The organism is Cohnella phaseoli, from assembly GCF_003386235.1.
Taxonomy (GTDB): Bacteria; Bacillota; Bacilli; order Paenibacillales; family Paenibacillaceae; genus Cohnella; species Cohnella phaseoli.
On record NZ_QRDZ01000005.1, the window covers coordinates 230,687 to 288,357 of the forward strand.

The window sequence follows — 57,671 nt, forward strand, 5'->3', positions numbered from 1 at the left end:
TCTCTCCAAGATACTTTGGACAAAGGTTTATAGGCCACGAAGGCGCGAAATCGATCGATTGCTCGCAAGTAATTGCGGACGGTATTCGTCGATAGGTTGCATGAAGACAGAAACATGCGAATGATCCGGCTGTCGTTATCCTTCATGTCCTGGGCCTCGTGATGATATACTAGGCTGTTTTCTTTTAAGTATGGAACCGTTGACATGTTCTCTGTGCCCCCTGCCTGATGTCGTATAACTATTATTGTACGATATGTATCTCATGATAATCGAGATTATCGTTTGAGAGGAGGCCGCAAGTACGAGAAGCTGTTAACCCTGTTGTGTTTATCCGGGAATCGACGCGGAAGAGGTGGGGCATGGAATACATAAGCGCGGGCCTCAATTGGCAAGTGCGGAATTCGGCCATGCCGGGAATTCCGACTGCCAAATGGATGAAAGACTTACGGTCAAAAAGCCCGGAGACCTACGACCACTGCGTTCGTGTCGCGCTTTTGTCCGAACGGGTGGCGGTACGATTGAGCTTGAGCTCCGAAATGAGCATGAATTTGATGCGCGGATGTTTCCTCCATGACATCGGAAAACTGTTTCTCCCAGTCAACGTGCTGAATCATTCGGGGCCGTTAACGGAATCGAAATGGCGCATCATGAAGCTGCACCCCGTTCTAGGGGCTCATATTCTGGAGGCGGACAAGGGCATCTGCGAGAAAACGCAGGAGATCGTAAAATACCATCACGAACGCTGGGACGGCCAAGGTTATCCTTTCGGTCTTGCGGAAGACGATATCCCGTTTCTAGCGCGCATTTGCTCGATCATCGACGCGTTTGATTGCATGATTGCAGGAAGGCCCTATCAGAGCAGTAAAGGAATTCAGGAAGCCAAAGAGGAGTTGCTTCGGCATGCAGGCACCCAATTCGACGGAAATCTGGTGAACGTATTCGTGAATTTAATTAATGAAGGGGAAGGTCTATTCTGGCGAGGGTGAGAAAGAAGAAGCCGGCAACAAGGTCATGCGAGGGGGAAAAGAAGGAATGAATTCGGCTTCTACGGAGCAGCACATCGAATTTGGAATCGGCGATGAAAGTTACGCGATCCGAATATCGGACATCCACGAAATTATCAAAATGCAGGAGATCACGGATATTCCGAATTGCCGAAGCTATGTGCAGGGGGTCATTAATTTGAGAGGGAGGATTATACCCGTACTCAGCCTGCGCAGTTTATTCGGTCTGAACCCCGACACTGCAACCAAATCGACTCGCATCATCGTCGTTACGCATCTTGAGGAATCGGTTGGCATTATTGTCGACAAGGTGAGCAAAGTCACGACGTTCGCCGACATCCAGGTTCCGCCGGACAGGGTCGGAGGGCTGAACGGAAATTATTTTACGGGAATCGGTCTGACCGCCTCCGGGCTTGTCGGTATCCTGAAACTGGATGAAGTGCTCCTATATGAGTAAAGGTGATCCTACATGTCGGAGTCGTTAGAACCGAAAGCCAAAGGACAGAGCGTCAGAGTCGACGTAAGCAAGCTGGAACAAATGATGAATATGGTCGGCGAGCTGATCATCGATCAGACCCGTCTCCGACTGCTGGAAAAGCAAATCCGCCGGGAGGATGAAACAACTCAGGGAGCCGAAGAGCTTCGACATGTTGTCGATCGCTTGTCGATCGGAATTGGCGATCTTCAGCAGTCAGTCATGAAGATTCGGATGCTTCCGGTCGACCAATTGTTCAATCGGATTCCCCGGATGGTTCGCGATTTGTCCAAAAGCAGAGGCAAAGAGGTCGAACTGATTATGGAAGGCAGCGAGACGGAACTGGATCGCACTCTCATCGAGGGACTTCTTGATCCGCTCGTTCTATTGGTCCGCCATGCTCTCGACCACGGGATCGAGTCGCCGGAAGAACGGATGGCGGCCGGAAAACCGGTTAAGGGTACGCTTCGACTTAGCGCCAGACGCGAGAACAATCAGGCGTTGGTCATAGTCGAAGACGACGGGGCCGGCATAGATACGGACATGCTGAAGCGCCGTATTGCGCATGATGGAAAGCCAGGTTCGGAAATGGTCACAACGTTCAACGATCAGGAAATCGCTGAGCTGATTTTTCACCCGGTATTGTCCGCATCATTAGCTAACGAGTTTGGACTGAGTGCCGTAAAAGCCGAGATCGAGAAGATTCGCGGACGCATTCACATCGAGACGAGAAAAGGCAGCGGAACCCGGATCGAAGTGCGTCTGCCGCTTACCCTCTCCATCATCCAGGGTCTTCAGGTCGCTATTGCGGACCGCTCGTATATTGTTCCGATGAACGGGGTTGTCGAGATTGTTCGGACGACCGCGGATCAGATAAAAAACGTACAGGGACGTCCCGTCATGGTGTTGCGCGACCGTATTCTTCCGATCTTGTGGCTGCGCGATTATTTTCGCTTGCCTCGCGGCAACGATTTCGGAAGTTTTGTGTCGCTGCTGGTCGTCGGTCATCAAGAAGAACGCGTAGCGATTGCGGTAGATAAGTTGATCGGCGTTCAGGATGTTGTCGTCAAATCTCTGGGGGCGCTGCTCGGTCAAGTCGAAGGCGTCTCCGGCGCAACCACGCTAGGCAGCGGTAAAGTGGCGCCTATACTGGACATGGAAGCCATAAGCGTCAAGCTTCGACCCCAAATTCCAAGAGGACCGATTAAGGGCGATCGGTTATCGGCTTCTCAAGAGTCTTGCCAAGAAACCTACAACTACGAGGTGAACGGTCATGAAATGGTTTTATAACTTGAAAACAAGCGTTAAGCTGGTGTCCGCTTTTCTGTTGATTGCGGCGATAATGGCTTTCGTCGGACTCTTCGGGCTGAGCAATATGAGCAAACTGAACGAAAATCTGAATGACATGTACAACAATCAACTATTGTCCGTCAAAAATTTGATGGAAGCGCAAACCAATTTTAATGAGATGAGAAACAGCTTGCGAAAGCTCTACATGGTGGAGGACAAGAACTCTATTCAACAAACGAAGGAAGCTGCAAACCGCGCAATGACTTCCGTCAGCGACAGCATTGCCGCGTTTAGGCAAACTCAGTTGTCCGCCGAATCGGAAGAATTGGAGAGGTCGATCGACGCAGCTTTCGATACCTATGTCAAAGTGTTCAACGACGCGGTGGCGCTGAGAGACGCCGGGAACCTGAAGGATATGGCAACGCTTATCGACGGTGACTACCAGACGGAAACGAATAAACTCAAGGCCATTATTGACAAGCTGATCGAAATTAATGTTGAGGAGGCGGACCAGGCGCAGAAGGATGGAGAAGCGACCTATTCCTCCGCAAGTACCATTACGATCGTAATCGTGGTGATTGCGGTATTGCTCAGCGTTCTGTTCGGTTATCTCATCTCTCAAGTGATTGCGAAGCCGCTTCGCAAAGTCGTGCAATTGGTAGCCAAGGTAGCAGAAGGCGATCTGCGCCAGACGGTCAACCACGGAACCAAGGACGAAATCGGCATATTGAGCGAATCGATCGACCAAATGGTATTGAATCTAAGACAGTTGGCCTCCTCGATTATCGGCCACTCCCATAATCTGTCGGCTGCCGCAGAGCAGATTTCTTCCAGCACTGAGGAAATCGCCAGCGGCAATACGACGCAGGCCAGCTCGGCGCAGACGATCAGCGAGCTGTTCAAGGAGCTGTCCGCAGCGATCCATTCCGTCGCCCACAATACGGAACAAGCTTCCTCTCTCTCGGAGGCGACGATGAAAATCGCCGGCGAAGGCAACGAGATCATTCGCTCCTCTATGGAAAGCATGAACGAGGTCAGCGGCAAAATGTCGCGATTGGAGAACGATTCGCAGCGAATCGGAGAAATCATCGAGGTGATCGAAGACATTGCCGACCAGACGAATCTCCTCGCTTTGAACGCCGCGATCGAAGCGGCTCGCGCCGGAGAACAAGGAAGGGGCTTCGCGGTCGTGGCCGACGAAGTACGCAAGCTCGCCGAAAGAAGCGGAGAAGCGACGAAACAGATTACCGGAATCATTCGCGGCATGCAGGATAATACAAGGTTAAGCGTCAAAGCTGTGGAAGAAAGCGTCGATCTCTCCAAGAAGACGGGAGAGTCGTTCAGACAAATCGCGAACATGGTCAACGAAGCGGGCCAGAAGGTCACCGAAATCGCTGCGGCCAGCGAAGAACAGGCTGCGCAGGCTTCCACCGTTCTGGATTCCGTAGAGAATATCTCAGCGGCGACGGAAGAAGGGGCGGCCGCCAGCCAGGAGACGGCGGCGACGGCGCAATCGATGGCCCACTTGGCGGAACAATTACAGACGTCGGTAGGAATATTCAAGCTGTAGCTGTAGCCGTGGCCGTGGCCGTGGCCGTGCGCAACTGATCGCAACCATGCCGGACTAATGTTTCAGATGCTCTCGGGAATATCTTAGTCGCCGTGAATAGGACGGTGTTTATCGGAGTCCCCCGCTAAAGTTAGGGTAGCGCGCATCCTTCGCGATCCGCATCGTGGATAAGCTTGCCTAACCGGGCGCAGAACGACATAATAAAAGGATACATACAGGTTGCGGGGGGCGCGAATCGATGAGCGTAGGAAACGAGAGTGCGGTAATGGACGCACAGGAAAGAATGATTAAACAGATTGCGGGCGAGCTGGGACTGGGCCTGGGACAAGTCAGGACGGTCGCCGGGCTGCTGGACGACGGGAATACGATTCCTTTTATCGCCCGATATCGTAAGGAAATGACCGGAGAGCTCGATGAGGTGCAGCTTCGCGCGATCGACGACCGCCGGACCTACTTGAAAGGGCTGGAGGACCGCAAAGGCGAAGTGATTCGTCTGATCGATGAGCAGGGCAAGCTGACGCCGGAGCTGCAAGCGGCAATCGAGAAAGCGATCAAGCTGCAAGAGGTCGAGGATCTGTACCGGCCGTACCGGCAAAAGCGTAAGACGAGGGCGAGCGTCGCCAAGGAGCGGGGCTTGGAGCCGCTTGCGCTATGGCTGCTGTCGCAGCCGAGACAGGGCGACCTGCGTGCGGAGGCGGCGAAATATATCAACTCGGAGAAAGGCGTTGAAACGGCCGAGGATGCGATCCAAGGCGCCTCGGACATCGTAGCGGAAGGATTGGCCGACGATGCCGCTATTCGCCGCTGGGTACGCAAGTTCACCTGGGATCAGGGTGTGCTGATCAGCAAAGCCAAGAACGCCGAGGCGGAATCCGTCTACGAGATGTACTATCAATACTCGGAGCCGGTGCGGCGCTTGCCTCCGCATCGGGTCCTGGCGATCAATCGGGGGGAACGCGAGGAGTTTCTGTCGGTGTCGATCGACGTGCCGACCGACCGGATCGTGGACGAAATCAATCGCAGGACGATCAAGGGGGGCGGCCCGGCTCGCGATACGCTGGCGGCTGCCGCGGAGGACGCCTATAAACGGTTGATCTCCCCGTCGATTGAACGGGAGCTTCGCGGTGAGCTGACGGAGAAGGCGGAGGAGCATGCCATCGGCATTTTCTCGGAAAATTTGCGCAATCTGCTGCTTCAGCCGCCGGTGAAGGGCCGCGTTGTGCTTGGCGTCGATCCGGCATATCGAACGGGATGCAAGCTGGCGGTCGTTGACGATACGGGCAAGCTGCTGGAAGTGGCGGTCACGTATCCGACTCCGCCGCATAACAGGAAAGCCGAGGCAGAGGTTGTGTTCCGGCGGATGATCGACCAGTACGGCGTAGGGCTGATCGTTATCGGTAACGGAACGGGCTCGCGCGAGACCGAGCAGTTCGTGGTGGGAATCATCAAGGCTTTGCCCGAACGGGACCTACAGTATTTGATCGTGAACGAAGCCGGAGCAAGCGTCTATTCGGCGTCCAAGCTGGCTGCGGAGGAGTTTCCGGATTTGGACGTGTCGGAGCGCAGCGCGGTCTCCATCGCACGTCGTCTCCAGGACCCGCTTGCCGAGTTGGTTAAAATCGAGCCGAAGGCCATCGGAGTCGGCCAGTATCAGCACGACGTGACGCAGAAGCGGCTGGACGAGAGCTTGACCGGAGTTGTCGAGTCGGCGGTTAACCATGTCGGAGTAGACGTCAACACCGCCTCTCCGTCGCTGCTGTCCTATGTGTCGGGCATCAATGCGACGATGGCTCGCAATATCGTTAAGCTGCGCGAGGAGAAGGGCAAGTTTACGGATCGTGCGCAAATTCAGAAGGTGCCGCGGCTTGGCGCCAAAACGTTCGAGCAATGCGCAGGCTTCCTGCGCATCTCGGACGGAGGGAATCCGCTTGATCGGACGCCGATCCACCCGGAGTCTTACGACGTGGTCGGCAAGCTGTTCAAGGAGCTGGGGCTGAAGCTGGCGGACATCGGTACGGAGCCGCTCAAAGCCAAGCTTGGCGAGGTGCGTCTGGAGGACGTTGCCGAGCGGCTTGGCGTCGGCCTTCCGACGCTGCGCGATATCGTGGACAGTCTGCAGCGTCCGGGACGCGATCCGCGCGACGAGCTGCCGCCGCCGATTTTCCACACCGACGTGCTCGACATCGAGGATTTGAAGCCGGGCATGGAGCTGCAGGGAACGGTGCGCAATGTCGTCGATTTTGGCGCTTTTGTCGATATTGGCATCAAGAACGACGGTCTTGTTCACATTTCTCAAATTAGCAACAAATTCGTCAAGCATCCGACCGAGGTGGTCGCCGTCGGCGATACGGTCACTGTCTGGGTGCTCGGCGTCGATCTGAAAAAAGGACGCGTCAGCTTAACGATGCGTCAGCCGTAAGCAGCGAACAGACGACGATCTTGCGGATCGATCCGAATGTGGCTTTGGGAGCTGGGCATGAATTTGCCTCTTGCCCCAAGGCCGGCATTCCGGTACAATTCAAGCCATTGGAGGCGATTGTATGAATCCGGAGAAGTGCGTCGGTTCCTACCATCCCAAGTGGTTCGGACTAGCTTTGCAAGCGCTCGTAGTCCTGTCGAAGGATTGCGTTCGCACCTGTCCTAGCGCAGAGCTCGCCAAAATGCTGCAGTCGGAAGCGACTTTGCTCAGACGCATTCTGTCCCTTCTTGCGAAGGGCGGCATTCTGGAAACCCGCGAAGGTCGGGACGGCGGATACCGATTAAGAAGAGAGCCGAATTCGATTACTCTAGCCGAGGTGTTCTCGGTTCTTCAAGTTGCCGATCCTCTCTGTTCTGGCATACGGGAGACGGCGGGCGATCATGCTTTCGGCCAAGAGATGAACGCGATTTTCGCCGAGGTGACGGACGAGATGGATCGCGCCATTCTGGATGTGCTGGAACGCTATACGATCGGACAGATCGCCGAGCGCGCCGGCAGCTGCGCGAGCTTAAACGACGAATAAGGTAAATTGCGCACAGGAGCCGGACAGCCATCCGACTCCTTGTCTAACATTTTTGGGTGGGAAACCTCCAAAAGAATCAACAAAAATAACCCGTTTCCTTGGCGGTCAGCCTGGGGGCGGGTTATTTTTTGTGTGTATGTATGTGTGTTTGCGCTACCCCGGCCCGAGCGAATAAGTGCGCGAGGCGGCCTTATCATCGCTGAATCGCTCCTGTTCGGGCGAATAAGTGCGCGAGGCGGCCTTATCATCGCTGAATCGCCCCGGCCCGAGCGAATAAGTGCGCGAGGCGGCCTTATCATCGCTGAATCGCTCCTGTTCGGGCGAATAAGTGTGCGAGGCGGCCTTATTACCGCTGAATCGCTTCTGTTCGGGCGAATAAGTGCGCGAGGCGGCCTTATCACTGCTGAATCGCCCCGGCCCGGGCGAATAAGTGTGCGAGACGGCCTTATCATCGCTGAATCGCCCCGGCCGGAGCGAATAAGTGTGCGAGGCGGCCTTATCACTGCTGAATCGCCCCGACCCGAGCGAATAAGTGCGCGAGACGGCCTTATCACTGCTGAATCGCCCCGGCCAGAGCGAATAAGTGCGCGAGGAGGCCTTATCATCGCTGAATCGCCTCGGCCCGAGCGAATAAGTGTGCGAGGCGGTCTTATCATCGCTGAATCGCCCCGGCCGGAGCGAATAAGTGCGCGAGGCGGCCTTATCATCGCTGAATCGCTCCTGTTCGGGCGAATAAGTGTGCGAGGCGGTCTTATCACCGCTGAATCGCCTCGGCCCGTGCGAATAAGTGTGCGAGGCGGCCTTATCATCGCTGAATCGCTCCGGCCCCGTTGGGCGGTCTTCTAGCTGCAGAACCCGCTTTACCAGTTGTCCACATTTAAGGTGGATTCTCCGCTCTAGCATATGCTTGCCCAACTAACTATTCTCGGCGAAAAACCGTTGATCGCGCCCCCTCATACTTTTAGCACAGGAGGGGCGTTTTTTGCTGCCATTCCTTCTTCGGGGCTTGGGGTAAAGTAATTTGTTCTTCAACGGCATAATTGGTCTTTATATGAATCTGAACCAGCTTATAGCCATGCCATCGCCGATCGAAAGCGTTACATCGTATCTTCCAGGCGGAACGGCGACGGAGCACGATACGGTGCGCCAGATTTGCACGTTTGTCGTATTGGCTGAAGCTTCAATAGTCTGTATTATCGCTGCCTCGTATGATCCGTCGGACAAGTTTTCGAAGGTCTCGAACCCGGCGGCTTCATGTGGACTATCGGACGAGTTTTCGAAGGGTCCCAACTCGGCTATTCCGCTCGGCCCTTCGAACAAGCTGTCTACGGCCGCAAACTCAACGATCCCGTCTGCTCCCGAGAGCCGGATTTCGATACGGCCTTCTACGTTCCCAGCGATCCGCGCCTCAAAACGAGTCGCACCAACCGGAAAATCCGCATCCGCAAACATCAGCCAAGCGCCGCCGTCTTTGGCGGACACAGCAGTTCCACCTTCTGTACATTCGTCCAAGTAAGCCGAGGAATAGTCGTCGTAATTCATTGCGAGCGTTCGCTCGGTCAACTTTCGCGGCGGAATCGTTTCCCCGACGACGGCAAGCGTCGCTTCCAGCCTTCGGTCGGCGGAGGAAGGGCCGACCGCCAACGTCCAGTCCGCAGTTTCGACGCACCAGCGTTCCCGCGTTACATCCCAGAACGCCAGATCCTCCGCCGCAATGCGCAGCGGCACAGCAATCGCGTTTCCTGCCGGAACGGACACGCGCTTAAATGCGAGCAACTGACGCAGCGGCCGCTTAACGCGCGACGAACGAGCCGTACCGTACAACTGAACAACCTCGTCGCTGTCGATCTCGCTTTCGTTGCGCAGAATTACTTCGACGCTTACCGAGCTAGCCAAGCCTATCGAACCTGCCAATCCTACCGAACCTATCTCTCCGGATTCAAGCCGAAGCTCCTCATAGCGGATGTTCGCATACGTCAATCCGTAGCCGAAGGGAAATTCGGGTTCTCCCTCAAAGTAACGGTAGGTGCGGCATCCCCGGATCAAGTCGTATTCCATAATGTCGGGAAGCTGCTCGACCGAACGATGCCACGTCATGTTTAACCGCCCGGCAGGGGAGACGGTTCCTAGCAAAACATCGGCGATGGCGTTGCCTAGCTCCGGACCCGCATGGGAGGTATAGAGGACGGCTTTCGCCAGTTCCCGCTCTTCTCCTAGTGAGAACGGGTAGCTTCCGACAATAACGACAATTATGTTAGGATTGGCCGCAGCCGTCTCGCGAATGAGTCTGCGCTGCGCTTCCGGCAGCTCCAGCCCAGGCCGATCGATTGTCTCCTTGCCGTTCACAAGCGGATGGTTGCCTACGAATACGACGGCTGCCGCTGCGCCTTGCGCGGCCTCGCAAGCCTCCTTCAGGCCGTCGATTGCAATGTCGACGTCGAACGAAACCGTCCTAAGTCCGGAAGCATGAACGCTCGTCGATTTCTCCGGAACGTCGTGCTCCTCCGGTGAACCGAGCGTCGATTGCAGCACGGACCCGGTTCCATCGACGGTCAGCAGGCCATCGGCAGTCACTCCCACGCAAGCATCGTTCCACGTCCGGAGCCGCCAGCGGCGGACGTCCTCCTCCCGGTCGACGAGAAAAGCCTCTTTCGTAAACCAGCCGAAAATTTCCCGTGAATCGGTCGTCAGATGAACATCGTCCGTCGTCGCATACAGTCCTGTACTCCGGGCGACGAACGTATGGGCGCGCCAGCCCCAGTCCGTAACGGCGAATACTTCTGCCTCTGCAGCGTTGCCGTCTGCGGTAAGCCAGCCCCCCTCGCCAATGCGAACATAGCTTCCGCCCACGGACAATCGAACGCAGTCGATTCCTTCGGCGTAAGGGACGCTGCCCCCGAAAGCTTCCAGCCGCGATCGGATCGCTGCGAGCGGAGTAACCGCATAGGGGAGAGTGCCGCTGTACCAGTCGCGATAGACGACATCGGCCAGCGGTCCGATGATAGCCACATGAAAACCCGACTTGTTCGACCCGCATGAAGCCAATGATCCGCATAAATCCATTGACCCGCACGAAGCCAATGACTCGCACGAAGCCCTTAACTCGCTCAAAGTTTCAGAACCGCTCATCTCGGCTTCTGCTCCGTTCATAGCCTCCGCGCCGTCCACAGCCCCCGAGCCCCTTAAGCCATCCGACCCCCATGAGCCATCCGAGTCCCTTAAGCCATCCGAGCCCGAGCCCCTTGTGCCCTCCGAGCCCCTTGTGCCCTCCGAGCCCCATAAGCCCTCCGACACCCATGAGCCATCCGAGCCCCTTAAGCCCTCCGACCCCACCGCCAGCGGAAGAGCCCCATCGTTTTTCAAAAGAACGATGTTTTTGCGAGCCGCCTCCAGCGATACGGCCCGATGCTGCGGGGCGAGAATGGCCTCCTCGCCAATGGAGGCGTAGGGGCTATGCCCCGGCGGATCGAATTCGCCAAGCCGCATACGAACGCGGAACGTGTTGCGAAGCGCGACATCGAGATCGCCTTCCTCCAGCAGCCCCTCCGCAAGCCCGTCGCGAATCGCCTGCTTCACGATGCCATGGTCGTCGGTAATGCTGTCGATGCCCGCGCGGATCGAGGCTGCGACCGCCTGCTTGTACTCCCCCATGTACCGATGATCGTTCACTGTACCTAGCACGTCCCCCGCGTCGCTGACAACGAAGCCGTCCATGCCCCATTCCCGCTTAACGACAGCGTTAATATCCGGATTCAGATTGGCCGGCACGCCGTTGACGGAATTGTAGGACGTCATCATCGACTGGGCTCCGCCTTCGCGAAACGTAAGCTCGAACGCCTTCAAGTAAGACTCCCGCATATTGCGCGGATCGAGGCTGACGGAGCGTTCGCCGCGGCCGACCTCGTTGTTGTTGCCGATAAAATGTTTAGGAGACGCGACCGCACGCAGATAAAAAGGGTGATCCCCCTGGATGCCGCGCACGAGCGCCGCTGCCATTTTCCCCGCGTGAATCGGATCTTCTCCGTAGCCCTCGTCGGTTCGCCCCCAACGCGGATCGCGCAGCAAATCCACCGTCGGCGCCCACAGCGTCAATCCGTGCGATGCCGGGTCGCGAGCGAAAAAACCTCTCGCCTCGGTGCCGATCACCTGGCCGACCTCTCGAAGCAGCTCCTCGTCCCACGTACAAGCAAGTCCGAACGGTTGCGGGAATACGGTTGCCTCCCCAAGCCACGCGATGCCGTGCGCAGCCTCCGTACCGTGCTTATATTTCGCAATGCCCAGCCGGGGAACGGCCTCCTGGTACTGGCACATCAGATCAATTTTCTCGTCTAGCGTCAGACGGCTGACCAAATCCGCGACCCGCAGCTCCAAGGGGAGTTCGGGATTGCGGAACGGGAAGTCGGTTATGGACACGGGAAGCTCCTCCATTTTTGCGGGCGCAAGAAACCCTCTATTTTCCACCCATTCTATCATTCGCGCGAGGCTCGAAATACCTGCAACATCCGGCATAAATTCATATGAACATCTGGAAAACGCTTGCATTGTTTCAATCGCTCCCCTATAACTAGTAGTGAAAGGGGGGGGCCGGGTGAAGGGGTACGCCAGAAAATTCAACGACATGAAGCTGCGCAACAAAATGGTATGGTCGTATATGCTTTTTTTCATTCTTCCCTTCATCATCGTCGGTCTCTTCGTCGTTCAGGAATTCCGCCAGACGGCGCTAACGCGAGCGACCGAGCAGGCGGAAAGCACGGTGCAGCGGGTCAAAAGCCGCGTTCAGGAAATGCTCGGCGTGCCGGTGCTGCTAGCCAACCAGCTTTCGCTGGACACGGACTTGGAGGACGTGGCGACGACGCGTTATCAGGATGTTTTTCAGGTTGTGGACGCCTATTGGAGCTATACGAAATTCAAGGTGTTCCTCGATTTCAATTCCGAGATTACGAGAGTTAAAGTGTATGCGGACAATCCGACCTTAATCGATAACTGGGAGTTTACGCCGCTGGACGCTAAAACGGAGCAATCGTTCTGGTATCAATCGGCAATCGGACAGACCGGGCGGCTGGGGTGGTACTATTTTCCGAGCGATTCGCGTTCTTCCTCCAGTATGCTTAGTCTCGTTCGCAGCGTTTATTTTCAGAAAACCCGAGCGGTTGGTCTGCTTCAGGTCGACGTCAACACGAACGAGTTAAACGCCATTCTGGCGCAGGAGGAGCCCGACATCGTCCTGACCGACGAGCGCGGCGTCGTTGTCGCCTCCAACCGTTCAGCCCTGATGGGCAAAAAGCTGGACGAGCAGGAGTGGGGAGAACGTCTCTCCGGTCTGGAGCCGGGCAAGCATGAGCTTGCCGTCGGCGGAATCAGCTCTCAGGTCATCGTAGACGCGCTTAAGCCGGAAAACAGCTATAACGAGCTGAACATCGTGTACGTTTTCCCCCTCGAAAGCATTATGAAAGAGGCGAACCGGATCAGCGTAGTCGGCTTTCAGATTATTTCAGTCGTGTTCGTTGTTGCGCTTGTGCTGATCTATTCGATCTGCACCGTTCTGACGAACCGGCTGCTCAAATTCAGCAAGCAAATCAACAAGGTGTCCATGGGCAATTTCAATACGGAGCTGGCCGTGGACGGCAGCGACGAGATCGGACAGATCAAGCGGCAGTTCAATCAGATGGTCGGCAGCATTCGGGAGCTGATGGACGAGGTGCAGGCCTCCCACGAACAGAAGCGGCAGCTGGAGAGCAAGCAGAACGAGATCAAGCTGAAGATGCTGGCGAGCCAGATCAATCCGCATTTTCTCTACAATGCGTTGGAGTCGATTCGGATGAAGGCGCACTTGAAGGGTGAGAAGGAAATTTCCCGAACGGTGAAAATGCTGGGCAAGCTGATGCGCAAAAATCTGGAGCTGACCGGCAAAGAAATCGAGCTGGCCGAGGAGTTCGAAATTGTGCGCTGCTATCTGGAAATCCAGAAATTCCGGCACGAGGATCGGCTCGATTACGAGCTTAGCCTCGATCCGTCCGTGGAGAGGGCGGTGCTGCTGCCGCTGCTGATCCAGCCGCTGGTCGAAAATTCGGTCGTGCACGGGCTGGAGAAAGCGGTCGACGGAGGCAAAGTTTCGGTGCGGGCTTATCGGGAAGAGGAGTGGCTGCGGGTCGTCGTCGAGGACAACGGCGTCGGAATGTCGGCAGCCAAGCGGGAAAGCGTGCTGCGTTCGCTCGCCGACCAGGAAGCCAGCCGGATCGGTCTGCACAACATCCAGCATCGGCTGGTCATGACTTACGGGGAGCGCTCCGGGCTGACGATCGAAAGCGAAGAGAACCGCGGAACGCGCATCCGCTTCAGCATTCCGCTCGAAGGGGGAAAAACCTATGCATCAAGTGATGATCGTGGATGACGAGCCGCTCATTCGCGAAGGATTGCGGACGATTATCGATTGGGAGGAGCACGGCTTTCAGGTTGCAACCGTGGCCGCCGACGCGCTCGAAGCGCTGCGCAAGCTGTCCGAAGCGGTTCCCCGGCTCATGATCGTGGACATTCGCATGCCGGGAATGGACGGTCTGCAGCTGTTGCGAACGGTTCGGGAGCAGTGCCGACCGTGCCCGAAGTTTCTCATTCTGAGCGGGCATGCGGATTTCGAATATGCGCGCACGGCGCTGCAGCTGAAGGTGGACGGCTATCTGCTTAAGCCGATCGACGAAGACGATCTGATTCAGCATCTGGAGCGGATTCGCCAATCGCTGCAGGAGGAACGTACGGAGGCGACGGGCAGATGGGGGCGAGAGCACGCCATCCAGAGGCTCGTGTCCGGGGAAGCGGAGGGAATGCCTGAACAGGCCGATCCGGGTTGGTTAACCTACGAGATTGTGCTGGTCAGGCCGCTTGAGCGCGGAGAGCCGGACGCTTCTGCGGTTTCCCGGATCAAGCGGAGGATGATTGAGAGCTTCGAGACGGCTAACGAGGGAATCGTCTTCTCGGCCGAGCCGTACTTGGGTGTCATGCTGAAGGAGACGATGAATCGCCCGTCAGCCGCGAGCAAAGTCTATCGCCGAATTTCCGAGGCTTGCGAGGAAAGGGAGTTCGACGCGACGGCGGGCGGGACGGTCGCGATGCTGAGCGATGCGGGCCGTTCGTTCGAGCGCGCGCGGGAACTGATGAAGCGCCGCTTTCTGTTCGCCGGGGGCGGCATCGTAACCGCGGAGCCAGAGCTGCCAAGCATTCCCGCCGATGAGGATTCATGCTCCGCACCCGAGCTGGAGGAGAAGCTTTATCTCGCTCTCGATGCCGCGAATGCCGAACTCGCCGCGGAGGCGCTTCGCGGTCTCGGTGCGCTATGGCTGGCTGCAGGCGCGTCCGAGCAAGAGCTCAAGACCGGCTTCACGACGCGGCTGTCGGCGACGCTGTCCAAGCTGGCGCAGTCTCGCCCGGAAGCTCGCGAATTCGTGCAGTCGCTCAATTCCGAGCTTGCCTCGATCTCCTCGGAGACGAGGTACGAGCTGCTGCTCGCTCGTCTAATCTCCATCTGCGCCAAGGTGGCGGATCGGCTTCGCATCGCCGGGGCCGGACCGGACCTTCAGGTTCAGAAAATGATCGAGCTGATTCACCGCAACAGCGCGGACAATCTGAAGCTGGAAGCGCTGGCCGAGGCGCTGGGCTACAGCAGCTCGTATCTCGGCAAGCTGTTCAAGAGCGCCACAGGCGACTACTTCAACACGTATTTGGATAAAGTTAGAATCCAGAAGGCGAAGGAAATGCTCTGCAAAGGGATGAAAGTATACCAGGTAGCGGAGCAGGTCGGCTATGCCAACGTCGATTACTTTCATGCCAAATTCCGCAAATACGTAGGCGAATCTCCAGTTGCCTATCGCAAAAACGCCGCACAATCCCGTTAAGGACGACAGGGTTCCGGCGAAGGACCGACTCCAAGCCCGCATTAGCGGGACTAGCGAGCCGGTCTTTTTTTTCACGGCTTCCCGATGTCTGATTTTTACATGATTATTGATCGAATCCTCCGTGTAGCCGCAAGAATGCGTTTTCATTATGATAGATTCATACAGCAGGGAGGGAAGCTCATGAAAGCGATGCCCGATCGCCGTCCGGCTGCAGAGCCGTTGGCGCCGATCCGCAGAGGAGCGCTTCGCCGCGCGTTCCGTAACCGATACTTATATTTGATGTCGCTGCCCTTCATCGCCTGGGCGTTCGTCTTCACCTACTTGCCTCTATGGGGCTGGGTGATGGCGTTTCAGAAATACAGTCCGAAGCTCTCGGTGTGGGAGAGGGATTGGGTCGGCTTCGACAACTTCAGAACGCTGTTTCAGGACGAGACGTTTTACCTGGTCATGCGCAATACGCTGGCTATGAGCTTTATGGCTCTGATCGCAGGGTTTACGATTCCGATCGTGTTCGCGCTGCTGCTCAACGAAGTGAAGAATATGGCCTTCAAAAAAACGGTGCAGACGATTTCCTACTTGCCCCACTTCGTATCCTGGGCGGTCGTCGCCGGCATCGTCTCGAAGATGCTGTCTACGGACAACGGGGCGGTGAACGACCTGTTGATGGCGCTCGGCATTCTGGACGAGCCGATTCAGTGGCTGGCCAAGGGCAAATACTTCTGGGGCATTGTCACGCTATCCGACGTCTGGAAGGAGACGGGGTGGAACGCGATCATCTACTTGGCGGCCATGGCGGGCGTCGCGCCGGAGCTGTACGAGGCGGCCAAGGTCGACGGCGCGAGCCGCTTAAGGCAGATGTGGCACATTACGCTGCCCGGTATTCGTCCGACGATCATCATTCTGATGATTTTGTCGATCGGCAATCTGATCAACATCGGCTTCGAGAAGCAGTTTTTGCTCGGCAACAATCTGGTCGTCGATTACTCCAAGGTGCTCGATCTGTACGCGCTGGAGTACGGGATCAAAATCAACCGAATTTCGTTCGCGACGGCAATCAATATGTTTAACTCGGTCGTGGCGATCATTCTGCTCTTTGCGGCGAACGGGCTGTTTAAGCGGTTTACGAAAGAAAGCGTATTCTAGGAGGGGACTCGCATGTCGGCTCGCAGTATTCGCAGAGGCGTCCCCAGATCCGGCGGGATCGTCGACGTTCTCATCTACACTATTCTCATCGTTATGGCGACCATCACGCTCTACCCTTTTCTCAACGTGCTGGCCATTTCGCTCAATGATTCGACCGACAGCGTGCGCGGCGGAATTACGATTTTCCCGAGAGTATTCTCGTTGCAAAACTATAAAGCCATTTTCACCTACGACACGCTGCTGACCGGGTTTAAAATCTCGCTGCTGCGGACGGTCGTCGGCTCCCTGCTCGGCTTGATCAGCGCCTCAATGCTGGCTTATACGCTGGCCCGCCGCGATTTTCAAGGACGCAGATTCGTGTCTCTCTACTTGGCCGTTACGATGTATGTAACTGCGGGACTGATTCCGTTCTATATTTTGATCAAAGATTTGAACATGATGAACACGTTCGCGGTTTATGTGCTTCCCGGCATCGTCAGCGCCTTTAACGTATTCGTCGTTCGCTCGTTCATGGACGGTATTCCATACGAAGTGCAGGAATCCGCGAAAATGGACGGCGCCAACGATTTCACGATCTACTGGCGCATCATCCTGCCGATGACGAAGCCGGCGCTGGCGACAATCGGCCTGTTCCTGGCGGTCGGCCAATGGAACGCCTGGTTTGACACTTATTTGTACAACGGCTCCAGCGAGCATCTGACGACGCTGCAATACGAGCTGGTCAAGGTGCTGCAGAGCACGACGAACAATTCGGGAGATTATCGTTCGATGACGGTCAATCGGGCCGCCTCGACCGTCTCGCCTGATTCGGTCAAGATGGCGATTACCATTTTCGTCTCGGTGCCGATTCTGCTCGTCTATCCGTTCCTGCAGCGCTACTTCGTCAAAGGCTTGACGCTTGGCTCGGTAAAGGGCTGATCGCATCGCGCCCTTGAGTTTGCAACCGGTATCAGCGGGCTAACCCGTTATACAATATCGCAATCGTACATTATCGAGGAGGGTATTACATGGCAACAAAGAGAAAATGGCCGAGCCTTATTCTAAGCGCGACGCTGTTCGCCGGACTGCTCGCAGCATGCAGCGGCGGCAATGACGGCAAAGGGGCATCCAGTCCAAGCGCTTCCCCGAGCGCATCCGGTTCGAGCTCGAGCCCAGAGTCTGCGTCGCCATCTCCGGAGAAGCTTGAGCCGCTTACGCTCACCTATTACAGCGAAGACGTCAACCCGAACTGGGCCAACATGCAGGATGATCTGGGCAAAGCGATTACGGAGAAAACGGGCATTTCGATTAAGGCGGAATTCGCGGTCGGCGACGCGGAGCAGAAATCGGCCCTTATCGCCGCCAGCGGCGACTACCCGGATCTGATCATGGCCAAAACGAGCATCAGCAAGTTCGTCGACGCGGGCGCCGTGCTGGATCTGACGGATCTGATCGAGCAGCATGCCCCGAATATCAAGAAGCTGTTCGAAGGTCAAATGAATCGTCTGAAATACAGCAAGACCGACCAAGCGATCTACGTCATTCCGTCCTATGACGGCATCGGTCAGCAATATTTCGAAGCGGGCGGCGGCATGCAGCTGCAGCATCGCGTCGTGAAGGAGCTCGGCTATCCGAAGATTCGGACGGTGCAAGATTTCGAGAATGCGATCAAGGCGTATCTTGCTAAGCATCCGAAGGACGAAAACGGCAACCCGAACGTCGGACTATCGCTGATCGCCGAAGATTGGAGGATGTACATCGGCGTTACGAACCCTGCGTTCCTGTCAACGGGCGGTTCGGACGACGGCGAGTATTATGTGGATATTGATACACACGAGGTCACGTACCATTTCCGGCGGCCGATCGAGAAGGAATATTTCCGCTGGTTAAACCACATGAACGCCGAAGGGCTGCTGGATAAGGAATCGTTCGTGCAAAAATACGATCAGTACAAGGCGAAAATCGCGACCGGGCGCGTACTCGGCCTGATCGATCAGAAGTGGGACTTCGACGACGGCCAGAAAGCGCTGAAGGCCGAAGGCAAGATGGATCAAGCCTACGGCCATTATCCGGTCACGCTGTCCGAGGAATACAAACATACGGCGTTCTGGCCGACAGGCTTCACGGGCGGCTCCGGCATTGCGATCTCGGTCGACAATCCCGATCCGGTGCGTACGATCAAATTCCTGGATTATCTTGCATCCGACGAAGGCCAGGTGCTCGTGAACTGGGGCATCGAAGGCAAGCATTACAAAATGGAAAACGGTAAACGGGTCATTCCGGCCGACATCGCAGAGCGCAGACTGAACGACGGCATCAACTTCCAGAAGGAGTCGGGCCTCGGAAACTATAACTTGCTCAGCGCCCACTACGGCGACGGCGTAAAGGACCCGTCCGGCAACTATTATACGCAGAGGTTCCCGGAGCAATTGATTAGCGATTACAGCGACGTGGAAAAGGAGGTTCTCTCCGCTTACGGCGCGACGATCTGGAAGGACTTGTTTCCGAAAGAGGATGAGTTCAAGCTGAAGCCGTGGGGCGCGCTCTGGAACATTCCGATTCCAAGCGAGAGCGATCTCGTCGTCCTCGAAGAGAAGCTCAAAAACATAACGTGGAAACGTATTCCCGAAGCGATTCTCGCCAAGCCTGAGCAATTCGACGCGTTATGGGACAAATATATGCAGGAAATCGAAGCGGCCGGAGTCGAGAAAGCCGAGCAGCTTCGTCAAGAGCTTCTGAACGAGCGTCTTGCTCTCTGGGGTTCCTGATTGGATTCAAACGCCTTGCGGCCGGTCGTCTGACCGGAGCCTCAGGGCGTTTTTTTTCGCGGGTGAGCTGATGAGAATAGTTGGATGTTTGGGGATATTGACAATCGAAAAGAAGAGGAATATACTGTGCATTATTCGAAACAGTTAACTTTTTGGGTTTAACTGTGCTAAATTAAACACAATTAATTTGAGTGATGAAAATGGAGGAAAATCAAATGTCCACGATGCAAGCGGTGCAAACGAAATCCCCGAGCTTTGAAGAAGTCGTTCACGGACGCCGTTCCGTTCGCCACTACGATCCTACTTTCAAAATCTCCAAGGAAGAAATGACGGAGCTGCTCACGGAAGCGCTTCGGGCTCCTTCCTCTTCGAATCTCCAGCCCTGGCGTTTGCTCGTCATCGATTCGCCGGAGCTGAAGCAGAAGCTGCTGCCGATCGCCTTTAATCAACAGCAGGTGGCCGACGCTTCTGCCGTGATCGCCGTGCTGGGCGATGTGGAAAGCTATAAGCTGGCGGATACGATCTATAACCGTGCGTACGAAGCGGGTCATATGTCGGCAGAGACGAAGGATGCGTTTATCGCCAACACTACGAAAAACTATGGCAGCCTGCCACCCGAAATCGCGCGCAAGATCGTCTACACGGACGGCGGCCTCATCTCCATGCAGATCATGCTGTCGGCCAAAGCAAGGGGCTACGACACGGTGCCGATGGGCGGATACAACCCGCAGCAGTTTACGGAGGCGTTCGGAATCGGTGAGCGTTACGTGCCGATCATGCTGATTGCCATCGGCAAAGCGTCGCAGGAGGGCCATTCCTCGGTGCGGCTTACGGTGGACGAAGTGGTCAGATGGAACGAATTTGATTTTTAATCCGCGTTAAAAAAGGATCGCTCCGTTATGCCGAATTTCGGCAGGCGGAGGATCCTTTTTTTGGTTTCGCGATGCGGGCGTCGAAGACGTCCGGCCCGGTTCGTTCAAGGAGTGGAGCCGGCAGATTCTTTCGTTGCCTTGGATTTGTCGGGCTTGCCGCGGTAGTAAAACCAGCAATCGTTCAACAGACGGATCTGCCTGCGGTCCTTCTTCTGAAAAGCGGACATCAATTGATTGCAAAGCCATTGAGGCATCGAAAATCGTCCTCCTCCCACCATGCTGTATTCCTAGCATATGGGAGTGGGCGGATGACCGTGCAGGTCCGAATCGGATTTACTGGCCTAGAGAAGATCCTCTTCCTCGTACCATTGTTCCAATTGGGCTTGCAGAGCGCGAATCTCGGTTAACAGCGCAATCAGCGGGTAGGCGCTTTCGCGAATCGAAGCGAACGTGCGCTCCAGCTCGTTAACGTAGTGCAAGCCTCCGATCGGCGCTTGCTTCTCGTCGAGCAGCTCGAGCTTATGAAACTCGGCGATGGCCCGAGGCAGCTTCGGCACGTTGTCGGCGGTCAGCTTGGTCAGCTCTTTATGAAGACGCAGATTCAAGGCGCTAAGTTGGTAAGCGTGGGATGCGGGCATCTCGACAAAATCGAGATTTCCTTGCTCGTGCTGCAGCAGGACGTAGGACATTTCTGGCATGTAACGCAGTCTCCCCTCAACCATTTCTACTTGACAGTGTAGCCCAACAGGGGGCTACAATTCAAGTAGGTCAAGCTTGGGAAGGCGCCTTGGGGCGGCTTCGGTAAGAACCGGGGAGGGATTGCTGAAATGGAAGATCAGGAGCTGCAGCGATGGGTTGAAAGAGTGTCGTTGGCCTATTTCGACCGGCCGTTCCTGCACAAGGCTACTTTTAATTCGCGGCTGCGATCGACCGGCGGTCGCTATTTTACGCAAAGTCACAATATCGAGATCAGTCCGCATCAACTCGAAGCGTACGGCATCGAGGAGACGGAGGCGATTATCAAGCATGAGCTGTGCCATTATCATCTGCACTTGCAGCGCAAAGGATACCAGCACCGCGACGCGGATTTTAAGCAGCTGCTCGCGAAGGTAGGCGCTACGAGGCACTGCCGGGCTCTTCCCGGAGCGACAAGGCGGCTCCCGGTGAAGTATTTGCTCGTCTGTCAGGCGTGCGGCATGCAGTATCCTCGCAAACGCCGCACGGACCCCAGAAAATACGCGTGCGGCAAATGCAGAGGCAAGCTGAAGCTGTATGAAGCGGTTCCTGCGCCCGCACCTGGGGATGCGGGCGCGCGGCGCTAAGGCGACTAGACGGCGGAAGGCGACTGTTTGGCCGCATTCGGGGCCGATTTGCCCGAGGCGGATCGACCTCGCACGAACAGGGCAATGCCGAGCAGCGCGATCGCCATCATCAGCGACCCGGCTCCGAGGCTGGGCACGATATGATCGGCGAAATCCTGCGGAGAGCGAATAGCCGAGCCCGATTGAAAGATCAAACCTCCGATCGCGATGCCGAATACGCCGCCAAGCTCACGCGTCGCGTTCCCGACGCCGCTTGCCTCGCCTAAGGCCTCCTCTGGGGCGGAAGAGATCAGGCCGTGCGAGAGCGGCGTGAAGCTGAGACCCATTCCGGTGCCGGCGAGCATCATTGGGCCGAGCATCTCGATAAACGGGAAGTCAAAGCCCCGAGCCCGGATAAGCAGTGCAAACCAAGCCAGCGCGGCGGTCTGGAACAACAGTCCCGCCATTAGCACGTTGCGGTTGCCGAGACGGCTGATGGCGAGTCCCGCAAGCGGCGCAGCGATCATCGTCATCGTCGTCCACGCCATCTCTCTTACGCCCGCCTGCAGAGGCGTAAAGCCTTGCGCCTGCTGCAGGAACAGGGTGAGCAGGAAGATTGCGCCGAACACTCCGGCGTTCATCCAAAAGCCTGCGAACGTATAGAAGAAGTAAGCTCGGCTGCGGAACAGATCGAAGCGCACGAGCGGGACGCGGCGCGTTCTTTCCCAGAAGTAGAACAGAACGAGCAGCAGCAGCCCAAGCGCGAGCGAGCCGACGACGATCGGAGTTCCCCAGCCCTCCGAATTGCCTCTCTCCAAGCCGAAAATTAACCCAAATAATCCCGAGGTCAGCAGCAGCACGCCAACAGGGTCCAGCGGCTTGCGGACGCCGCGCGATTCTCCGAGCCATTTGAGACCGAACAAGAGCGCGAGTACGCCAATCGGCACGTTGACGTAGAAAATCATCTGCCACGGCGCCCCTTCCATAATCAAACCGCCGACAAGCGGTCCAACGCTGAGGCCCAGCCCGGATATTCCCGACCACAGACCGATGGCCGCAGCCCTCTTCTCAGGAGGAAACGCGGAATTCACAAGCGTCAGGCTCAGCGGCACGACGGCGGCGCCTCCGACGCCTTGGAGCGCGCGGGATAAAATCAGCGCAAGCGACGAGTCGCTGAGGCCGCACAACAGCGATCCCAGCGTAAAAACAACAACTCCCGCAAGAAATACTTTTTTCCTCCCGATTGACTCTCCCAATACGCTGAACGGAATGAGCAGGACGGCGAAAGCAAGCGTGTAGGCGTTCATAAACCATTCGAGGTCGGATAACGAGGCGTTTAAGTCGCTCTGAATAGAAGGAAGGGCGACGCCGATGACCAGATTGTCGAGCATAGCCATGAACAGTACGATACAGGTGACGACTAACAGACGGATTCGCGAAGCTGTGAACATAAGATCTCTCCTCTTTTATTTATTGATAAATAAATAAAAAATTGAAAAAAAAGGACTGTCCCGTAAGCAGAGTTGCTTAAGATAATCGATAAAAAGGTGTATATATCTCCCATAGACTGCTTCGTACGCTCCTCAGATTACATTGTGACGGGTTTACCTATTCGGATTTTCAGGAGCGTATAGCATCGAAGGGGGATATATACACTTTACTCCTTAGTTGTCGATTATCTTTCAGAACAACTAAATATGCTTATGGGGCAGTCTCGCACCACGGATTCAGCTTGGGCAGTTCCAGTACTTCAGACAAAGTAACGGTTAGCCCGGTTGCGATGAAGCTGCTTGCCTCCCATTGCGGGTTCGGGATTCCGGCTTTCATAAAACGCTCCAACAGACGGTCGTAAATGAGCGAATATTTTTCCTTCGCAAATTGCCTGACGGCCGGCTCCGGCGTTGTGAAGCTTTGCATCAGCAGCAGCATTTCGTTGCGCTGGGAGTGAAGCAAGAGGTCGAACTGCCGACCCATCTCCTTGCTGAGTTGGTCCGGAGGAGCATCGACCGCGAAAAAATGCTGCATCATCCGCTCGAACGCCTTCTCCAGGACGGCTAAGTAAAGCTGTTCCTTTGTCTTAAAGAAGTGAAACACATACGGCTGAGTCACACCTACGGCGTTGGCAACATGGGCGGTCGTCGTTTTGTAGTAGCCCTGGGAGGCGAACAAGGCTGCTGCGCTTTGCATGATCTGGTCTTTACGGCTTGCTGCGAGTTCTTCGTTAGGGCTCAGGGGGCATCGACTCCGTTGGTTTTTATTTATTAATCAATAAATAACATAAGGACAAGTGTTAGGTCAACTCATTTCGGAAAATGAGGGGCGTTTTTTCTTATGGAAAGGCCGAAAAAAAGAAAAGAAAAAAACTTCCGCGAAAGCCTTGACTTAATGTTGGGGTCATGATAAATTATTACTTGTCGCTTTTGAAAAACATTCCCTGATAGCTCAGTTGGTAGAGCACTCGACTGTTAATCGAGTTGTCACAGGTTCGAGTCCTGTTCGGGGAGCCATGGGGAGATACCCAAGTGGCTATAAGGGGCTCCTCTGCTAAGGGAGTAGACGTGTCATGCGTGCGAGGGTTCGAATCCCTCTCTCCCCGCCACCCATGGAAATCAAAAAAGACGACATAAAGGGAGTCCGCAGCCAACGCTGTCGGGCTCTTTTTGATTTTTACAACATTTTAAAGAAATAGCTTGCTTCCTAAGCTCCCTTTTCGAATGGGGCGGAAGAATTAAAGCGGAAAAGCCGCGTTGTTTTCGACGAAAAGGGGAAAAACGTCGATTTAAAGCGGAGAAACTGCTTTATTTTTCCTAAATAGGCTAAAAATTAAAAAATAAAGCGGAAAATCCGCCTTGTTTGCTTTGAAAAAGGTGCGGTCGTACATTTAAAGCGGGATTTCCGCTTTAGTCTGAGAGGTCGTCTCTGGGGGTCTGTCCGTGACAAGCGAGCAAGGTGCAAGTAGACCACATGCAAGTCAGGAACAATGCAGTTTCCCAAGAATGAGCAACTTTCGATGCCCAACCAATCGGGCGTTGGCCCCTCAACATGTTGCTATAAAACCCCATAATATAGGTCATTTTTCAACGCATCATTTGGTTCAAGTTACGTAGTCGAAGTGGCTTCAAAAAAAAGAAATAAAAAAAGTACATTTTTTCTAAAAAGGGGCTTGCCTTAGGCGAATGTTTCAGATATAATCATTTTTGTCGTCTGAAACGGACAGCGTTAAAGCGCAAGAGTAAATGGCCTATGGCCCCTTGGTCAAGCGGTTAAGACACCTCCCTTTCACGGAGGTAACAGGGGTTCGAATCCCCTAGGGGTCACCATGAGAGCCATTAGCTCAGTTGGTAGAGCACCTGACTTTTAATCAGGGTGTCGAAGGTTCGAGTCCTTCATGGCTCACCAGTGTTTCTCTGGCAGGCATTTTCCTTAATCAGACGACATTCTATAATATGCGGTCGTGGCGGAATGGCAGACGCACCAGCTTGAGGGGCTGGCGGTAGCAATACCGTGGAGGTTCGAGTCCTCTCGACCGCACCATAACTAAGAAGCTGAAATCCCTTGATACGTGAGGGATTTTTTTTATTTGCGAAAATAGATCTGCATCCGTCAAGCACTGTCATTGCCATGAAGAAAAGCGTTCAATATAATGAACTTTAAGACTTGTTTCCAATAGATGAAATGCGGAGGACTTTTCAATGAGTATCGATCTGGCGAAGAAGAACTTCATTGAACTCAAGAAAAAGGCTGATGATGTTGCGTCTAGTCTTGGACTTGGAAATCAGAAGGCAAAAGTGGCGTTAGCTTTGGATATATCCGGTTCAATGGCGTCCACTTTCAAGAACGGAACCGTTCAAAAGGTAGTCGAAGAGCTTTTGGCTCTAGGCGTTAAGTTTGACGACAATCAGGCTATCGACATTTTTCTATTCGGGCAGCATGACTATGAAGTCGGAGAATTGGTAGAGTCTAATTTCTACGGGTATGTGGATAATAAAATCGTTAAAAGTTATCCTCTTGAGGCTGAGACGAGATATGCTGGCGTGATTAATCGGATCGTAAAGAAATATACGACGGAGAAGAAGGGGTTTTTCCGTAAGGCCACAGCCATCAATGGGCCTCTAGAGGAACCGGTATTCGTTATTTTCATTACTGACGGGGATAATCAGGACAAGCCGCAGACAGAGAAAGCGATTCGAGCTGCTTCGAAATTGGGGATCTTCTGGCAGTTTGTCGGAATCGGAAATGCCGGATTTCAATTCCTTGAAAAGCTGGACAACTTAAGCGGAAGATTCGTGGACAATGCTAACTTTTTTAAGATTAACAATATTACCAAGATTGATGAAACGAGTCTTTACACCAAGCTGCTTCAGGAGTTTCCAGACTGGATCAAGACGGCAAGAGAGCATCAACTCATTAATTAGAAAGCAAATTCTGTTAAATAATTAGCTATTGTCGCAACAGAGGATGACCCCTTGAGCTTGGCGGCCGAGGAGGTCATCCTCTGTTGTCCTACCAAAGTCTTCCTACCAAAGTATTGAATAGGAAGGCGTTTATAGGTATAATGATCCTGTGTTTGACCGAGGACTTAACGATAACGGCAAACCCGCTCGAAAGACGGGGGCGCAAAGCTTCAGGCCTAAAGGACGGATTCTGTCCCATGGTAGCTGAGCCGCCGAAAATGACCGGATCTTCCACAACTTGCTTACGAACAACATGACCAGACCGTTCCTGATTTCGGAACGGTCTTTTTGTATGGTTACAGGGCCGTGTCTACGATGACCAGATCGAACTGCGCCCTCAGATCGATCTCATAGGGGGATGTTACGGGCCTTCCGTCTCCTTCCCGGATAATTTTGACGATTGGACGCTGGACGAGAGAGGAATCGACCGAAGTGATGACCGCCGTCTGCCCGCTGTTGAGAACGACGCGGCTTCCGACCGGATAGATGGAGATGTGGCCGACGAACAGCTTGACGAGCGATAAGTCGAACATGCGATCTCCGGAGCCGAGCAGAAATTCGACGGCGTCCCTCTTCGTGTAGGAGCTGCGATGGTGTCGCCGGGACACGAGCGCGTCGTAGGTGTCGGCAAGGGCGATAATTTGAGCGAACTCGTGAATATTGGAACGGCTGAGTCCCGACGGATAACCGGAGCCGTCATATCGTTCATGGTGCTGAAGGGCGCATATCGCGGCCGCTCCGGGCAGGTCGGATCGATGGACAAGCATCTGATAGCCTTCAACCGTATGGCGCTCGATAAGCCCTCGGTCGTAATCCGTCAGCCGGCCTTTCTTGGTCAGGAGTTCGTCGGGTAGCTGGGTCATGCCGATGTCGAACAGTAGAGCCGAGACGATCAGATCGTGAAGCGGCTCGATGGAGTATTGCTTGGCGAAGCCGATAATTGCCGACAGGGTGGCGACGTTGAGCGTATGCTCGAACAGCATCGGGTCCTTCATATGAAGCAGGGTTAGCCTATCTTTAATGAAGCGATGATCGGACAACTCTTTCAGTAACGTCTGATAGATGCGCACGAAGCGGTCGCCGAGCATCGGCACGGATAGCTGCTGACGGATGAGCGGGTTGCCGATGAGTCTGGCGAACGCTTCGTCGACCGCCTTTTTGGAAGCGGCGGAGTTTCTCTTCCTGTTCGGCCTCTCTTGCGAAGCGGAGGCGTGTGAAGCGATGGCTGGCGATGACTCCGCTCCCTGAGTTCTGGAAGAGGCGTCTTCCTCGACATAGATGTCCGTAATGCCCAGCGTCCGCAATCGTTCGATATATTTGTCGGTCAGCTGCGTTCCGGCCCCCAGCATAACCATCCCGTTTTTGTTCAGCACCGGCTTGGCCAACGTTTGTCCCGGACGGAGAGTAGCGGTTGGTTTCATAGTTTTCGACCTGCTTTCGGTTCGGCGCCTTTAACGATAACGCCGTATTTTTTTAATCGCGATTTCCGGAATGGAGAAGAACAGCTCGACGGAGGCCGGGTCGAATTGATGTCCACTCTGCTTTCTAAGCTCGTCCGCCGCTTCTCCCATCGTCTTGACCCGATTGTAGGACCGGGATTGCACCATGGCGTCGAAGGAATCGAAGACGGCGCACAGGCGAGCCCAAGGCGGAATGCTCTCGCCGCTAAGCCCGTCCGGATATCCCGTTCCGTCCCAGCGCTCATGATGGGAGCGCACAGTCGCGATCATTCTAGGATCCCGCCAGCCGAGCCGGCGAACAAGGCGAACGCCGAGGAGCGGGTGCTCGCGAATCCGCTCCCGTTCCCGTTCGTCGAGCGGGAGTCGTTTGACGAGCAGCTCCCGAGGAACGAGAAGCTTTCCGATATCGTGAAAGCTGCAGGCGACGGTGAACATCCGTTCTTCGTCCTCCGGCATTCCGAGCTGTCTGGCGGCGGCTTGAGCCAGCAGGCCTACCCGTACACTGTGCGAGAAAGTCGCGGGATCTTTCCGCAGTCCAAGGGCATGAAGCTCGGAGCGGATCAGGTTCGACATCCTTTAAATTCTCCTTTCTTGTTTCATGGCGGTTCCGCCGCCCGACAAGCGAGGTCGAACAATAGTGATTGTTCGAAGTTCACCGATAGAAAGGAGCCAATGACATGAATGCGGAACGCAAGCTCTCGAACGGAGCGGCCGTTTTGGACGAAGAGCAGGTGATCCAGAGCTTCCTGGCCGGGTATCATCGGCCGAATACGATCCGTAATTACGAACGGGCGCTTCGCCGTTTTCGAACGTTCATCGGGGAAACCCCTTTGGGAGAAGCCACTTGGCACGATCTGGAACGATACAAATCTTCCTTGCTGCGGGGAACGTCCGCGAACAAACCGCTGAACGCTTCAACTATCGCCAGCTTGATCGCGCCGCTGCGCTCGTTTTACAGATGGGGGAGCGACGCCAATATCGCGTTGTTCTCGCATAATCCCGCCTCGTCCATCCGGTTGCCTAAGGTGCGGGTAACAAGCGGGCATCATTTTCTGACCCAACGCGAGCTGACCGTATTGCTGACTTATCTGAGCGCCAAGAGCGTACGGGAATGGATGATGGTTGTTTATATGGTTATACTGGGACTGAGGGTATCGGAGTTAGTGCAGATGAGATGGGGCGATGTGGTTACTGACCCGCTCGAGAGCGGTGCGTGGCTGACCGTCGCGGACGGCAAGGGAGGCAAGACGAGGCAGGTGAAAATGCCGGAGGCGTTATGGAAGCTGCATAACGACCCTTCCATCCGGCTGAAGCTGCATGGCGGATCTGCTCAAGTGAACCGGCAAGGCCGGATTTTTCCAATTACGTCCCGTCAAGTAGAGCGCATCGTTAACAGGGCGAGCAGGGAGTGCGGGATTTCCAAGCCGGTGACGCCCCATTGGCTTCGGCATACGAATGCGACCATGGCGCTGCTGAACGGTGCATCGCTTCAACAAGTGCAACAGACGCTGGGCCACGTGCAGATCAATACGACGCAGCGCTACCTGCACACGGTTGAGCTGATGAAGAAAGCCGCTCCGGATTTCGTGGCCGAAAGCATGCACGGCGTGTTGAAAAATGTATTGTTATGAAGGATTCGGTCGTTTATAATGAGTAACAAAGAAGGGGTAATCTAGCAAAAAAATGTCGAACAATCACTATTGTTCGACATGATTATCATACCCTATTCGCCGGTCTTCATACATCGGCTCATAGGAAGGCGACGAAGCCGGCGGAGCGAACCCGTCGGTTTTTTGTGCAACCGGCAGTCGCATCTTTAGCAAATATCTTTGCTATGAACAAAAACGTGACGTCTCAATTAAATCAGCACTATAAAGGAAATGAACGAATTGTTATGCAAAGGATGCGGCGATGTTTTGTTGATAGAGCGGCGATTGTGTCGCTCTTATGGCAGCTGGATGTAGTTTTAACAGGCTGATGTGGCGTGAATCTAATTCAATCATGTATACAAGTTTGCTGAGATAGTCCGAGAAATCGGGCTGTTTTTTAATTTATTCCTATTTATGCATTGAATGAAATGGTTTTGGAACTGGGGGCTGACAACTGCAGGAGGATAGCACTCAAAATGTTTCCTTGGAGCACCATGGTAGTAGGGTAAGCTACTTTAAAAATACCAAACCCTTAAAATATCTATGCTCTTTTTAGGCAATGAGTTGTCTCCACGATATAACCTATGTTAAAATACCAATTAACCAAACATCCTATGTTTGATAAATAGATGAAATGAGGACTAACATATGCTACAGAAAACAAGTCGGCTGACGCTGGTCGAGCAAGTCGCATTGCAAATGGAAAGACAGATCGAATCCGGCAAGTGGGCCGTCGGGATGCGTATTCCGGCAGAGCCGGAGTTGATGGTCGAATTGAATGTTAGCCGCAATACATTAAGGGAAGCTATTCGGGCGTTGGTCCACGCGGGACTTTTGAAGACGAAGCAGGGGGACGGAACGTACGTCTGCTCTTCGAGTGTGCTGGGAGTCGTACTGCAAAAACGAATCATGCGCTCCGATTCGCTGCAGACGTTGGAAGTCCGGCATGCGCTCGAACGCGAGGGAGCTCATCTGGCCGCACAACGCAGAACGGACGAAGAGGCGCGCGAGCTTCTGCTCCAACTGGAACGCTGGGAGAGGGCGGCAGCACGCGGCGACATGGATGGGGTTGTAACGGAGGATATTCGTCTTCACCAAGGTATCATCGCGGCGTCTCATAATGAAATCTTGATCGAATTATACAACCATATCGCGGACGCGTTACAAGATTTGATTACAAGCATAACTCGTTATGAAGCCGATACGGATTTTTTGTTGATACACAGACAACTGGTCGAAGCGATTGTCGATCAAGACGCCGATCGTGCCGTGGCAACGGTTCACCGTTATATTTCGGAATCGAAAGCCGTTCTTGAGATCAAAGGAGACGAACGGCTATGAGCGTATCAAGCGAAACGAAGTCAATGATCGCGAAAAAGTCGCTGTCGGTGGGGTGGCCGATCATCCTCGGAATCGTCCTGATCGCACTGACCATGCGGTCGCCGCTAACGTCGGTAGGCCCGTTGGTCGGCTCGATTCGCGAATCCCTCGGACTGTCGAATGCTGCGGCAGGCTTGCTCACTACACTGCCATTGCTTGCTTTCGCGCTGCTCTCACCGTTCGCGCCCATTCTGGCACGCCGCTTCGGGGTGGAGCGGACCCTGCTTTATGCGCTGGTTTTACTCATGGCGGGTATCGCGATCCGATCGATGTCCGCAACCGCTTCTTTGTTTATAGGCACTGCCTTGATCGGGCTGGCGATTGCGGCGTGCAACGTGCTCATTCCAAGTCTGGTCAAACGGGATTTTTCTCATCAAGTCGGCCTCATGACCGGCGTTTACTCCGTGTCCATGAATTTATGCGGGGCGATCGCGTCCGGTATGAGTATCCCGCTCGCCCGTAACCTCGGTTTCGGCTGGAATGGCGCGCTCGCCATTTGGGGCATACTCGTTCTGTTGGTTGCGCTGTTCTGGTTGCCTCAAGCTCGGACGAGTCGGGCGTCTGCCGGGACAGCGACGAGCGGTGCGTCGAAGCGCCGAAGTCTGTGGCGTTCGCCGCTGGCATGGATGGTTACGATTTTTATGGGGACGCAGTCTCTCTTATTCTACGTTTTGATCGCTTGGCTGCCTGAAATCATGACAAGCCGGGGTTTGGATGAAGACAGCGGCGGTTGGATGCTGTCGCTGTTTCAGATTGCTGCGCTGCCCGTAGCGTTCATTGTGCCGATCGTAGCGGGACGCATGAAGAACCAACGTTTGCTGGTCATCATCATGACGGTTCTGTTGTTTGTTTCACTGGGAGGTCTTTATTTCGGAGGAAATGCCTTCATTTCGTTGTGGACCGTTTTACTTGGAATTGGCGGGGGATGTGCGTTCAGCTTGGCTATGATTTTTTTAAGCCTGCGAACGAAAGATGCCTTCGATTCCGCTTCTCTGTCCGGCATGTCGCAATCGGTCGGATATTTGCTGGCGGCAACCGGACCGATCTTGTTCGGTTTGCTTCATGATATCACAGCAAGCTGGAACCCTCCGCTGTTGCTGCTGCTTGGCGTTAGCACTCTATTGCTCCTGGCCGGCTTGGGCGCCTCCAGAAATCGCACGGTATAAGGCACATGAAGCGGTCCGTTTGCTCGGTGCTGCCCAGAAGCGGAAGCGTGCCCGGAAAACCGCCGAATGCTCTCGGCAGAGACGGACAGAACTCGCAGTTCATGTCTGTCAGGCCGGCCTTATACGGGAAATCGGAACGCTACCGCGTCGCCGGTTACAGGACGAATACTGTCCTCAATCAGCCGGCGCCGGTTTCGTAACCTTAGCCAAAGCTTTCCTATACTCAATCGGATACACGCCTACGAACTTTTTGAAAATATTCGAGAAATAGGTGACATTGGTGAACCCGATCATCGTTGAAATTTGATTCGATTTCAAAGTCGTTTGGGCGAGCAATTCCTTGGATTTTTCGATCCGTATGCGGTTTAGGTAATTGGAGAACATATCTCCGGTTGTTTTCTTGAACAATTGACCCAGATAGGCGGTACTGACGTTAAACGTATTGGAAAGGGTTTTGAGCGACATCTCTTCGGCATAATGACCATCGATATATTGCAGAATGCTTTTGATGGTGGGATGAATGCTTTCATAGGTCGTTTCCAATTGGTCCATATAATTTCCGATAAACAGCTTCAGCCACTCGGAGAGATCGGTTTTTGGATGCGCACGCAAAATATCGAATAGAGCATGACCCGTGCGACGATGGATTTCATCCATATGATTGCCGGGAAGCTGGAGCGTGCCGAAAATATGGAACAGCATTTCCGCCGTAAGGCCCAGGACGTATTCGGAGGTGACATCGGTCCTGTTTTTAAGCCGCCCGAAGATGGCATCGACGCATAGGAGCGCTTCTGTTTTGTTATTGGAGAGGATCGCGCTCTTTAAGGAATCATAATCGATGGTAAAATCATCTTCAAAATGGGCTGTATTTCTCTTTAATTGCTCGTAATTGACGACCGAGTTAGGCGGCAGCAAACGGTAATCTTTAAGCTTATAGGCATGCTGGTAGCTTTTGTGGACATAGGGATATCCATTCTCGACGGAGCCAAGAGCAACAGAAATATCTATTTTCAAATATTGATTGATTTTGAGGATACATTGCTCCAACAGCTTATGGATTTGATCTTCATCGATTTCTCCGTGATTCCAAGCAAATATAATAATCAGATCGCCGCTTAAATTGTTGAAGAGAACGGGATTTCCGTTACGTCCCAGAATTTCCTGGCAGATATTAAGTGCGGAGAACGATAAATAATCGGGATTCCGCTCGTCAACCGTTAATCTATAATGACTTGATATACTAATCAGACAAACCATGTACATGGGGTAAGCAAGATTAATCTGAAGAAAGCCGGCACGCTCCGCAAGCTCGTCATTTCGTATGGAATGAGTGACCCAGCGGTTAAGTATATTTTCTTTGACGATATTGTAGTTTTGCCTGTTTTGAATGTCCATCCGCAGCTCTTGATCGATCTTTTGGATGGAATGGAGGAGGGTATCGGACAGTTCTTCTTCTTCAACAGGCTTTAGCAAATAATTTTCAATGCCTAGCTTCGAGGCTTCTTTCACAAATCCAAAGTCGTCATAGCTGCTTAAGATCACAATCTTAATATTCAGACCTTTGCCGCGGATGGCCCGGATCAGCTCTAACCCATCCATATTCGGCATTTTGATATCGGTAATCAAGATGTGGATCGGGGTCTGCTCGACGATTTTCATCGCTTCAATCCCGTCTTTTGCGCAAGCGACGATCTCGGCGCCATGCTCCTCCCAGTTGATGATTTGCTGTAGCCCTTTAAGGATCATCGTTTCGTCATCCGCGATCAACACCTTGTACATGTGCAAGCAGCTCCTCTTTCGTTAATGCGAGAATCGTTAAAATGACTTCGGTTCCCAGATGGCGGCCGCTTTTTATTTCCAAACCGCAATGATCCCCGTAAATAAGCTTCGTTCTGGATTCGACGTTCACCAGGCCGATACTCTCTTGACTGTACATATGCAGGTTTTTCAGCTTATCGGTTAGGGTAGCTAAACGCATAGCGTCCATGCCATGACCATTGTCAGAAACGGATAACACGATGCAACCATTCGCTTTACTTCCTTTGACCGTAATCACATTGTCGTAGTTGTTGAGATTGATTCCATGGAAGATCGTGTTCTCAATGATCGGTTGCAGCAAATGTTTGGGGATTCCGTAGGGCAAAATTTCATCCTCGATATCAATGATCACTTCCAGCAGATCTCCGAATCTTAGACTATATAACTCAAGGAAGGAGCGGCAATAACGCAATTCATCGTCGACAGAAATGATCATTTCGTCCTTAACGCTGCTGCGGATCAATTTGGCGAGAATTTTAATCATTTGGCTAACCGTCTGATCTTGGGTGACGATTGCCGTCATTCGGATCGTCTCCAAAGTGTTATACAGAAAGTGAGGATTAATCTGAGATTGCAGCGCGTAAAGTTCAGCCGTCCTTTGCTTTAACTCGGCTTCCTTGCGTCGCAGCTCCAAAGTCAATTCCCGTTGGATGTAATCCTCCAGCTTTTCGCTCATAATATTCAAGTTGTGGGCGATGAGCCCGACTTCGTCATTTTTCCCCTTAAACTGGATTCGGGAAGTAAGATTCCCCCGTTGAATTTCTTTGATCGTATGCAAAACATTCGCCAGTCGTTTGGAGAAGATCGAAGACCCGAAAAAGGACAATAATAGGATAGCGGTCAAGCAGGCCAAGGTCGTCGTTAAAATAACATGCGTGAACTTCGTTATGCCCTTGTATAGATCCGATTTGGGAATCATGCCAACGACGGCAAATCCATAGTCTTCATCTCGATAAACATTGACAATGGAATGATCGATTGTAGTGGAACGATCGGGAGAAGCTATAATATCTTCGTAAGGAAATCGCTTTCCATAAAATTGACCGGAAGAATCGAATAAAACGTCGCCATCGGGAGTTAAAATCAGAATGCTGCCTATCACATTTAGTTTAAATCCCGCGAAGACAGATTTGATTGAGTCTGCATCGTAAGTGGACACCATATAGCCAACATACTGGGATGGATCGTCCGGATCTCTGAGATAATCGTAAATCGCGTACATGAATTTAGGATCTTGGCCCGTCGTTTTATTAAAAGCAGGGATATAACGAATTCTTTGTGAATTGATATGCGTGTTTCGGCGCGAATGATCAATATAATCGCTAATCGTTGGCACATGCTGAGCAAATTTCCCGTTTCGACCGGTGGATAACTGAAAGTCGAAAGACGCATTAACTAACAGCATATCCGACATATTGGAATCGCTAGGCAGCGCTCTTGCGGTCATAAAATGATAGATGTAGGCCGTTTTTTCTACGATTTCCGAAGAAGTGGCCGCGGACAGGTCGGATTGAACGGATTGCCGATATTTGTTCACATCCTGGAAGGCCTGAATGACCGAATACCCCCCGCCAGTCTCCAACAACTCCCCGTAATACATGTAATTCATCGTTTTCTTGAAATTTTTATTTTGATCGAAGAAATAGGAATTTACCGCTTCAAGAACTTGGCTATTGTAGCTGATCGCCTGCTCCTTAAGGGTGCTCGAAATATAATTAAAAATCAAAATAACTAAAACGCTTACAGTACTGATGATAATGAACGAGTTCAGGAGCAGCAGCTTGTTCAGGAAACGACTTTTGATGTATTTGGCGACCCATACTCGCATCATAAAATCACCATTTCAGCTCCCTATTTTGATTTAGGCCTACTATAACATATTCGATTTTGCTATTGAACACGCAGAAGCGCAAGTTACGAGGCAAAACGGGCATATCCATAATTTTTGTAATTAAGCGAAAATCATTGTAATTGTTGAATGTAGACATTCGACTATACAATACGAAGCAGGAGGTATTGAGCGACAATGATAAACGAATCCATGAAGAAGATCGAGCCGTACCGAACAATGGGGTTAACGGGAAAAACAAAAACCAAAGTCAAGCTGTTCCTTTGGATTTCTCCGTTCCTTATGCTTACCTTTGTGTTTTATTACCTGCCGCTTTTCGGATGGTCCTTTGCGTTTGTCGATTATATCCCGGGTGTGCCTTTACTTAAGCAGGAATTTGTGGGAATGAAATATTTCGAGATCATTTTCTCCGGCGGCAATGATTTTTTTGAGGTCATTCGCAATACGTTGGCGTTAAGCTTTCTTGGCGTGGCTGTCGCGCCGATTCCGGTGATTTTTGCGATAGCGCTTACAGAAATTCGAATTCCAATTTTATCGCGGTTTATTCAGACGGTCGCTTCCATCCCCAACTTTATTTCCTGGATTTTGGTCTACGCGGTGTTTTTCGCTTTGTTTTCTTCAGGGGACGGACTGATCAACAAAGTGCTGCTGGATACGCATTTGATCCGTAAGCCATTGGAACCGTTAATTAGCGATACCTACGCCTGGTATATTCAATTGCTGATCGGGTTATGGAAAGGCACAGGTTGGGGAGCGATTATTTACATTGCGGCAATCGTAGGCATCGACCAGGAGCTGTATAACGCAGCCAAGGTGGACGGCGCAGGAAGGTTCCGCAAAATATGGCACATTACGATTCCCGGAATCGTACCTACTTTTTTTGTCCTGCTGCTGCTTTCCATATCGAACATCCTCAGCAACGGTTTCGAGCAGTACTATGTGTTTCAGAATCCGATGAATATCGGCAAGCTAGAGGTGTTTGATACTTATATTTATCGGATGGGCATCGCCAATGCGGAATATTCCTTCTCAACGGCAATGGGAATCTTCAAATCCGTGATCAGTATTGCCTTGCTGTTGTTTGCCAACTTTTTATCCAGAGTCGTGAGGAAAGAGAGCATTATTTAATTAGGGGCAGTTGAAAGAAAGGTGTTTCTACATTGGAAAAAATCAAAAACGCGTTGTTTCAAATCGTGAATACCGGAATGCTGCTTCTCTTCTCGCTGTCCTGTATCTATCCGTTCTACTATATCATTATCAATTCCATGAGCAATCCTGTAGAGATCGCCAATGGGGTGTACTTCTTTCCGAAGGACATCACTTGGGCGGCTTATCAACAGTTGTCGCACATTCCGAATCTCTACCATAGCGTGTTCGTTTCGGTTGCGCGAACGATTGTTGGAACCGTCCTGACGGTGCTGAGCTGTGCTTTTGTCGGATATTTGGTTACGAAGAAGCTTATGCCCTGTCGCAAATGGATCTATCGATTTATTATTTTCACCATGTTCTTCAATTCCGGATTGATTCCGTGGTACATGGTCATGAAAGAGCTCCATCTGAAAAATAACTTTCTGCTTTACGTATTGCCAACGATGATTTCCGCATTCTTTATCATCTTGATCAAAACCTATATTGAATCGCTGCCAACCTCCTTGGAGGAATCGGCAGAGGTGGACGGCGCCGATACGTTCACGATTTTCGCCAAAATCATTTTTCCGTTGTCCCTGCCGATCGTCGCGTGCATTGCCGTATTTACGGCCGTAAACCAATGGAACTCCTGGGCCGATAATCTTTACTTGGTTAGCGACAGCCGCCTGGATACGCTTCAGCTTCTCTTATATCGGAATCTTCAATCCAATATGGCGAGCGTGCTGCAGTCGTCGTCGAACTCCAATGCCGCTGCCTCCTTGTCCAGTTCCGTACAGGTGACGGCTACTTCGATCAAGCATGCCATGACGGTAATTACGGTGTTGCCTATTCTGGTCGTATATCCGCTGATGCAGAAGTATTTTGTCAAAGGAATCATGCTGGGTGCGGTTAAGGGATAGTCCATTTCGATAAGAATGGGGCTGTCCCATAAGCGGAGTTGCTTAAGACGACCGATAACAAAAGGTAAGGAAGGTGTATGTATCTCCCGGAGACTGCCTCATACGCTCCTGAAATCACCTTATCACGGGTTTACCTATTCAGATTTCAGGAGCGTATAGCATCGGAGGGAGATACATACACCTGCCCCCTTTTCATCAATTATCTTTCAAAGCAGCTTAGTGACTTATAGACCAGCCCCGTTGTTATAAAAAAATCAGGAATTGGGGGATTTGCCTTGAAGAACAAAGTCGGATTTATTCTCTTATCCATCCTGTTGACGGTCGCACTGGCCGGATGCTCGGGCGGTAAGACGGAAGAAGTAAAGTCGTCCGCGGAATCTAGCACTAGCGAGCCTACGAAAGGAGAAGTCGAGGAAAAGCCGCCCGTCAAATTGAAAATTGCCGCCTTCACCTTAAACAGCGTGCCCAACGGAATTGCCCAGGATCCTGTCTCCAAATACATTGAAGACAAGTTTGGCATCACGATGGATATCACCTCGGTAGGCGGAGGCGATGACTGGCCTCAGAAGCTGAATGCTTTAATCGCCAGCAACGATCTGCCGGACATCTTCCTTGTTACGGATCCGGTGAAGCAAATTCCGCAAATGATCAAAGCCGGCCAAATCCGGCAGCTCGACGATTTGCTTGAGAAGCATGGAAAGAATATCGTGTCCGATAACTCCGGTAAAGCGATGGTCGAACTGAACAAGCAATACAGTACGGATGGCAAGCTTTATACGATCGGCATGAATCGCGGAACCTACGATATCGGCACGCAGCAGCTTGCGGGACATTTTATCCGCTGGGATCTCTATAAACAACTGGGCTATCCGAAGCTGGAAAACTTCGACACGGATCTCTTGAACGTACTTCAGCAAATGCAAAATGCCGAGCCTACGACAAAGGACGGCAAGAAGGTGTATGCCCTGGGCGGATGGTTTGCGGACGGGCAAGGCTGGGGGGATTGGACGCTGGTTTCTCCGCTTGCATTCGCGGAAGGAATCGTAGGGATTTCAGGCGGGGATAAGCTTGCGGTAGCGGATATTCTAAACAATACGATATCTCCCAATAATATGCTTACCGACGAGAACGGTTTGTTCTGGCGAGGGTTGAAATTTTATAACCAGGCCAATCGGATGGGGATTCTGGATCCGGATTCTTTCTCGCAGAAAGCCGACATCTATGAAGATAAGTTAAAAGCCGGAAGATATCTCTATACGGGGATTGGGTGGGACGTCGACCTGGTGAATAGAGGGTTCGAGGAGGCGGGGATGCCGGATAAGGGCATGGTTGCGCTCCCGGCACTGAATTCGGACACGTATACATTGATGAATATGCTGCCAGCCGGCGAGGCAAAGTATGCGATCTCCGCAAACTGCAAATACCCGGAACGAGCTATGGAGCTGCTAGATTTCCTTGCCTCTTACGAGGGTTCAAGAATCGTGTGGAATGGACCGGAAGGCGTCAATTGGACCATGGAAAACGGCAAACCGACCCCAACGGACGAGTTTCTTGCGCGGGGCGGCGAGGACGAATTCAAAAAGGAAACCGGAGCGGGCGTGTTCCATCATTTTGTTGGCTTTGCCAGCGCGACGATCGACCCTACTACCAATACGCCGGTCAACCTGTATGAGTGGTCCGATAAAGCAATCGAGAAAAAGATTAAGCCTGTTCATAAAGACATGCTAGCGCATTATGGAAAAGAAACTTTACGCGATCTGTATACCTCCAACGTGAAAGCGTATAAGGCCAACTCGCTGTTCAACCTAGGAGAACTACCGGATGATTTGAAGACTTACGATACCAATCTGCAAGCCTATATTTACAAGAATGAATTTAAGCTCATTTCCGCGAAGGACGACGATGAATTTAACAAGCTTAAGGATGAGTTTATTAAAGGATTGGATCAATTCAAAATGGACGAGATTTTCGCATACTGGAAAGCTAAAGCCGAAGAATCTTCCGTCCAAATGGCGCCGATCTACGATTTGCTGAAATAAGGAGGAGCTATGCCGACTGTACGCGAACCGGATGTCGCAATGCCCTATCGATATTTTACGAGGAGGAAGTAGGATGAAAAAAATATTAAACTTGCTGTTATGTTCCGTAATGGTGATGGTTGGTATTGTTGTCGCATCTGAAACTTCGAATAAAGCTTTTGCAGCAGGCAATGTGGCAGTCACATTCGATCTTGCGGCAGAAGGGCAGACGCTCTCGAACAAATTTACCGACGTAAACGTATGGGGCTATGGAGATAATTGGCTGGCTAACGCTACAGGTCAACCGTCCAACTATTTTTCCACGAACTACCCCTTCGTCAAGAATGTTCAGTTTATGACGGCTACCGGGGGCTGCTATGTCGGCTATTCGGGATGCAGCATCTACTATCCGAGGGATCTGTTCGTAGATCCCAGCGATACGGGCAACTTAACCGACTATGACTTTTCAAGTCTGGTCACAGGGCTTCATAACGTCGTGAATCAGGGGTTAAAACCGCTCATTAAAACCGGTAACGTGCCCTTGAAGTATACAACGAGTCCTGCAATTGGCGGAATGGCCAACAATACGAAATTCCCCGACGATTACGACGTTTATTACAATTATATCAAAGCATTGGCGGACGAACTTATCGCGGAATTCGGGATAAATGAAGTCAAGTCGTGGTCGTGGGGCGTGGGAACGGAGTTTGAAAACAAAGATTGGTTCGACGATAAGGTCAGTGCCAATACGACGAAAATCGGTTTTTTTAAGCTCTACGACTACACGGTTGCGGCGTTGGAGGCGGCCTACGTTCAAGCGGGAGCGACCGCATCCGAGGTCATCGTGGGCGCGCATAGCTTGGCGTTTGCCGCGGGGTACTGGAACGAAGAGGAATTTATCGATCATGTCGCAGGCGTCGGGGTGAACGGCGTCAACTACAAAACGGGATTAAACGGCACGCAAATCGACTATCTGACGGCCTCCTTCTATGATTCGCGTCCCGGCATGGTATATAGTGGCGGAAAAACGTTGGTAAATACGATCAATTCTTTGAGAGATCGGGCCAAAACGAATGGTTTGAACCATCTGAAGTATGGGATTGACGAGGGGCGCATCTTTTCCGGCTTCGACAATAAAGCGCTGTATTCCCGCGTTGTCGCCCATACCTTCCAAGCCTCCGCGGATGCCAGATTGTTCAAAACGATGCATGATGCCAATATTGATTGGTTCTCCGCCTGGGGATTAAGTACGGAAACCTTCTGGGGAGGCGTACCGTCCGTAGGCACCCATGTTGCCAATCTGGCGTACAAAATGGTTGGGGATAAGCGCGTAGAGGGATCCGTAACCGGATCGCCCGGGGGGGCCGGAAACGAAATTAACGGCATAGCCGGGTATAATAGCACAACCGATACGATCCATCTGATGGTATACAATTACAACAACAATTTTAACGCCACGACATCCGAAACTCCTGCAATCAACCTTGCGAATATCATCCCGGCCAGCGGCAGCACCGTTACGGTGAAGCAGTGGGTAGTGGACGATACGCACGGCAATTTCTGGCCGCAGTGGTGGGCGGATCAGACCAGCAGGGGACTGACGGATAGTTCCTATTCGGCGGGTTGGTCCAAATATTCGGTGGAAGTGCCCAAAGCACTAACAAATGCAGCCGACGTGAATTACTGGTATTCGCGGGAGGATGCGTACAAAGCGTTAGCCGCGTTGTCCCCTACGACTTCCACGGTTCCGGTAACCGGGAATACGTTAACGCTTAACCCGGAAATGGCGCATCATGGCGTCGTGTTCTACGAAATTACCAATGCCAAGAGATCTACCGGACCGAACTTAGTGGTCAACCCCGGATTCGAAGAGGACGGAGCGGCGGTATCCTCGCCGATCGGTTGGAGCACTTCGGGGCCGGATCTGGATGCAGACTATACGGAAGGTACGTCAGGCTCCGGCGCCCCGCATTCCGGTCTCTATAAATTAGGCCATTGGAAGGGAACGAATTACAACGTCTATACGTATCAAACGTTCACCGGCATTCCCAATGGCTTGTATACCTTAAAGGCGTGGGTAAAAAACAATCTTGGAAATTTAGGGACGGCTTACATGGAGGCCAAAGATTACGGCGGCGCAAGCCTGAAGTCGAACATTCCGAAAACTTCGGTTTGGACGCAGCTCGTCATTGAGAATGTCAATGTCACCAATGGGCAAGCAACGATCGGATTCTACTCCAATTCTCCAGCGACCACTTGGTACATGGTCGACGATGTGCAGTTTTATGCCAATTCGGTTTCTGCACCTTCTGAATATGTAGGTCTAGTGACACCCGGCAGCAAGACGGAAACGACGGCAGACAACAATTTTGTAGCGACGAAGGCGATTGCCGGGCAAGATTTAACCGCGACCAACCTGAACTTATACGTGGCTTCCGGCGCGGCAGGCAAAGTCAGAATGGCGCTATACAGCGACAATAGCGGCAATCCGGGGGCATTGCTCGCGGAAACGCCGGAAATCACGCTTTATAACGGATGGAACCAAGGAACGATTCCTTCTACGGCGTTAACGGAGGATACGCCGTATTGGCTGGTATTCGTTCTAAGTCAAACGGGAAACGTGCTGACGTATAATCCGCCTGTTCAATACACGAGCTACACGTATCCGACGTCGCTGCCTGCCGCAGCCCCAACCGGACTAACGAGTAACGGCGGCACCTATGCGTTCTATGCTTCGAACTAGTTCAAACCTCTAACTTAGGAGTTGTAAGGAATGAGACGGTTTTCCGGCGTCAGCCGATTCCCTATCGGGTTTTGGAATTATATGACGATGAAAGAGTGGGACGAACGGGCGCTTGCGGATTGGGAGGCGTGTGCCTTCTCGACGATTCAATCCCCGGCGTATTCGCTGGATGAGGAGGACCGGAATAAGCTAGCGGTACTCCTCGCTTGGTGCGAGAAACAGAACGTGAAAGTGATTTTACGGGATCCGCGCGTAAGTATTTATAGGATAAGGGATCTGCCTCGCGATGAGAAAGGAGACCGATCGCTTCCGCACGATTATGAGCGCGGAGTCGCCGAAGCGGTTGCGGAATTCGCCCATCATCCGCAGGTTGCCGGATTCTTTATCATCGACGAACCCGAGCGCGATCTCCATGAAGCCGTAGTTCAAGCGGTGGGCATCGTTAAGACGCATGCCGCTCATCTGCTGCCCTTTGTTAACTTTTTTCCGGCCATTCCGCAGACAGAGGCGCTATTGGGATACCGAGACTATGGCCGTTATCTGGAGGATTATGTGCAGCGAACGGGGGCGAAGCTCGTCAGCTACGACTACTATGGCCAGATGACGGAACGAGAGTACGAGAATCCGCTCTACTACACGAATCTGAGCCATTATAGGAACTTAGCGCTTAGAGGCATCGATTTCTGGAATACGATCTTGTCTACGCCGCATTTCCGTTATCGCAAACCGTCTTACGACGACGTACGCTGGCAGGTGAATACGTCTCTGGCTTATGGCGCCAAGGGAATCTTTTATTTCACGTTCTACACGCCCGATAACACGTTTAACAGTGAAACGAATTACCGACAGGGACCGATCGATTGGTGGGGAGAGCGTACGGATACGTTCTTCCATATGCGAGATGTGAATAGAGAGCTGCATCAGAGATGGGGCAATTTGTTTATGGATTTGCAGCTGCTGCGGGTCGGCCATTATCCGGAAGCGCCTGCGGATGGGGGACAACTGCTCGACTTCGGCGGCGCGATTAAGGAGATCGCCGTCGAAGCCGGTCACGACCCGCACTTGATCGTATCGGAGTTCCGCCATCGGATCTCCGGACAGCCCTATGCGTTTATCGTGAACGCCAATCCGCGAGATTCCGTAAATGTGCAAGTCTATATGCAAGATGTGCGGCAATTACAGCGGTTCAATGCGTACGGGGAAGCCTATGTGGTGAACAATCAGGTCAAATTTGTGGATGAATTCTCGTCTCTGCTGTGGTTGGCTCCCGGTCAAGGGGAGCTTATGGCTCTTGAAAGAGTAGAGTAGCGCAAGTTGGAACGAGTCGGGGGGTGATTGTTCCATAAACGAAGTTGCTTAAGAGGATCGATAGACATACCCCCCCCCTTGATTTCGGTCGTTTTGTATGGTTATTCGAACAAACATCCGTCGTATGAGTCAGATTCGAATTGCTTTGTACGATTATTCGAACAAATTTCCACCGTTTGAGCCTGATTCGAGTTGCTTTGTACGGTTTTTCGAACAAACGTTCTCTGTTAGGGCGAAGAGCTCCTCGATAGAGTCAGCGTCGAATGCCCTCCGCCTGCGCATCTCGATTTTCGTATGAAGTGATCGCGTAGAAAGAAGCGCACCATAACAATGAAGCGGAAATCCCTTGTTGTGTAAGGGATTTTTTCTTTGTAGAGGCAGATCTGCAGATATTGCCAGTATTTAGGGGGTGTGATACATTTGGGAGGTAGTTTGTATTATTGCTATAAATATACATGATTCGACAGAGACATACGACAGAATAGGGGGCGCAGAGGTAAGAATGCCTCCAGATGGGAGTAAGGGCGAGCATACCGTGTTACACTCGATGGTGAAAAAGGGGAGGATATAAAATTGAAGAAATTTAAAGGTTACATCATTGGATTCCTATGCGGTGCGGTTATTTTCTCCGCGACTTCAGTTTTTGCTGCTGAAACAATATTAAAAGCAACTCAAGTGTCGTTTCCTATTTTTAAGGATGGAAAAAAGGCAAGTCTAGACAATAAACCTGTAGTAATTAATGGCAGCACGTATCTTCCCCTTCGAGAACTTGCTGAAGTTCTTGACGTTGATGTGGCTTGGAAAAACGATACCAAAGAAATCTATTTGAGTACAACGGATAAATCTTATCAGGTTCAACCGAAAGAGCAGGAAAATAACCCGACATCAACGCAAATGACAACACCTACGCCGTCACCTTCACCTACGTCTGCACCTACGCCAACAAATCCAAGTCTTCCTAATCCCTCGAATAACTTGAATGCTAGAATAGCCGAAACGGAAAGGCATAACCAGGAAGTTTCAAAAATCGAGACGAAATATAATAATACCAAAAATTATATAGATGAAAAGATTGCTGCAATTAAAAGTGAAAGCCCAGTAGGGTATTTCTCGGACTCAGAGTTTGAAAGTCAGCGTTCGCAATTGCAAACAGAAATTCTTAATCTTCAAAATCAAATAAATACACTAATGCTAGATACCAGTTTTGAAGCCAATTCAAGAAGAAACTCTTTACAGGATCAACTGAATCAGAAAAATAAAGAACTTGAAGAATTACAGAAAAAAAGAACCGCGCAGTTACGGATAAAAAATCTAGAAGACATGAAAACAACGGCTTATAATGATTATTTATCGGAACTTAATGCCGAAAATAATCTACATAACGCCAACTTAAACAATTTGCAGTGAATATTTTCAAGGACTAGATTGTACAAATTGGAAAACCTCTTAAATTTATTTTTAGGAATACAACATGGGGAATGACCGTAGAACAAGTGAAAAAGTCAGAAAGCGCGGAGTACATTGGGAAAATTGAAAATATAATGGTGTATGAAGGTACGGTAAGCGATTTGCCTGCGGTAATTTACTACGATTTTGACGGTAATAAGTTATGGTCGGGAATGTATATTATCGATAGTGATTATGTGAATAATAACTTGTATATACGTGATTATGATAAATTAAAGAAGGGCTTGATCGCCAAATACGGCAATCCTATTCATGAAAATGATGAGATATGGTATGACGATCTTTTTCAAGATGAACCGAGGAGCAATTGGGGCACTGCAATAGCGGCAGAACAGTTATCTTTAATGACAGTCTGGGATGTTGACGGGACAAAGATCTCTTTGACGCTTACGGGGAGCGATTTCGAGGTCATGCTGGGGATCAACTATTCAAGCCCCGAAAAAGAACAAGCGTCAGAAGAAATAGATTTGGATGATTTATAAATAAGCTATTGGAAATAGACCGTATCCTTTGGAGAAGAGGAACGGTCTATTTCGCTTTTGTTAACTCCTCAAGTCAGTTCAACCGCGAATGCCTCGTACGGACGCAATTCCAGCTGCGCAAAATCCGCCTCGCTACGATCGTAGTTCGAGATGATGACGGATTCGCTGCGGCCAAGACGCGAGACGCTGGACGAGAGCGCCGTTCCGCCGAAGTTGGCGGCTACCGCCCAAGTACGCCCTTCGTGGTGGCGCAAATACAGGAACAGCTGCTCCGGCACGTCCTCGATCAGCTCGTAGCTGCCCCAAGCGACGATCGGATGCTCCTTGCGGAGCGCGATCAGCCGCTTGTAGGTGTGGAAAATAGAGTCTGTGTCGGCAAGCTCCGACGCGGCACTGATCGATTTGTAGTTTGGGTTGACGCGCAGCCAAGGCGTTCCCGTTGTAAAACCGGCGTTAGCCGTATCGTCCCACTGCATGGGCGTTCGCGCATTATCGCGGCCCTTGGCGTTAATAGAGGCGATGATGTCTTCCCGCGAATAGCCCCAGTCGAGCCGTTCATGGTACATATTGATCGTCTCGATGTCCTGCGCCTCGGAAATGTCGGCGATCGGACAGTTGGTCATGCCGATCTCCTCGCCCTGATAAATATACGGAGTTCCCTTCATGAGATGCAGCACGATCGCGAACATTTTGGCGCTCGGAATGCGCAATTCGCCGTCGTCTCCCCAGCGGGATACGATGCGCGGCAGGTCGTGGTTGTTCCAGAACAGACTGTTCCAGCCTTGGTCTCCCAGCTCGGTCTGCCACTTGCTCAGCACGCGCTTCAGTTCTCCCACCGGCAGCGGCTTCAGATCCCACTTGTCCTTGCCTTCCTGCTGGTCGAGCATAATGTGCTCGAATTGGAACACCATCGACAGCTCCTTGCGAGCGGGATCGGAGTAGAGCTTCGCGATCTCGGGCGTCGCGCCCCACGTCTCCCCGACCGTCATCACGTCGTAGCGGCCGAAGGTCTCGCGATGCATATCCTGCAAGTACTCGTGAAGCTTCGGACCGTTGCCGGTAATCTCCTGATCCGGGAGCTTGCCGACCAGATCGATGACGTCCATTCGAAAGCCGCCGATCCCCTTTTCCAGCCAGAAATTCATCAAGTCCCACACTTCCTGACGTACCTTGGCATTTTCCCAATTCAGATCGGGCTGACGCTTGCTGAACAGGTGCAGGTAATACTGGCCGGTCTGCTCGTCATACTGCCAGGCGGAACCGCTGAATATCGAACGCAGTCCGTTCGGTTCTCCGCCGCCCGGCGCGGGATCGCGCCAAATATAGTAGTCGCGGTACTCGTTGTCCCGGCTCCGGCGAGACTCGATAAACCAAGGATGCTCGTCGGACGTATGGTTCACGACCAGATCCATCACAATTTTGATGTTCCGGGCGTTGGCCTCGCGAATCAACTCGTCCATATCGGCCATCGTGCCGAACTCGTCCATAATATCCCGATAGTCGCTGATGTCGTAGCCGTTGTCGTCGTTGGGAGATTTGTAAACCGGACTCAGCCAGATCGCTCCGATGCCCAATTCCTGCAAATAATCAAGACGTTTGACGATTCCCCGAAGATCGCCGATCCCATCACCATCGGTATCTTGAAAGCTGCGAGGGTACACTTGATAAACGACTGTCGTTTTCCACCAATGCTCCTGCATGGACTTCACTCCTTTAGATTGATCGGGGTATTGCCTGCTCGGGACGCAAATTATATAGTTTGAAGATGAGCTTGTTCTCTAACGGAATATTGTAATCTTATATGAGGGGGCGCTATTATGGAAGCTTTTGCAATATATTTGGAGGGTATTCATAATCCGCATCATCGGGCGCGCACGGAAGAGGTTTTGACATGGGTTGCAGAGAAATATCCGAGCCTGGAGCCCAAAATTGCCTGGAACCAGCCTATGTTTACCGATCACGGCACATATATTATCGGTTTTAGCGTGTCCAAGCATCACTTGGCCGTAGCGCCCGAAAAGGCGGGGATGAACCACGTTGCGGATGCCATCGCACAAGCAGGCTACGACCACACCAAGGAATTGGTGCGGATCAAGTGGGAAGATCCTGTTGAGTTCTCTTTGCTTGAGAAAATGATCGAGTTTAACATTTGGGATAAAGCGGATTGTAAAACCTTTTGGCGGAAATAAAGCGGGTATCCCCTGACCTTTCTAGTCGGGGGATAGGGGGCTAAGATAAAGCGTTTTTTTTCGAGGCTTCCTCCTCTTCTCGGGCGTTCGACTTGTGCTCCTTGCTGCGCCAAGAGCGAAAATAATGCAGCTTGCACTGTCCCTTCGCGTAATGTTTATCCGTGCATCCCGGCATTTCGCAGAGCCGGGGATTCGAGCGCCGGGGTCTTCCCATTGTCGATCCTCGCTTTCCTGCAATTCATCGCAATCGCTGATTCGCGCAATTTATCACTCTAAGCATACGCCATCCAGCTGATCAATTTTTGAACAGCCTGGCGAGAGAACTCGGAGCTGATGCAGCGGCCGGAATACGCATTTTTACAGAAATTGAGCAACTCATCATCTTTTATTGCGAAATAGAAAGCTTATCGAGCAGCTCGCCCAGATCGGCTAGCGGTACGGCCAGGCCGACCTGAACCGCGCCTTCTTCCCGAGCGATCTCCGCAGTGGCATAAATGACGGCGATCGCTCGGCCTTCTTCGTTGATGACCGGGCTTCCGCTGTTGCCCTTGAACACCGGCGCATCGATTGCCAGAGCGGGCTTCTCCCGGTCCCGGATCGGCACCAGCTCGAGCACGCTGCCTTCGTTTACGATTTGTGTGAAATAAAGCGGATTGCCGATAATGTAGACGTGCTCTCCCGGCGTCCAGTCGCGCTCGACGGAGATAGAGGGGAGAGACCGATCGCTCTCTTCTATTTTCAACACCGCAATATCCAGATCGGGATCGGAGCCGGCCAGCGTGCCTTTGTACGCCCGATCATTTCCCGGGAATTTAATCGCCGAATATGCGCCGCCTTCGATCACATGATAGTTGGTGACGATATACCCGCCCTCCACATGAAAACCGGTTCCTTTGCCCTTGTCCGTGCTGACGAGCACGACCGCTTCTTTATAGCTCTGAATGTTTTCGCGGGTCGACAATTCCTTCGATTTAAATAAAAATGGCAGCGTTGTACTATTGTAAATTTGCGGCCAGAACGCCAGCACGTTGCCGAGCAGGGCGAGCGTAAGCAGGGAGACGACGATGTTTCTCAGCCTCCTGCGCCTTGCGGCCGCCGCCTGCTGCGCCTCCGCGGCTTCCTCCTCGCTCTCCTCCCATTCCCACTCTTCCGTCTCCGGGTCGTAAGGTTCGTTTTCTTTTTCCACGGGCTGTTCCTCCTTGCTGCGCATCTCTTGTCCAGATATTGTAACATATGGGGTTGTAGGATAAAGTGGGACCAGCGTCGAATTAATGGAGATATCGTACTATAGAGCGCTTACAGCAAGGCGGGAGAGGGATTTTATGCGGAAAACATGGTTTATACGGCTGCTGCTGTCTTATATGCCGATTTTTTTAATCGTAGTGACCTTCTTATTTTTCGTGTTTTTCCAGCTGCTCAGCGAGCAAAATCGCCAACAGGCGGCCAACGCGAACAACCAGCTCTCGATTCAGGCCATGCGATCGATCGATGCGTCGCTGAAGGCGATCGACAGCGCGATTATGCTGGAGATTATTTATAATAAGCAGTTGACGGATTTCTTCGACGGGCGATCGGGAAGCAATGCGTACTTGAACATTAGCGCCGTCGATCAGATGAAAGGAATTATCCTGTCCTACCCGATCATCGATTCGATCTATTTGTACCGGTTCGAGGACGAATTCGTGCTGAGTACTTCGACCAGCGACAAGCTGGAGAGTTATCGGGACCAGTCTTTTATCACAGAGCATAAAGGGAGTTTGGCGAAAAAGTGGACGGGGCCGCGGGAGTTCAAGGAGTTTTCCCTGCTCGAGGGCAAACCCGTCGTCAGCTTGGTCCGGGGCGTGCCGTTTATCGCGAGCAACAAAGGGATGATCGTCGTTAACGTGTCGACCTCGGCTCTGTACGGCATGGTGGCCAGTCTGTACGATCCGGAGTCGAGCTTCATCCGCATTCGCGACGCGGAGGGCAACCTGCTGTTCCCGGACCGGGAGCCGGACGCGAAGACGGCCAAAGCTTTCGCCGAGCACGTATCGAGCTATACGGACTGGTCGTATGAGAGCGGCCTGATCAACGGCAGACTCGTGCAGCTCGTCTCGTCGTTGTACAACGTCTGGTTTGTCGTCGGTCTCCTGATGATCGCGGTGAGCTTTATATGGCTTGTCTACGTGACGAGGCGCAATTCGAAGCCGCTGGAGCAGATAACGTCGCGCGTACGGGGCTATGCGGCTTCGGTGTCAAGCGGAGCGTCGCGGGAAGGGGGCTGGGACGAGTTTACATTTATCGAGACGGCGCTGGAAAATATCATCGAACAGTCCAACCGATATCAACGGAAGCACAAAGAAGATCGCCATCTGCATACGAACAATCTGTTTCATCGGCTGATCGAAGGCAATTCCGAGCTTACGCTGGACGGCTGGAGGGACGAGGCCGACCGCCTTCAGCTTCCGGCTCCTTCCGGCGAGCAGCTTGTGTTCGTGGTGGAGATGGACGATTATGCGGAATTCTGCCGCAAGTATTCGCATCGCGACCAGAACCTGTTGAAATTCTCCCTGCGCAGCGTCATCCAGGAGCTGGCCACCAAGCACGAATGCGAGCTATGGACGGAATGGACCTCCGCGCTTCAGCTTAGCGTGATGGTGTTTCTGAAGCAGGAGGAGGACGAGGAGCGGCGGCAGGCCATGGTCGACTTCCTGGAGCATATACGAAGCTGGACGGAACAGTATCTCAAGTTCACGGTGACGATCGGCATCGGCACGGGCGCCAAGCAGCTCTCCGACATTCCGCAGTCGTTCAAGAACGCGACCGAAGCGCTGAAGTACAAAATTTCATTAGGCCAAAACCGGCTGATCGATTACGGACAGACGGCGACCCAAGGTCAGGCGGAAGTCTTCGGCCACCTGAATGCGATCCGCGCCATTGCGCAATCGTACCGGCTGCTGGAGGCCGACTGGAAGGGAAGGTTCGACGACTGGTTCGACGAGATGAAGCAGGGAATGCTGACGAAGGACGAGATCGTCAATCTGATGAATTATTTCCTCTATTATATGAAACGCGAGATGGCGACGACGTCGCGGGAGTTTCAGGACATCTGGGAGCGGGACGGCCTGCCCGGACTTAACGAGATCGTCGTCGACTGCCAGTCACTGGAGCGGATGAAGGAGGAAGGCGGCCGACTGCTGATCGAGCTGGCCGCCAAGCTGCAGGAGGAGCAGGACAAGCGCCAGCACGCCACGATCATTCGGGAAATGCGGAAATATATCGAGCAGCATTATCAAGATCCGAATATGTCGCTTGAATATTTGAGCGACAAGTTCAGCATCAGTCCCAAATATATCAGCAAGCTGTTTAAGGAGCAGACCGGCGACAAGTTCGTCGATTTTCTGATCGACATCCGGATGCAGAACGCCCGCCGATTGCTCGAGGAGACGTCCTGCTCGGTGCAGGAGATTGCCGACCGTGTCGGCTATCTGAACGCGATCTCGTTCAGCCGCGTTTTTCGCCGGGTCGCGGGCTGCTCGCCGAGCGAATACCGCGAAGAGCTTAGCAGACGGAAGGCCGAGTAAAAATCGAAAATCGTATGGCGGTAGAAAACGGTTTGGCGGACAAAACGCCGACAAGACTCCAGCAAGGCAGCCCGGGCGACGGCCCGGGCTGCCTTGTTTATTCGGTGCGACGAAAATCGTTCGGCCTTCGATTAATGTATCTTGCCGCTTGCGTCGTCGTCCCCCTAGAATGGCACTAAGCAGCCGCAGATTCAACTGGAAAGGAGCACCGGTCTATGACAAGTCTGACAGAGCAGCCGCTCGCAGCCTCCAAGCTTTCGGCAAGAGGGAGCAAGCCAACGCGCCATGCGTACAAAAGAATCAAACGCCACTGGCAGCTGTACGCCGTTATTGTTTTGCCGATTCTTTATTTGATCATTTTTAAGTACATTCCGATGGCCGGCGTATTGATCGCGTTTAAGGACTACAACGTCGTTCAGGGCATCTGGGGCAGCCCATGGGCGGGCTTCAAGTATTTCGACCAATTTTTGGACTCGCCGAATTTCTGGCAATACATGAAGAATACGCTCGGCATCAGCCTGTACGGCTTGGTCGTCGGCTTCCCTGCGCCGATCCTGCTCGCCTTGGCGCTGAATGAAGTTCGCAACGGCTTCTTCAAGAAAAGCGTTCAGCTCATCACCTATGCCCCTTACTTCATCTCGACCGTCATTATGGTCTCGATTCTCATTTTGACGCTGTCTCCGAACGTAGGGATCATCAGTAAGCTTTTTCAGTCATTGGGCGTTGAAAACACGAACTTCATGGGTATGCCGGGATTGTTCAAATCGATCTACGTCTGGTCCGATGTATGGCAGTACACCGGCTACGGGGCGATCATCTACATCGCGGCATTGGCCGGGGTCAATCCTGAGCTTTATGAATCGGCCAAGGTGGATGGGGCATCGCGAATTCAGAAGATGATCAATATCGACATTCCCAGCCTGATTCCCGTATCGACGATCCTGCTCATTCTGAATCTCGGCAACGTCATGAAGCTCGGCTTCGAGAAGGTGTATCTGATGCAAAATCCGCTGAATCTGCAAACCTCCGAAATTATTTCGACCTATGTGTACAAGGTGGGTTTGCTCAGCTCCAGCTTCAGCTTCTCGACGGCGATCGGCCTGTTTAATTCAGTCATAAATTTAATTTTGCTCGTATCCGTCAACTTCTTGGCGAGAAAGCTGTCGAGCAACAGTCTATGGTAACGGGGAGGGTGGCACATGGCTAAAGCATCGGCAATTCGCGAATCTCACGGAGACCGACTGTTCATTGCAGGGATTTATACGCTGTTGACGGTCGTACTGATTATTATTTTGCTTCCGCTGATGTACATTGTCAGCTCCTCCTTCAGCTCGCCGCAGGCTGTCGTATCCGGACGGGTATGGCTGTTTCCGGTCGACTTTACGCTGGACGGCTATACGGCCGTGTTCCGCAATCCGCAGATCGGCACCGGATATTTGAATTCCGTCATCTACGCGGTTGCCGGAACGACGGTCAACGTCGTCATGACGGTGATGCTCGCGTACCCGCTGGCCAGAAAAACGTTCTACGGGCGCAACGTCATCATGGTGCTGTTGATCGTGACGATGATTTTTGAAGGCGGACTGATTCCTTATTATTTGCTCGTCAAAAACCTGCATTTGCTCGATACGCGCTGGGCGATGATTTTGCCTGGAGCGCTGGCGGTATTCCAAGTCATCGTTGCCCGCACATTCTTCCAGACGACGATTCCGGATGAGCTGGCCGAAGCGGCGGAGCTGGACGGGTGCAACGATATTCGGTTTATCCTCCGGATCGTGCTGCCGCTGTCCAAGCCGATTATCGCCGTTATGTCGCTCATGTACGCCGTCGGTCATTGGAATGCCTACTTCGATGCGCTCATTTTCCTAAGATCGGCCGACTTGTTCCCGCTGCAGATCGTGCTGCGCAACATTCTCATTCTAAATACGATCGATCCTTCGATGGTATCGAACGTCGATGTTTTGTTGGCGCAGCAGGGCTTGAAGGATTTGCTGAAATATTCGCTTATCGTCGTCGCCAGTCTGCCGGTGCTGATCATCTATCCGTTCGTGCAAAAATACTTCGTGAAAGGCGTCATGATCGGTTCCTTGAAGGGGTAACGAGTCGGCGCCATTTAAAGGAGGTGAGGCCGGATAGGAAGGTTGCGAGCGCAAGCGGACTCGCGGTTATACCGTATGTCTCGTAAGGAGTAATTCAATAATAAACAGATTATAAGGAGGAGTCATTTCTATGAACGGACGTAATCGCCGCACGGCTTATGCAATGACATTCGTATTGATCTGTACGCTTATCCTGAGCGCATGCAGCAGTAAATCCGGCAATTCCGCCTCGCCTTCCGGCAGCGCAAGCGCGCCTGCTTCTTCATCTTCTCAGCCCGAGACGCAAGGGGAGCTGTTCACGCCGGTAGGCACCTATCCGATCGTGACGCAGCAGATGAAGCTAAAGATGTTCGCCCCGCAATACCCCAGCATCGAAAATATGGAGACGAATACGTATACGAAATACGTCGAGGACAAAACGAACATCAAGATCGAATGGGATTTGGTGCCGGACAATGCGCTCAACGACCGGAAGCAGCTGATGCTGGCAAGCGGAGACTATCCGGAAGTGATTTTGCACGGCAACCTGACGAAAGACGAGCAGATGAAATACGGCAAGCAGGGCGTGTTCCTGCCGCTGAACGATCTGATCGAGCAGTACGCGCCGAACATCAAGAAGGCGATCGAGGATCTTCCTTATTTGAAGGGATCGATTACCGCGCCGGACGGCAACATCTACGCGATTCCGCAGATCAACGAATGTTATCACTGCAACTATGCGATGAAGCTGTGGATCAACAAGGCGTGGCTGGATGAGCTGGGCCTGCAGATGCCGACAACTACGGACGAGTTCTACGAGGTGCTGAAGGCGTTTAAGGAGCGCGATCCGAACAAAAACGGCAAGCAGGACGAAATTCCGCTGACCGGCTCCGACGAGATGTGGGCGGGCAACATCGCCGCGTTCCTGATGAACTCGTTTATTACCGACGATTACGTGGATAAGGACAACGGCAGCTTCCTCTTCGTCAGAGACGGCAAGGTGGATCTGGCCGCCAACAAAGAGGAATGGAAGCAAGGGCTGCAATATCTGAACAAGCTGTATTCGGAAGGACTGATCGACTCCGCGGCCTTTACCCAGAACGCCGACGCCATCCAGCAGATCGGCAACCGCGAGCCGGACAATATTATGGGCGCGATTACGACCGCGCTGATCAGCTACGCCGTATCGCCGGACGACAAGCACCCGCGTCATAAAGACTACGTGACGCTGCCTCCGCTGAAAGGACCGAACGGCGTGCAGCAAACGTTGAATTTTGCCGGGATCAGCCGCTCGCAATTCGCGCTGACGAACAAGGCGACGAAGGAGCAGCAGATCGCCGCGATCCGACTGGTCGACTTCCTGTTCACGGAAGAGTCCATCGTGCTTCAAGAGCGCGGACCGGAGGGTAAAGACTGGCGCAAGGCGGAGCCGGGCGAGCTTGGCATGGACGGCAAACAAGCGAAGTATGCGACGATTCCGAAGGCGGCGGAGAAGACGACGCACAACGACGGCTGGGAGCAGATCGGCCCTTCCCTGCGTACGTATCAATACCGCGATTCGTGGATGGCGCCTCAAGATCCGTTGGCAGAAGGCTCGTACGAGGTTCGGCTGAAGCGGGAATCGCAAAATTACGAGCCGTACGCCTCCGACGAGCTGTATCCGGGCAGCGTGTTCATCGCGCTTGAGGATACGGAGATCGCGGCGCAGCTCAGAACGACGATTCGCGATTACATCAAGAGCAACATGGCGCAGTTCATTACGGGCAACAAGGACATCGACAAAGATTGGGACAGCTACGTCAAAGGCTTTGACGGCTTGCAGACCGACAAATATATTCAAATTCATCAGAACGCGATTGCCGTTCGCTAGGAGCTAAAGATGGCGCAAGAAGAGCAGATTGTAGAGGCCGGGGTGCATCATTTCAGCAAGGAAGAGGAGTGGGTGAAACCGGAGGACCCGCTGCTGCTCGAACGGCTGGAATGGTTCAAGGATCAGAAGCTCGGCTTGATGATGCATTGGGGACCGTATTCGCAGCTTGGCGTGGTCGAATCGTGGGCGCTGAGCGACGAGGACGCGGATTGGTCGCGCGAAGGCATCGACTGGGAGACGGACGGCGAGAACCTCAAGCGCGAATATTTCGGACTTAATCGGACGTTTAATCCGATTCGGCTTCAGCCCGAAGCTTGGGCGAAGCTGGCGGCGGATTCGGGCTTTAAGTACCTGCTATTCACGACGAAGCATCACGACGGCTTCTGCATGTGGGATACGCATACGACGGATTACCGCGTCACAGGGCCGGACTGTCCTTTCCACGCACACAAGCATGCGGATATTTGCCGCGAGCTGTTCGACGCTTTCCGCAGCGAAGGCTTGGCGGTTGCCGCCTACTTCTCGAAGGCCGACTGGCACACGCCTTACTACTGGGCTCCGGGCATGGCCCGAGGGCAGACGACGTGGCGCGGTCCGTCCTACGACCCGGCCGAATATCCTTGGCTGTGGGAGCAGTTCGTACAGTTCACCCACGAGCAGATGAACGAGCTGCTGACGCGTTACGGCCGGATCGACGTGCTGTGGTTGGACGCCGGCTGGGTACGCTCCGGCGGCCGGGTGAGTCAGGATATACGGCTGGGCGAATTCGTGGAGCGCGCCCGGCAGACGCAGCCGTGGCTGCTGGCTGCCGATCGCACCGTAGGCGGTCCGTACGAGAACATCGTCACGCCGGAGCAAGCGATTCCGGATCGTCCGATGAACATTCCTTGGGAGAGCTGCATTACGCTCGGAACGTCTTTCTCCTTCCGTTACGAGGACGAATACAAGTCGACTCGCCGTCTCGTTCATATGCTGCTGGAGATCGTCTCCAAGGGCGGCAATCTGGCTCTGAACGTCGGCCCTCAGCCTGACGGCCGCCTGCCGGAAGGCGCGGTCAAACGGATCAAGGAGCTTGGCGCATGGCTGGAGCAGTACGGCGAAGGCATTTACGGAACGCGAATTTGCGATCCGTACTTCACGGGCGAGTGGGCGTTTACGAGCAAGGCGGACAATGTCTATGCCTTCAGGCTGTACCCGGATGAGCAAGCGCCGGTAACGGCGGAGCTGGTCATCCCGTATGCGCGGGAGGTCGTTGCCGTAGAGGAGTTGGGCTCGAAGCGGCGGCTGGAGTTCGAACGTTGCGGCGAAGGAATCAAGGTTCATTTGTCCGAGGCTGACGGCTGGGCGATTGGCGAAGCGCCGATCGCGCACGCATTTCGAATATTGACCCGTTAAGCAGAAGCAGGCGGACGGTTCGCGGAGTCTCTACATGAGATTGCGCGAACCGTCCGTCTCTACGTGTTTTATTGCACCAACATCCGCCGCCCTGGGCATGCGCACCTTCCTCCAACTGTCCAATCTTCTGTTGAATGTCTCTCATACGCTGTAGGGGAGTCAGAACATTTAACTAGGAGGCTGCGAAGGATGGAGGAAATGTATCACTTATGCCGACGTCATATCAACTGCAGAGTTAGGGTGCACACGCGCTGCGGGTGTTATGAAGGCGTGATTGTGAACGTGGATAGTGAGAACGTTTATTTAAGAACTTCCGGGGGCGACGGCATGCGAATCTCGGGAAAAGCGCAAATCTCGGGCTGGTTCGGTCCCGGATTCGGTCCGGGCTACGGGGCTGACATTTTGACGTTGTCGTTGTTTACGCTGCTGGCGATCGCCCTGATCTGACGGCTCTCTCGTTAAGCGGGTGTATATACCTCCTTCCGCTGCTATACGCTCCTGAAATCCGAATGGGGAAACCCGCGATAGGGTAATTTCAGGAGCGTATGAGGCAGTCTCCGGGAGGGATATACATCTTCTTTTTTATCGATCATCTTAAACCGGTCCGGCTGCCTCTTCGACTATCCCCGACACTCAACTCAGGCCGAACTTAACGACGCGGCTAATCGCCGCAGGAAGCACGCTGACGTGCTCCTCCTCGGGAAATTTGACGAACTCCGGACGGAAACCGCCGTTGTCGTCCTTGAACGGCTGAAGCTTGGCGAACAGCTTCTCCGCGTCTTCGACCATGTCGCTCAGTTCTTCGGCCCCGAGGGTGAACAGCAGGCGAACGGACGGAAGCCGGCCGTCGAAGCGGCGGACGAAGGCGTCGAATTGTTCCAGAATCGCGCCGTTGCCCCACCAGATCGACGGGCTTCCCGCTGCGTAGCGAGAGAACAGCGAAGGCTGCGAGAACAAGGCATGCAGCACGAACAGGCCGCCGAGCGAGTGGCCGAACAGCGTCCGCCTGGACGCATCGACCGGGAAGAGTCCGGCTATGAACGGCAGCAGATCATGTTCCAGAAAGTCCAGGAACAAGTCGGCCCCTCCGTTCTCCGGCCACGGTCTCCCGTCCGGTCTTTCCGGCAGCGTGCCTTCCTCGGCGGGCATCGTGAAATCGTAGCAGCGCCGGCTCATGTCGAAGGGCTCGCCGGACGGATAACCGATGCCGACGACGACGGCGGGATCGAAGCCGTGAGGCTTGCGCGTCTGCAGCCGCGTCGCCTCCGCCATTGTCAGGAAGGTAGCGTCCCCATCCAGCGCATAGAGGACCGGGTAGCCGCCAGGCGGAGGAGGCTCCGTCGGCATAGCGATTAGAATGCGGTATTCCCGTCCGTTTCTTTGCGCCAACAGTCGATGCTCTTCGCAATAATTGACGCTCAACGCGGAGCGCTTCACTTCGCTC

The 57,671-nt window shown here is 52.9% G+C and carries 45 protein-coding genes, 5 tRNA genes, 1 pseudogene and 1 riboswitch (3 of these 52 only partly in view); of the genes and pseudogenes, 36 read left to right on the forward strand and 15 right to left on the reverse strand.

Going from position 1 to position 57,671, the window contains the following annotated elements; all coding sequences use genetic code 11:
- Positions 1–206, reverse strand: the 5' end (the start) of a protein-coding gene (locus tag DFP98_RS08570; RefSeq protein ID WP_116060160.1) for a tyrosine-type recombinase/integrase. The gene continues 766 nt to the left of window position 1, outside the view; 206 of the gene's 972 nt are visible here — the first part of the coding sequence; its start codon is at positions 204–206; its stop codon lies off the left edge, out of view.
- 153 nt (positions 207–359) lie between these two features.
- Between DFP98_RS08570 and DFP98_RS08575 the strand changes: the two genes are divergently transcribed.
- From DFP98_RS08575 to DFP98_RS08600, 6 genes are all read left to right on the forward strand, one after another.
- Positions 360–986, forward strand: coding sequence for an HD-GYP domain-containing protein (locus tag DFP98_RS08575; RefSeq protein ID WP_246016462.1), 627 nt, complete (start codon positions 360–362; stop codon positions 984–986).
- A gap of 46 nt (positions 987–1,032) precedes the next feature.
- Positions 1,033–1,461, forward strand: a complete 429-nt coding sequence (locus tag DFP98_RS08580; protein ID WP_116060161.1) for a chemotaxis protein CheW — start codon at positions 1,033–1,035, stop codon at positions 1,459–1,461.
- Positions 1,462–1,473: 12 nt separating this feature from the next.
- Positions 1,474–2,769: a chemotaxis protein CheA gene (locus DFP98_RS08585; protein ID WP_116060162.1), complete on the forward strand. Its 1,296-nt coding sequence runs from the start codon at positions 1,474–1,476 to the stop codon at positions 2,767–2,769.
- The gene (locus DFP98_RS08590; RefSeq protein WP_116060163.1) at positions 2,753–4,339 is read left to right on the forward strand and encodes a methyl-accepting chemotaxis protein; all 1,587 of its coding nucleotides are present in this window, start codon (positions 2,753–2,755) and stop codon (positions 4,337–4,339) included. The genes DFP98_RS08585 and DFP98_RS08590 overlap by 17 nt, the downstream gene beginning before the upstream one ends.
- A gap of 238 nt (positions 4,340–4,577) precedes the next feature.
- On the forward strand, positions 4,578–6,758 hold the full coding sequence (locus DFP98_RS08595; RefSeq protein WP_116060164.1) for a Tex family protein: 2,181 nt from the start codon (positions 4,578–4,580) through the stop codon (positions 6,756–6,758).
- A gap of 121 nt (positions 6,759–6,879) precedes the next feature.
- Positions 6,880–7,341 carry an RrF2 family transcriptional regulator gene (locus tag DFP98_RS08600; protein WP_116060165.1) on the forward strand — a complete coding sequence of 154 codons (462 nt, stop codon included), beginning with the start codon at positions 6,880–6,882 and terminating at the stop codon, positions 7,339–7,341.
- Between the two features lie 153 nt (positions 7,342–7,494).
- On the opposite strand, the gene DFP98_RS08605 is transcribed toward DFP98_RS08600, so the two are convergent.
- Complete coding sequence (locus DFP98_RS08605; RefSeq protein ID WP_116060166.1) at positions 7,495–8,256, reverse strand: hypothetical protein; 762 nt, start codon at positions 8,254–8,256, stop codon at positions 7,495–7,497.
- A gap of 441 nt (positions 8,257–8,697) precedes the next feature.
- Positions 8,698–11,754, reverse strand: a pseudogene (locus DFP98_RS08610) (glycoside hydrolase family 3 C-terminal domain-containing protein); the annotation flags it as partial.
- A gap of 175 nt (positions 11,755–11,929) precedes the next feature.
- On the opposite strand from DFP98_RS08610, the gene DFP98_RS08615 reads away from it, so the two are divergent.
- The 6 genes from DFP98_RS08615 (at position 11,930) to DFP98_RS08645 (ending at position 19,989) form a co-directional block, all read left to right on the forward strand.
- Positions 11,930–13,732 carry a sensor histidine kinase gene (locus DFP98_RS08615; RefSeq protein ID WP_116060168.1) on the forward strand — a complete coding sequence of 601 codons (1,803 nt, stop codon included), beginning with the start codon at positions 11,930–11,932 and terminating at the stop codon, positions 13,730–13,732.
- Positions 13,707–15,227 (forward strand): response regulator transcription factor, encoded by a 1,521-nt coding sequence (locus DFP98_RS08625; RefSeq protein WP_147310150.1) that lies wholly within the window; start codon positions 13,707–13,709, stop codon positions 15,225–15,227. Before DFP98_RS08615 ends, DFP98_RS08625 begins: the two co-directional genes overlap by 26 nt.
- Before the next feature lie 180 nt (positions 15,228–15,407).
- Positions 15,408–16,370, forward strand: coding sequence for an ABC transporter permease (locus DFP98_RS08630; RefSeq protein ID WP_425455517.1), 963 nt, complete (start codon positions 15,408–15,410; stop codon positions 16,368–16,370).
- Positions 16,371–16,382: 12 nt separating this feature from the next.
- Positions 16,383–17,288, forward strand: a complete 906-nt coding sequence (locus DFP98_RS08635; protein WP_116060169.1) for a carbohydrate ABC transporter permease — start codon at positions 16,383–16,385, stop codon at positions 17,286–17,288.
- An 89-nt stretch (positions 17,289–17,377) separates the two neighbouring features.
- The gene (locus DFP98_RS08640; protein ID WP_116060170.1) at positions 17,378–19,117 is read left to right on the forward strand and encodes an ABC transporter substrate-binding protein; all 1,740 of its coding nucleotides are present in this window, start codon (positions 17,378–17,380) and stop codon (positions 19,115–19,117) included.
- Between the two features lie 215 nt (positions 19,118–19,332).
- On the forward strand, positions 19,333–19,989 hold the full coding sequence (locus DFP98_RS08645) for a nitroreductase family protein (protein ID WP_116060171.1): 657 nt from the start codon (positions 19,333–19,335) through the stop codon (positions 19,987–19,989).
- Between the two features lie 104 nt (positions 19,990–20,093).
- Here the strand turns inward: DFP98_RS08645 and cmpA are convergent, their stop codons facing one another.
- Together cmpA and DFP98_RS08655 are read right to left on the reverse strand one after the other, a co-directional pair.
- Entirely contained in the window at positions 20,094–20,243 is a 150-nt protein-coding gene (gene cmpA, locus DFP98_RS08650; protein ID WP_116060172.1) for a cortex morphogenetic protein CmpA, read from the reverse strand.
- A gap of 87 nt (positions 20,244–20,330) precedes the next feature.
- Entirely contained in the window at positions 20,331–20,687 is a 357-nt protein-coding gene (locus tag DFP98_RS08655; RefSeq protein WP_116060173.1) for a hydrolase/acyltransferase, read from the reverse strand.
- A 129-nt stretch (positions 20,688–20,816) separates the two neighbouring features.
- Between DFP98_RS08655 and DFP98_RS08660 the strand changes: the two genes are divergently transcribed.
- On the forward strand, positions 20,817–21,311 hold the full coding sequence (locus tag DFP98_RS08660; RefSeq protein WP_116060174.1) for a SprT family protein: 495 nt from the start codon (positions 20,817–20,819) through the stop codon (positions 21,309–21,311).
- Positions 21,312–21,316: 5 nt separating this feature from the next.
- Here DFP98_RS08660 and DFP98_RS08665 read toward each other — a convergent pair whose 3' ends face one another.
- The gene (locus tag DFP98_RS08665) at positions 21,317–22,741 is read right to left on the reverse strand and encodes an MFS transporter (protein WP_116060175.1); all 1,425 of its coding nucleotides are present in this window, start codon (positions 22,739–22,741) and stop codon (positions 21,317–21,319) included.
- Between the two features lie 250 nt (positions 22,742–22,991).
- Positions 22,992–23,477: a TetR/AcrR family transcriptional regulator gene (locus DFP98_RS08670; protein ID WP_116060176.1), complete on the reverse strand. Its 486-nt coding sequence runs from the start codon at positions 23,475–23,477 to the stop codon at positions 22,992–22,994.
- 244 nt (positions 23,478–23,721) lie between these two features.
- Here DFP98_RS08670 and DFP98_RS08675 point away from each other — a divergent pair.
- From DFP98_RS08675 to DFP98_RS08700, 6 genes are all read left to right on the forward strand, one after another.
- Positions 23,722–23,797 (forward strand) — tRNA-Asn (locus tag DFP98_RS08675).
- A gap of 1 nt (position 23,798) precedes the next feature.
- Positions 23,799–23,889 (forward strand) — tRNA-Ser (locus DFP98_RS08680).
- A gap of 646 nt (positions 23,890–24,535) precedes the next feature.
- Positions 24,536–24,610, forward strand: a tRNA-Glu gene (locus DFP98_RS08685).
- A 3-nt stretch (positions 24,611–24,613) separates the two neighbouring features.
- Positions 24,614–24,689: transfer RNA gene (locus DFP98_RS08690), tRNA-Lys, on the forward strand.
- A 49-nt stretch (positions 24,690–24,738) separates the two neighbouring features.
- Positions 24,739–24,824, forward strand: a tRNA-Leu gene (locus DFP98_RS08695).
- Between the two features lie 158 nt (positions 24,825–24,982).
- Positions 24,983–25,705 (forward strand): VWA domain-containing protein, encoded by a 723-nt coding sequence (locus DFP98_RS08700; RefSeq protein WP_116060177.1) that lies wholly within the window; start codon positions 24,983–24,985, stop codon positions 25,703–25,705.
- A 165-nt stretch (positions 25,706–25,870) separates the two neighbouring features.
- A riboswitch (cyclic di-GMP riboswitch) is annotated at positions 25,871–25,961 on the forward strand.
- A gap of 79 nt (positions 25,962–26,040) precedes the next feature.
- Here the strand turns inward: DFP98_RS08700 and DFP98_RS08705 are convergent.
- Entirely contained in the window at positions 26,041–27,165 is a 1,125-nt protein-coding gene (locus tag DFP98_RS08705; protein ID WP_116060178.1) for an HD-GYP domain-containing protein, read from the reverse strand.
- A gap of 30 nt (positions 27,166–27,195) precedes the next feature.
- A complete protein-coding gene (locus DFP98_RS08710; RefSeq protein ID WP_116060179.1) occupies positions 27,196–27,777 on the reverse strand; it encodes an HD-GYP domain-containing protein in 582 nt (193 codons plus the stop codon).
- Between the two features lie 104 nt (positions 27,778–27,881).
- Between DFP98_RS08710 and DFP98_RS08715 the strand changes: the two genes are divergently transcribed.
- From DFP98_RS08715 to DFP98_RS08725, 3 genes are all read left to right on the forward strand, one after another.
- Positions 27,882–28,835, forward strand: a complete 954-nt coding sequence (locus DFP98_RS08715; protein ID WP_116060180.1) for a tyrosine-type recombinase/integrase — start codon at positions 27,882–27,884, stop codon at positions 28,833–28,835.
- 666 nt (positions 28,836–29,501) lie between these two features.
- A complete protein-coding gene (locus DFP98_RS08720; RefSeq protein ID WP_116060181.1) occupies positions 29,502–30,194 on the forward strand; it encodes a FadR/GntR family transcriptional regulator in 693 nt (230 codons plus the stop codon).
- Positions 30,191–31,399 (forward strand): CynX/NimT family MFS transporter, encoded by a 1,209-nt coding sequence (locus tag DFP98_RS08725; RefSeq protein WP_116060182.1) that lies wholly within the window; start codon positions 30,191–30,193, stop codon positions 31,397–31,399. Before DFP98_RS08720 ends, DFP98_RS08725 begins: the two co-directional genes overlap by 4 nt.
- A 174-nt stretch (positions 31,400–31,573) precedes the next feature.
- On the opposite strand, the gene DFP98_RS08730 is transcribed toward DFP98_RS08725, so the two are convergent.
- Complete coding sequence (locus DFP98_RS08730) at positions 31,574–33,178, reverse strand: response regulator transcription factor (protein ID WP_116060183.1); 1,605 nt, start codon at positions 33,176–33,178, stop codon at positions 31,574–31,576.
- The gene (locus DFP98_RS08735; protein WP_116060184.1) at positions 33,153–35,048 is read right to left on the reverse strand and encodes a sensor histidine kinase; all 1,896 of its coding nucleotides are present in this window, start codon (positions 35,046–35,048) and stop codon (positions 33,153–33,155) included. The genes DFP98_RS08730 and DFP98_RS08735 overlap by 26 nt, the downstream gene beginning before the upstream one ends.
- 195 nt (positions 35,049–35,243) lie before the next feature.
- Between DFP98_RS08735 and DFP98_RS08740 the strand changes: the two genes are divergently transcribed.
- The 7 genes from DFP98_RS08740 to DFP98_RS08770 all read left to right on the forward strand — a co-directional run bounded on the left by DFP98_RS08740 (position 35,244) and on the right by DFP98_RS08770 (position 45,132).
- Entirely contained in the window at positions 35,244–36,194 is a 951-nt protein-coding gene (locus tag DFP98_RS08740; RefSeq protein ID WP_246016463.1) for an ABC transporter permease subunit, read from the forward strand.
- Positions 36,195–36,226: 32 nt separating this feature from the next.
- On the forward strand, positions 36,227–37,114 hold the full coding sequence (locus DFP98_RS08745; protein WP_246016464.1) for a carbohydrate ABC transporter permease: 888 nt from the start codon (positions 36,227–36,229) through the stop codon (positions 37,112–37,114).
- A 275-nt stretch (positions 37,115–37,389) separates the two neighbouring features.
- Positions 37,390–39,153 carry an extracellular solute-binding protein gene (locus DFP98_RS08750; RefSeq protein WP_116060185.1) on the forward strand — a complete coding sequence of 588 codons (1,764 nt, stop codon included), beginning with the start codon at positions 37,390–37,392 and terminating at the stop codon, positions 39,151–39,153.
- 73 nt (positions 39,154–39,226) lie between these two features.
- A complete protein-coding gene (locus tag DFP98_RS08755; RefSeq protein WP_181917573.1) occupies positions 39,227–41,875 on the forward strand; it encodes a GH39 family glycosyl hydrolase in 2,649 nt (882 codons plus the stop codon).
- 30 nt (positions 41,876–41,905) lie between these two features.
- Positions 41,906–43,183 (forward strand): hypothetical protein, encoded by a 1,278-nt coding sequence (locus tag DFP98_RS08760; protein WP_116060187.1) that lies wholly within the window; start codon positions 41,906–41,908, stop codon positions 43,181–43,183.
- 573 nt (positions 43,184–43,756) lie between these two features.
- Complete coding sequence (locus DFP98_RS08765) at positions 43,757–44,590, forward strand: stalk domain-containing protein (protein ID WP_181917574.1); 834 nt, start codon at positions 43,757–43,759, stop codon at positions 44,588–44,590.
- A 71-nt stretch (positions 44,591–44,661) separates the two neighbouring features.
- Complete coding sequence (locus tag DFP98_RS08770) at positions 44,662–45,132, forward strand: hypothetical protein (protein WP_116060189.1); 471 nt, start codon at positions 44,662–44,664, stop codon at positions 45,130–45,132.
- A 68-nt stretch (positions 45,133–45,200) separates the two neighbouring features.
- Here DFP98_RS08770 and DFP98_RS08775 read toward each other — a convergent pair whose 3' ends face one another.
- Positions 45,201–46,832, reverse strand: coding sequence for an alpha-glucosidase (locus DFP98_RS08775; protein ID WP_116060190.1), 1,632 nt, complete (start codon positions 46,830–46,832; stop codon positions 45,201–45,203).
- Between the two features lie 117 nt (positions 46,833–46,949).
- On the opposite strand from DFP98_RS08775, the gene DFP98_RS08780 reads away from it, so the two are divergent.
- Positions 46,950–47,321 (forward strand): iron chaperone, encoded by a 372-nt coding sequence (locus DFP98_RS08780; protein WP_116060191.1) that lies wholly within the window; start codon positions 46,950–46,952, stop codon positions 47,319–47,321.
- Between the two features lie 385 nt (positions 47,322–47,706).
- Here DFP98_RS08780 and DFP98_RS08785 read toward each other — a convergent pair whose 3' ends face one another.
- On the reverse strand, positions 47,707–48,507 hold the full coding sequence (locus tag DFP98_RS08785) for a S1C family serine protease (protein ID WP_246016465.1): 801 nt from the start codon (positions 48,505–48,507) through the stop codon (positions 47,707–47,709).
- A gap of 136 nt (positions 48,508–48,643) precedes the next feature.
- On the opposite strand from DFP98_RS08785, the gene DFP98_RS08790 reads away from it, so the two are divergent.
- The 6 genes from DFP98_RS08790 (at position 48,644) to DFP98_RS08815 (ending at position 56,674) form a co-directional block, all read left to right on the forward strand.
- Positions 48,644–50,884, forward strand: coding sequence for a helix-turn-helix domain-containing protein (locus DFP98_RS08790; RefSeq protein WP_246016466.1), 2,241 nt, complete (start codon positions 48,644–48,646; stop codon positions 50,882–50,884).
- Positions 50,885–51,099: 215 nt separating this feature from the next.
- On the forward strand, positions 51,100–52,068 hold the full coding sequence (locus DFP98_RS08795; RefSeq protein WP_116060193.1) for an ABC transporter permease: 969 nt from the start codon (positions 51,100–51,102) through the stop codon (positions 52,066–52,068).
- A gap of 15 nt (positions 52,069–52,083) precedes the next feature.
- Positions 52,084–52,983 carry a carbohydrate ABC transporter permease gene (locus DFP98_RS08800; RefSeq protein WP_116060194.1) on the forward strand — a complete coding sequence of 300 codons (900 nt, stop codon included), beginning with the start codon at positions 52,084–52,086 and terminating at the stop codon, positions 52,981–52,983.
- 130 nt (positions 52,984–53,113) lie between these two features.
- Positions 53,114–54,832: an ABC transporter substrate-binding protein gene (locus DFP98_RS08805; protein WP_116060195.1), complete on the forward strand. Its 1,719-nt coding sequence runs from the start codon at positions 53,114–53,116 to the stop codon at positions 54,830–54,832.
- A gap of 9 nt (positions 54,833–54,841) precedes the next feature.
- The gene (locus tag DFP98_RS08810) at positions 54,842–56,227 is read left to right on the forward strand and encodes an alpha-L-fucosidase (RefSeq protein ID WP_116060196.1); all 1,386 of its coding nucleotides are present in this window, start codon (positions 54,842–54,844) and stop codon (positions 56,225–56,227) included.
- A gap of 189 nt (positions 56,228–56,416) precedes the next feature.
- The gene (locus DFP98_RS08815) at positions 56,417–56,674 is read left to right on the forward strand and encodes a hypothetical protein (RefSeq protein WP_116060197.1); all 258 of its coding nucleotides are present in this window, start codon (positions 56,417–56,419) and stop codon (positions 56,672–56,674) included.
- Positions 56,675–56,860: 186 nt separating this feature from the next.
- Here DFP98_RS08815 and DFP98_RS08820 read toward each other — a convergent pair whose 3' ends face one another.
- Positions 56,861–57,671 carry the 3' portion of an alpha/beta hydrolase gene (locus DFP98_RS08820; RefSeq protein WP_116060198.1) on the reverse strand. It continues 2 nt past the right edge of the window, so the window shows 811 of its 813 coding nt (coding positions 3–813); the start codon is cut by the window's right edge — 1 of its three bases falls inside, at position 57,671; its stop codon occupies positions 56,861–56,863.
- Positions 57,670–57,671 carry a 2-nt sliver of an ABC transporter substrate-binding protein gene (locus tag DFP98_RS08825; protein ID WP_116060199.1) on the reverse strand. The gene runs 1,051 nt beyond the window's last position, so only 2 of the gene's 1,053 nt are visible here; its start codon lies beyond the right edge, outside the window; the stop codon is cut by the window's right edge — 2 of its three bases fall inside, at positions 57,670–57,671. The genes DFP98_RS08820 and DFP98_RS08825 overlap by 4 nt, the downstream gene beginning before the upstream one ends.

Coding starts and splice junctions, on each gene's coding strand:
- DFP98_RS08755 (WP_181917573.1), top strand. CDS start 39,227: ATGAAAAAAATATTAAACTTGCTGTTATGTTCCGTAATGGTGATGGTT.
- DFP98_RS08710 (WP_116060179.1), bottom strand. CDS start 27,777: ATGTCGAACCTGATCCGCTCCGAGCTTCATGCCCTTGGACTGCGGAAA.
- DFP98_RS08590 (WP_116060163.1), top strand. CDS start 2,753: ATGAAATGGTTTTATAACTTGAAAACAAGCGTTAAGCTGGTGTCCGCT.
- DFP98_RS08770 (WP_116060189.1), top strand. CDS start 44,662: ATGACCGTAGAACAAGTGAAAAAGTCAGAAAGCGCGGAGTACATTGGG.
- DFP98_RS08735 (WP_116060184.1), bottom strand. CDS start 35,048: ATGATGCGAGTATGGGTCGCCAAATACATCAAAAGTCGTTTCCTGAAC.
- DFP98_RS08580 (WP_116060161.1), top strand. CDS start 1,033: ATGAATTCGGCTTCTACGGAGCAGCACATCGAATTTGGAATCGGCGAT.
- DFP98_RS08665 (WP_116060175.1), bottom strand. CDS start 22,741: ATGTTCACAGCTTCGCGAATCCGTCTGTTAGTCGTCACCTGTATCGTA.
- DFP98_RS08700 (WP_116060177.1), top strand. CDS start 24,983: ATGAGTATCGATCTGGCGAAGAAGAACTTCATTGAACTCAAGAAAAAG.
- DFP98_RS08575 (WP_246016462.1), top strand. CDS start 360: ATGGAATACATAAGCGCGGGCCTCAATTGGCAAGTGCGGAATTCGGCC.
- DFP98_RS08810 (WP_116060196.1), top strand. CDS start 54,842: ATGGCGCAAGAAGAGCAGATTGTAGAGGCCGGGGTGCATCATTTCAGC.
- DFP98_RS08645 (WP_116060171.1), top strand. CDS start 19,333: ATGTCCACGATGCAAGCGGTGCAAACGAAATCCCCGAGCTTTGAAGAA.
- DFP98_RS08630 (WP_425455517.1), top strand. CDS start 15,408: ATGAAAGCGATGCCCGATCGCCGTCCGGCTGCAGAGCCGTTGGCGCCG.
- DFP98_RS08715 (WP_116060180.1), top strand. CDS start 27,882: ATGAATGCGGAACGCAAGCTCTCGAACGGAGCGGCCGTTTTGGACGAA.
- DFP98_RS08585 (WP_116060162.1), top strand. CDS start 1,474: ATGTCGGAGTCGTTAGAACCGAAAGCCAAAGGACAGAGCGTCAGAGTC.
- DFP98_RS08740 (WP_246016463.1), top strand. CDS start 35,244: ATGATAAACGAATCCATGAAGAAGATCGAGCCGTACCGAACAATGGGG.
- DFP98_RS08660 (WP_116060174.1), top strand. CDS start 20,817: ATGGAAGATCAGGAGCTGCAGCGATGGGTTGAAAGAGTGTCGTTGGCC.
- DFP98_RS08760 (WP_116060187.1), top strand. CDS start 41,906: ATGAGACGGTTTTCCGGCGTCAGCCGATTCCCTATCGGGTTTTGGAAT.
- DFP98_RS08655 (WP_116060173.1), bottom strand. CDS start 20,687: ATGCCAGAAATGTCCTACGTCCTGCTGCAGCACGAGCAAGGAAATCTC.
- cmpA (WP_116060172.1), bottom strand. CDS start 20,243: ATGCCTCAATGGCTTTGCAATCAATTGATGTCCGCTTTTCAGAAGAAG.
- DFP98_RS08720 (WP_116060181.1), top strand. CDS start 29,502: ATGCTACAGAAAACAAGTCGGCTGACGCTGGTCGAGCAAGTCGCATTG.
- DFP98_RS08780 (WP_116060191.1), top strand. CDS start 46,950: ATGGAAGCTTTTGCAATATATTTGGAGGGTATTCATAATCCGCATCAT.
- DFP98_RS08790 (WP_246016466.1), top strand. CDS start 48,644: ATGCGGAAAACATGGTTTATACGGCTGCTGCTGTCTTATATGCCGATT.
- DFP98_RS08600 (WP_116060165.1), top strand. CDS start 6,880: ATGAATCCGGAGAAGTGCGTCGGTTCCTACCATCCCAAGTGGTTCGGA.
- DFP98_RS08805 (WP_116060195.1), top strand. CDS start 53,114: ATGAACGGACGTAATCGCCGCACGGCTTATGCAATGACATTCGTATTG.
- DFP98_RS08725 (WP_116060182.1), top strand. CDS start 30,191: ATGAGCGTATCAAGCGAAACGAAGTCAATGATCGCGAAAAAGTCGCTG.
- DFP98_RS08795 (WP_116060193.1), top strand. CDS start 51,100: ATGACAAGTCTGACAGAGCAGCCGCTCGCAGCCTCCAAGCTTTCGGCA.
- DFP98_RS08730 (WP_116060183.1), bottom strand. CDS start 33,178: ATGTACAAGGTGTTGATCGCGGATGACGAAACGATGATCCTTAAAGGG.
- DFP98_RS08670 (WP_116060176.1), bottom strand. CDS start 23,477: ATGCAAAGCGCAGCAGCCTTGTTCGCCTCCCAGGGCTACTACAAAACG.
- DFP98_RS08625 (WP_147310150.1), top strand. CDS start 13,707: ATGCATCAAGTGATGATCGTGGATGACGAGCCGCTCATTCGCGAAGGA.
- DFP98_RS08705 (WP_116060178.1), bottom strand. CDS start 27,165: ATGAAACCAACCGCTACTCTCCGTCCGGGACAAACGTTGGCCAAGCCG.
- DFP98_RS08775 (WP_116060190.1), bottom strand. CDS start 46,832: ATGCAGGAGCATTGGTGGAAAACGACAGTCGTTTATCAAGTGTACCCT.
- DFP98_RS08635 (WP_116060169.1), top strand. CDS start 16,383: ATGTCGGCTCGCAGTATTCGCAGAGGCGTCCCCAGATCCGGCGGGATC.
- DFP98_RS08595 (WP_116060164.1), top strand. CDS start 4,578: ATGAGCGTAGGAAACGAGAGTGCGGTAATGGACGCACAGGAAAGAATG.
- DFP98_RS08800 (WP_116060194.1), top strand. CDS start 52,084: ATGGCTAAAGCATCGGCAATTCGCGAATCTCACGGAGACCGACTGTTC.
- DFP98_RS08640 (WP_116060170.1), top strand. CDS start 17,378: ATGGCAACAAAGAGAAAATGGCCGAGCCTTATTCTAAGCGCGACGCTG.
- DFP98_RS08815 (WP_116060197.1), top strand. CDS start 56,417: ATGGAGGAAATGTATCACTTATGCCGACGTCATATCAACTGCAGAGTT.